Origin of the sequence: Clostridium tyrobutyricum DSM 2637 = ATCC 25755 = JCM 11008 (assembly GCF_000359585.1) — a bacterium.
GTDB classification, from domain to species: domain Bacteria; phylum Bacillota; class Clostridia; order Clostridiales; family Clostridiaceae; genus Clostridium_B; species Clostridium_B tyrobutyricum.
Genome location: NZ_APMH01000009.1, coordinates 57,672 through 115,342 on the forward strand (window position 1 = coordinate 57,672; position 57,671 = coordinate 115,342).

The 57,671-nt window shown below is 34.8% G+C and carries 51 protein-coding genes and 1 riboswitch (2 of these 52 cut by a window edge); of the genes, 42 read left to right on the top strand and 9 right to left on the bottom strand.

Annotated features, from left to right (window positions below; translation table 11 throughout):
* Positions 1-78: riboswitch (SAM riboswitch) on the top strand (it extends 27 nt beyond the left edge of the window).
* A 219-nt stretch (positions 79-297) separates the two neighbouring features.
* The 8 genes from J418_RS0105745 to J418_RS0105780 all read left to right on the top strand — a co-directional run bounded on the left by J418_RS0105745 (position 298) and on the right by J418_RS0105780 (position 7,789).
* Entirely contained in the window at positions 298-1,113 is an 816-nt protein-coding gene (locus J418_RS0105745) for an ABC transporter permease (protein ID WP_017752057.1), read from the top strand.
* Positions 1,114-1,132: 19 nt separating this feature from the next.
* On the top strand, positions 1,133-1,912 hold the full coding sequence (locus J418_RS0105750; RefSeq protein ID WP_017895041.1) for an ABC transporter ATP-binding protein: 780 nt from the start codon (positions 1,133-1,135) through the stop codon (positions 1,910-1,912).
* Positions 1,913-1,948: 36 nt separating this feature from the next.
* Complete coding sequence (locus tag J418_RS0105755; RefSeq protein ID WP_017895042.1) at positions 1,949-2,968, top strand: ABC transporter substrate-binding protein; 1,020 nt, start codon at positions 1,949-1,951, stop codon at positions 2,966-2,968.
* 27 nt (positions 2,969-2,995) lie between these two features.
* Positions 2,996-4,459 carry an aryl-sulfate sulfotransferase gene (locus tag J418_RS0105760; protein ID WP_017895043.1) on the top strand — a complete coding sequence of 488 codons (1,464 nt, stop codon included), beginning with the start codon at positions 2,996-2,998 and terminating at the stop codon, positions 4,457-4,459.
* Positions 4,460-4,703: 244 nt separating this feature from the next.
* Positions 4,704-5,120, top strand: coding sequence for a YjdF family protein (locus J418_RS0105765; RefSeq protein ID WP_017895044.1), 417 nt, complete (start codon positions 4,704-4,706; stop codon positions 5,118-5,120).
* Between the two features lie 147 nt (positions 5,121-5,267).
* Positions 5,268-5,651, top strand: coding sequence for a GntR family transcriptional regulator (locus J418_RS0105770; RefSeq protein ID WP_017752052.1), 384 nt, complete (start codon positions 5,268-5,270; stop codon positions 5,649-5,651).
* A gap of 17 nt (positions 5,652-5,668) precedes the next feature.
* The gene (locus tag J418_RS0105775) at positions 5,669-6,799 is read left to right on the top strand and encodes a DUF1648 domain-containing protein (protein ID WP_017895045.1); all 1,131 of its coding nucleotides are present in this window, start codon (positions 5,669-5,671) and stop codon (positions 6,797-6,799) included.
* Between the two features lie 57 nt (positions 6,800-6,856).
* Positions 6,857-7,789, top strand: coding sequence for a DMT family transporter (locus J418_RS0105780; protein ID WP_017895046.1), 933 nt, complete (start codon positions 6,857-6,859; stop codon positions 7,787-7,789).
* A 1-nt stretch (position 7,790) separates the two neighbouring features.
* Here J418_RS0105780 and J418_RS0105785 read toward each other — a convergent pair whose 3' ends face one another.
* Together J418_RS0105785 and J418_RS0105790 are read right to left on the bottom strand one after the other, a co-directional pair.
* Positions 7,791-8,603 (bottom strand): PPK2 family polyphosphate kinase, encoded by an 813-nt coding sequence (locus J418_RS0105785; protein ID WP_017895047.1) that lies wholly within the window; start codon positions 8,601-8,603, stop codon positions 7,791-7,793.
* Between the two features lie 121 nt (positions 8,604-8,724).
* Positions 8,725-9,129 (bottom strand): hypothetical protein, encoded by a 405-nt coding sequence (locus J418_RS0105790; RefSeq protein ID WP_017895048.1) that lies wholly within the window; start codon positions 9,127-9,129, stop codon positions 8,725-8,727.
* Between the two features lie 425 nt (positions 9,130-9,554).
* On the opposite strand from J418_RS0105790, the gene J418_RS0105795 reads away from it, so the two are divergent.
* On the top strand, positions 9,555-10,421 hold the full coding sequence (locus tag J418_RS0105795) for a PLL family lectin (protein ID WP_410171511.1): 867 nt from the start codon (positions 9,555-9,557) through the stop codon (positions 10,419-10,421).
* 92 nt (positions 10,422-10,513) lie between these two features.
* Positions 10,514-10,657, top strand: a complete 144-nt coding sequence (locus J418_RS16575; protein ID WP_017752046.1) for a hypothetical protein — start codon at positions 10,514-10,516, stop codon at positions 10,655-10,657.
* Between the two features lie 97 nt (positions 10,658-10,754).
* Here the strand turns inward: J418_RS16575 and asnB are convergent, their stop codons facing one another.
* Positions 10,755-12,596: an asparagine synthase (glutamine-hydrolyzing) gene (gene asnB / locus J418_RS0105805; RefSeq protein WP_017895049.1), complete on the bottom strand. Its 1,842-nt coding sequence runs from the start codon at positions 12,594-12,596 to the stop codon at positions 10,755-10,757.
* 245 nt (positions 12,597-12,841) lie between these two features.
* Between asnB and J418_RS0105810 the strand changes: the two genes are divergently transcribed.
* The gene (locus J418_RS0105810; RefSeq protein WP_017895050.1) at positions 12,842-14,206 is read left to right on the top strand and encodes an MATE family efflux transporter; all 1,365 of its coding nucleotides are present in this window, start codon (positions 12,842-12,844) and stop codon (positions 14,204-14,206) included.
* Between the two features lie 71 nt (positions 14,207-14,277).
* Positions 14,278-15,183, top strand: coding sequence for a phosphatase domain-containing putative toxin (locus J418_RS0105815; protein ID WP_017895051.1), 906 nt, complete (start codon positions 14,278-14,280; stop codon positions 15,181-15,183).
* A gap of 12 nt (positions 15,184-15,195) precedes the next feature.
* Here J418_RS0105815 and J418_RS0105820 read toward each other — a convergent pair whose 3' ends face one another.
* Together J418_RS0105820 and J418_RS0105825 are read right to left on the bottom strand one after the other, a co-directional pair.
* The gene (locus J418_RS0105820; RefSeq protein ID WP_017895052.1) at positions 15,196-16,557 is read right to left on the bottom strand and encodes an N-acyl-D-amino-acid deacylase family protein; all 1,362 of its coding nucleotides are present in this window, start codon (positions 16,555-16,557) and stop codon (positions 15,196-15,198) included.
* A 65-nt stretch (positions 16,558-16,622) separates the two neighbouring features.
* The gene (locus J418_RS0105825; RefSeq protein ID WP_017895053.1) at positions 16,623-18,302 is read right to left on the bottom strand and encodes a GxGYxYP domain-containing protein; all 1,680 of its coding nucleotides are present in this window, start codon (positions 18,300-18,302) and stop codon (positions 16,623-16,625) included.
* A 435-nt stretch (positions 18,303-18,737) separates the two neighbouring features.
* Here J418_RS0105825 and J418_RS0105830 point away from each other — a divergent pair, with 435 nt between their 5' ends.
* The 3 genes from J418_RS0105830 to J418_RS0105840 all read left to right on the top strand — a co-directional run bounded on the left by J418_RS0105830 (position 18,738) and on the right by J418_RS0105840 (position 21,448).
* Positions 18,738-20,204 (top strand): sensor histidine kinase, encoded by a 1,467-nt coding sequence (locus tag J418_RS0105830; protein WP_017895054.1) that lies wholly within the window; start codon positions 18,738-18,740, stop codon positions 20,202-20,204.
* A 99-nt stretch (positions 20,205-20,303) separates the two neighbouring features.
* Positions 20,304-21,170 carry a tRNA 2-thiocytidine(32) synthetase TtcA gene (locus J418_RS0105835; RefSeq protein WP_017895055.1) on the top strand — a complete coding sequence of 289 codons (867 nt, stop codon included), beginning with the start codon at positions 20,304-20,306 and terminating at the stop codon, positions 21,168-21,170.
* Positions 21,171-21,184: 14 nt separating this feature from the next.
* Positions 21,185-21,448 carry a hypothetical protein gene (locus J418_RS0105840; RefSeq protein ID WP_017752038.1) on the top strand — a complete coding sequence of 88 codons (264 nt, stop codon included), beginning with the start codon at positions 21,185-21,187 and terminating at the stop codon, positions 21,446-21,448.
* 74 nt (positions 21,449-21,522) lie between these two features.
* On the opposite strand, the gene J418_RS0105845 is transcribed toward J418_RS0105840, so the two are convergent.
* Both J418_RS0105845 and J418_RS0105850 read right to left on the bottom strand, forming a co-directional pair.
* A complete protein-coding gene (locus J418_RS0105845; protein ID WP_017895056.1) occupies positions 21,523-22,962 on the bottom strand; it encodes an MFS transporter in 1,440 nt (479 codons plus the stop codon).
* Positions 22,949-23,380, bottom strand: a complete 432-nt coding sequence (locus tag J418_RS0105850; RefSeq protein ID WP_017895057.1) for a MerR family transcriptional regulator — start codon at positions 23,378-23,380, stop codon at positions 22,949-22,951. Before J418_RS0105850 ends, J418_RS0105845 begins: the two co-directional genes overlap by 14 nt.
* Positions 23,381-23,761: 381 nt before the next feature.
* On the opposite strand from J418_RS0105850, the gene J418_RS0105855 reads away from it, so the two are divergent.
* On the top strand, positions 23,762-25,180 hold the full coding sequence (locus J418_RS0105855; protein WP_017895058.1) for a sugar porter family MFS transporter: 1,419 nt from the start codon (positions 23,762-23,764) through the stop codon (positions 25,178-25,180).
* Positions 25,181-25,258: 78 nt separating this feature from the next.
* Here the strand turns inward: J418_RS0105855 and J418_RS0105860 are convergent, their stop codons facing one another.
* On the bottom strand, positions 25,259-25,660 hold the full coding sequence (locus J418_RS0105860; protein WP_376701654.1) for a hypothetical protein: 402 nt from the start codon (positions 25,658-25,660) through the stop codon (positions 25,259-25,261).
* 207 nt (positions 25,661-25,867) lie between these two features.
* The gene (locus J418_RS0105865; RefSeq protein ID WP_017752033.1) at positions 25,868-26,308 is read right to left on the bottom strand and encodes a cell wall hydrolase; all 441 of its coding nucleotides are present in this window, start codon (positions 26,306-26,308) and stop codon (positions 25,868-25,870) included.
* A gap of 154 nt (positions 26,309-26,462) precedes the next feature.
* Between J418_RS0105865 and J418_RS0105870 the strand changes: the two genes are divergently transcribed.
* The 26 genes from J418_RS0105870 to J418_RS15480 form a co-directional block, all read left to right on the top strand.
* Positions 26,463-27,512, top strand: a complete 1,050-nt coding sequence (locus J418_RS0105870) for a cell wall-binding repeat-containing protein (protein WP_017895059.1) — start codon at positions 26,463-26,465, stop codon at positions 27,510-27,512.
* 383 nt (positions 27,513-27,895) lie between these two features.
* Positions 27,896-31,420: a cell wall-binding repeat-containing protein gene (locus tag J418_RS15470; RefSeq protein WP_035123794.1), complete on the top strand. Its 3,525-nt coding sequence runs from the start codon at positions 27,896-27,898 to the stop codon at positions 31,418-31,420.
* 160 nt (positions 31,421-31,580) lie between these two features.
* A complete protein-coding gene (locus J418_RS0105880; protein ID WP_023625453.1) occupies positions 31,581-34,889 on the top strand; it encodes a cell wall-binding repeat-containing protein in 3,309 nt (1,102 codons plus the stop codon).
* Between the two features lie 139 nt (positions 34,890-35,028).
* Positions 35,029-36,168: a TolC family protein gene (locus J418_RS0105885; RefSeq protein ID WP_017895060.1), complete on the top strand. Its 1,140-nt coding sequence runs from the start codon at positions 35,029-35,031 to the stop codon at positions 36,166-36,168.
* A gap of 20 nt (positions 36,169-36,188) precedes the next feature.
* Positions 36,189-37,352 (top strand): TolC family protein, encoded by a 1,164-nt coding sequence (locus J418_RS0105890; protein ID WP_017895061.1) that lies wholly within the window; start codon positions 36,189-36,191, stop codon positions 37,350-37,352.
* Between the two features lie 106 nt (positions 37,353-37,458).
* Positions 37,459-37,857, top strand: coding sequence for a hypothetical protein (locus tag J418_RS0105895; RefSeq protein ID WP_017895062.1), 399 nt, complete (start codon positions 37,459-37,461; stop codon positions 37,855-37,857).
* Positions 37,858-38,086: 229 nt separating this feature from the next.
* Positions 38,087-38,935: an SLAP domain-containing protein gene (locus tag J418_RS0105900; protein WP_017895063.1), complete on the top strand. Its 849-nt coding sequence runs from the start codon at positions 38,087-38,089 to the stop codon at positions 38,933-38,935.
* A gap of 16 nt (positions 38,936-38,951) precedes the next feature.
* Entirely contained in the window at positions 38,952-39,119 is a 168-nt protein-coding gene (locus tag J418_RS16775) for a hypothetical protein (protein WP_017895064.1), read from the top strand.
* A 324-nt stretch (positions 39,120-39,443) separates the two neighbouring features.
* A complete protein-coding gene (locus J418_RS0105910; RefSeq protein ID WP_017895065.1) occupies positions 39,444-40,481 on the top strand; it encodes an Rpn family recombination-promoting nuclease/putative transposase in 1,038 nt (345 codons plus the stop codon).
* 164 nt (positions 40,482-40,645) lie between these two features.
* Positions 40,646-41,890: an AAA family ATPase gene (locus J418_RS0105915; RefSeq protein ID WP_017895066.1), complete on the top strand. Its 1,245-nt coding sequence runs from the start codon at positions 40,646-40,648 to the stop codon at positions 41,888-41,890.
* A complete protein-coding gene (locus tag J418_RS0105920; RefSeq protein WP_017895067.1) occupies positions 41,880-42,530 on the top strand; it encodes an RloB family protein in 651 nt (216 codons plus the stop codon). Before J418_RS0105915 ends, J418_RS0105920 begins: the two co-directional genes overlap by 11 nt.
* Before the next feature lie 14 nt (positions 42,531-42,544).
* Positions 42,545-42,793 (top strand): hypothetical protein, encoded by a 249-nt coding sequence (locus tag J418_RS0105925; protein WP_017895068.1) that lies wholly within the window; start codon positions 42,545-42,547, stop codon positions 42,791-42,793.
* A gap of 191 nt (positions 42,794-42,984) precedes the next feature.
* Positions 42,985-43,164, top strand: coding sequence for a hypothetical protein (locus J418_RS0105930; protein WP_017895069.1), 180 nt, complete (start codon positions 42,985-42,987; stop codon positions 43,162-43,164).
* Between the two features lie 469 nt (positions 43,165-43,633).
* Positions 43,634-44,287 (top strand): HAD family hydrolase, encoded by a 654-nt coding sequence (locus J418_RS0105935; RefSeq protein ID WP_017895070.1) that lies wholly within the window; start codon positions 43,634-43,636, stop codon positions 44,285-44,287.
* Positions 44,288-44,515: 228 nt separating this feature from the next.
* A complete protein-coding gene (gene mntA / locus J418_RS0105940) occupies positions 44,516-44,923 on the top strand; it encodes a type VII toxin-antitoxin system MntA family adenylyltransferase antitoxin (protein WP_017895071.1) in 408 nt (135 codons plus the stop codon).
* Positions 44,916-45,320, top strand: coding sequence for a type VII toxin-antitoxin system HepT family RNase toxin (gene hepT / locus J418_RS0105945; RefSeq protein WP_017895072.1), 405 nt, complete (start codon positions 44,916-44,918; stop codon positions 45,318-45,320). The genes mntA and hepT overlap by 8 nt, the downstream gene beginning before the upstream one ends.
* A 275-nt stretch (positions 45,321-45,595) precedes the next feature.
* The gene (locus tag J418_RS0105950) at positions 45,596-47,764 is read left to right on the top strand and encodes a YhgE/Pip domain-containing protein (protein ID WP_017895073.1); all 2,169 of its coding nucleotides are present in this window, start codon (positions 45,596-45,598) and stop codon (positions 47,762-47,764) included.
* 23 nt (positions 47,765-47,787) lie between these two features.
* Positions 47,788-49,953 carry a YhgE/Pip domain-containing protein gene (locus tag J418_RS0105955; protein ID WP_017895074.1) on the top strand — a complete coding sequence of 722 codons (2,166 nt, stop codon included), beginning with the start codon at positions 47,788-47,790 and terminating at the stop codon, positions 49,951-49,953.
* A gap of 110 nt (positions 49,954-50,063) precedes the next feature.
* Positions 50,064-50,285, top strand: a complete 222-nt coding sequence (locus J418_RS0105960) for a DUF1659 domain-containing protein (RefSeq protein WP_017895075.1) — start codon at positions 50,064-50,066, stop codon at positions 50,283-50,285.
* 112 nt (positions 50,286-50,397) lie between these two features.
* Positions 50,398-50,610, top strand: a complete 213-nt coding sequence (locus J418_RS0105965; protein WP_017895076.1) for a DUF2922 domain-containing protein — start codon at positions 50,398-50,400, stop codon at positions 50,608-50,610.
* A gap of 175 nt (positions 50,611-50,785) precedes the next feature.
* A complete protein-coding gene (locus J418_RS0105970; RefSeq protein ID WP_017895077.1) occupies positions 50,786-51,358 on the top strand; it encodes a sigma-70 RNA polymerase sigma factor region 4 domain-containing protein in 573 nt (190 codons plus the stop codon).
* A gap of 17 nt (positions 51,359-51,375) precedes the next feature.
* Positions 51,376-51,957: a sigma-70 family RNA polymerase sigma factor gene (locus tag J418_RS0105975; protein WP_017895078.1), complete on the top strand. Its 582-nt coding sequence runs from the start codon at positions 51,376-51,378 to the stop codon at positions 51,955-51,957.
* Positions 51,957-52,793: a DnaD domain-containing protein gene (locus J418_RS0105980; RefSeq protein WP_017895079.1), complete on the top strand. Its 837-nt coding sequence runs from the start codon at positions 51,957-51,959 to the stop codon at positions 52,791-52,793. The genes J418_RS0105975 and J418_RS0105980 overlap by 1 nt, the downstream gene beginning before the upstream one ends.
* 172 nt (positions 52,794-52,965) lie before the next feature.
* Positions 52,966-54,780, top strand: coding sequence for a cell wall-binding repeat-containing protein (locus J418_RS15875; RefSeq protein ID WP_017895080.1), 1,815 nt, complete (start codon positions 52,966-52,968; stop codon positions 54,778-54,780).
* 172 nt (positions 54,781-54,952) lie between these two features.
* Entirely contained in the window at positions 54,953-56,290 is a 1,338-nt protein-coding gene (locus J418_RS0105990) for a cell wall-binding repeat-containing protein (protein ID WP_017895081.1), read from the top strand.
* A gap of 124 nt (positions 56,291-56,414) precedes the next feature.
* Positions 56,415-57,671, top strand: the 5' portion of a protein-coding gene (locus J418_RS15480; protein ID WP_017895082.1) for a cell wall-binding repeat-containing protein. Its footprint extends 45 nt past the window's final position; the window shows 1,257 of its 1,302 coding nt (coding positions 1-1,257); it begins with the start codon at positions 56,415-56,417; its stop codon lies beyond the right edge, outside the window.

The window sequence follows — 57,671 nt, forward strand, 5'->3', positions numbered from 1 at the left end:
GCCCTATGATGTCCGGCAACCTGAATTATTTATATTCAATGGTGCTAATTCCAGCAGAGGTAATCTGAAAGATGAGAAACACAAAGATATATCTTCCTTTGGTTTCTCTATAGGAAGTTTTTTATTGCACAAATTTAATATTTTAGTTGGCTAACTAGAAAAACTAGAGGTCAAGTTTCAATTGAGCTAGAAAATATTTTTGATGAATTTTCTGGATATATTGAAACTTGGCTTTTTTACTGCTTATTACCAAATTGGAAAAAAGTGATAAATTTATATAAAAAGGAGAAAATGCATATGCAGATTAATGCGGATAAAAACGATGCGGAAGTAACAAAACACAAAGGGAATAGATATATTAAATTTACAAAACAACTCATTAACTATCTATTATTTCCTATTTTAATTTTAGTTATATGGGAACTAATTAGTAGGTTACAGGTAGTTCCATCCATATTACTTCCGTCTATTGAAGATGTAGTAAAATCCTTTATTTTGCAGATAAAAAGTGGGCAATTAATAAATGATCTGGCTCAAAGTTTGATTAGAGTATTTAAAGGATATTTTATTGCAGTTATATTGGGCATAAGTACTGGGATAATTATGGGGATTTCCGAGAAAACAAATAAATTTTTTACTATAGTTTTCAATGGAATAAGGCAAATACCACCATTGGCATGGATACCACTATTCATACTTTGGTTTGGAATAGGAGAAACTTCAAAGGTCATTATGATAGCAATGGGAGCTTTCTTCTCTATATTATTAAACACTATAAATGGTATTAAAAACACTCCAAAACAGTATCTTGAAGTAGCAAAATTATATAAGATAAAAAAGATAGATTTATTTAAAAAGGTATATCTTCCATCTGCTGTTCCATCTATATTTGTTGGATTGCGGCTTGGGGCTGGGGCTTCATGGATGTCTGTAGTGGCAGCTGAGATGATAGCTTCAAGTTCAGGCATAGGCTATAGAATAAACGATGCAAGAAGCTTAATGCAGTCTGATGTCGTGATAGTTGGAATTATAGTAATAGGTGCAGTTGGAGTTTTAATGGATACTGTTCTTAGAAAAATAGCACATTTGGCATCCAGATGGGAAAGATTTTAAATTATAGGAGGTGTACACTTTGAAAGAAAATAACGAAGAACTTATTATAAAGGATTTAGGCAAGAGCTATACAGTGAACTATAAAGAAATAGAAATTCTTAAAAATATCAATATAAATATTAAAAAAGGAGAATTTATAAGTATTGTTGGACACAGCGGATGTGGAAAAAGTACATTACTGAAAATTATAGCAGGACTTGTGGAGCATAAAACTGGCTCTGTAACTTTAAACGGTAGGGAAATAAATGAACCTGGCACGAAAGTTGGAATGGTATTTCAGGATCACAGACTTTTGCCCTGGCTTACCATTAAACAGAATATATCTTTTGGATTATATGATATTTCTAATACTGAAAAAGAAAGGCTTATATCAGATCACATTAAACTAGTTGGATTGAAGGGATTTGAAAATGCATATCCTCATCAATTGTCAGGGGGAATGGCACAGAGAGCTGCTATTGCAAGGGCACTGGTCCATAAACCTGAAGTTTTACTTTTAGATGAACCATTTGGTGCATTGGATGCACTTACAAGGATACAAATGCAAAAGGAAATCTTAAAAATCTGGGAAAAAGAAAAAACAACAATGATATTGGTTACTCATGATATAGATGAATCCATATACCTAGGTGACAAGATTGTAATAATGTCTTCGAGACCTGGGACAATAAAGAAAGTTTTACCCGTTGAAATAGCCAGACCCAGGGATAGAAACAGTCCAGATTTTTCTTTACTTAGAAGACAAGTATTTGATGAATTTTTTGTAGAAAATAGTGTTGTGTCGGATTATGTAATTTAGCATGGTTAAAATTTATATAAATTGGAGGACAAACAAATGAAAAAGAAGTTGTTAACAGTAGTTTTTTTGGGAATATTCGTGTTTGCACTTACGGCATGTTCAAGAGGGGGATCCAGTTCAAACAATTCAACAAATGGTAGTGAAAATAAGGTTGTTAGAATAGGGTATCCTGGAAGCCAGTATTCTTTGGGTGGGGCTGCTGCCATAGCCCAGCAAAAAAAATTTTTTGAAGGACAATTGAAAAAGATAGGTTATACAGTGGAATACAATCCATTTTCAGGACAAGGTCCTGCAGTAAATGAGGCACTTACCAGCAACAAAATAGATGTTGCAATATATGCAGATTTCCCTGGAGTTGTTTTAAAGTCAAAGGGAGTAAAGACAGATTTAATTGGAATAAGTCAAAATAAAATTTATTCTACTATAGTTGTGAAGAATGACTCCAAAATAAAGACATTAAAGGATCTTAAAGGCAAAAAAATAGGATTTGCAAAGGGAACATATGCCCAAAAGTTTTTATTGGAAATACTAAGCAAGAATGGAATTTCAGATAAAGACGTCCAGCTTGTAAATGTTACTACAGATGCAGAATCCTCACTTATTTCAGGAAATTTGGATGCACTTGTATTGACAGACGATTCAGCACTTCAGTTAACCGCTGTTAAAAAGGTTGCAAGGAATATTGTAAGTTCAAGACAGTATCCGGAGATGAGTGCTCAAAGTATTGTAGTTGTAAGAAGCGATTATGCCAAACAAAATTCTAAAGTACCTGTTGCTATAGATAAAGCGCTGATTGAAGCTGGAAATTATTTTAAATCAAATCCAGAGGACAGTTATAAATTGTTAACTAAGGCTGGTTTGAGTTTAGAGGCTGTAAAACAGCAATACAGTGGTGAAGCACCTGACTTCAATGTATTAAAAACAGAAATAAATCAGGATACGATAAAAAGGTTGGATAAGACACAAAAGTTCTTGTTAGACAACAATTTAATAACCAATAAGTTTGATACTGCTAGTTGGGCAGATAAATCATATTACCAAAAAGCTGTAAAATAATCATAAATTTGAATGGAGATGAAGAGCATGGGATATCCAAGTGTTTATCCAACAGGAGTCACAATATACAATCCTGAAAGATGTTGGAATGGTTATACTATTTTCCAAGCGAAGGATATAGGAGCATTATTGATAGGTATGAATGGTCAGGAAGTTCAGCTTTGGAAAAACCTTCACGGGTTTCCTAATAAAATATTGCCTGGAGGATATGTTATAGGAAGTACAGGGGAAAGAGATTCAAGGTATGGATTTCAGGATATGGCCGACCTTGTTCAAGTGGATTGGGATGGAAATATCGTTTGGAAATTTAATAAACATGAATATATAGAAGATCCAGGACAAAAACCAAAATGGATGGCAAGACAGCATCATGATTATCAAAGAGAGGGTAATCCAGTAGGATATTATGCACCTGGTATGGAGCCAAAAATTGAGGGAGGAAATACTCTCGTTTTGTGTCATCAAAATATAAAAAATGATAGAATATCCGACAAAATATTGTTGGATGACAAAATTATTGAAGTTAACTGGAAAGGAGATATAATATGGACTTGGAATGCCAGTGACCATTTTGATGAATTTGGTTTTGATGAAGCTGCCAAAAATGTATTATACCGCAATCCAAATTTAAGGAAAGCAAGTGGAGGTGTAGGGGATTGGCTTCACATAAATTCCATATCATTGATAGGGCCCAACAAATGGTTTGATGGTGGGGATAAAAGATTTAATCCCGATAATATTATTTTAGACAGCAGGGAAGCTAATATTTTGGCTGTCATAGACAAGAAAACGGGAAAAATTGTCTGGAAGATAGGCCCTCGTTACGATACAAGTAAAGAACTTATCAATTTAGGATGGATAATAGGACAGCATAATGTACATATGATACCTAAAGGACTTCCGGGGGAGGGAAATATACTTGTATTCGATAATGGTGGATGGGGAGGTTATGGAATTCCTAACCCAGGGTCCATAAGTGGAAATAGAAATGCTTTAAGAGATTATTCCAGAGTTATTGAATTTGATCCCGTAACTTTGAAAATAATATGGCAGTATACTCCTGAAGAAGCTGGCTTCATAATTCCACTGGATGCTGCAAGGTTCTATAGTCCTTTTATAAGTAATGCACAGCGTCTGCCCAATGGCAATACCCTTATAACAGAAGGTTCTGATGGACGTATCATAGAAGTTACAAAGGATCATGAAATAGTATGGGAATATATAAGTCCATATGATGGGAAAAGTTCTACTAAGATGAATATGGTTTACAGGTCATATAGAGTTCCGTATAATTGGATACCTCAACTTGAAAAACCTGAAGAAAAGGCTATAGGAAAACTTGACAAAAATCAATTCAGGGTACCTGGAGCTGCTGGTCCAGGGCGGCAGAAAGAAACAATTGTATCTGGAACTGAAGAATATGAAGAAAGTGATTCAAATTTTTGTGTTATAACCTATGATGAATTAAAAAAAGAAAATAAACTGGATTAGAATATAAGATGCTTATTGAGAAAACAGCCTTTCATGTCAAAATCATGGAAGGCTGTTTTTCACATTAATGAATCGGTTGTCACTTGACCAACACTATAAAAAAAGCTAGTATTTAAGCTGTAGAGATAAAAACACAGTCCCGGTTGGTAGTCCGGGCCTGCCAAAGTTAAGGCAGAAGTAACCTTCCCTCCTGGGGTCGTCCATTCTTTGATATTTGATTTTATTTTACAGGAGGAAGCTTGAAATGGAAGTAAGTATTAAATTTACAGTATTTTTTGAAGACATGTTCTGGGTAGGGATTTTTGAAAAAGTTAATGAAGGAAAGTATTTAGTTTCAAAGGTTGTATTTGGTTCTGAGCCGAAAGACTATGAGTTGTATGATTTTATATTGAACAATTTTTATAGTTTGAACTTTAGCTGTAACCTGTCAATTGAGGAGCCTGAAGAAAAAAGGATAAATCCCAAAAGGCTTCAGAGAAAGATAAAAAAACAGACACAAAGCAGAGGTATAGGTACTAAAGCTCAAGAAGCCATGAAACTGCAGTATGAAGAAAACAAATTTGAGAGAAGAAAGAATTCAAGGGAAAGAAAAGATCGGGAAAAAAATATAAAATTTCAATTGCACAGACTTAGGAAAAAAGAAAAGCACAGGGGGCATTGAGTTATTGCTAAAAACAGGATTCCCATTTTATGTACGAGGGTCGACCCCCTTAAACAAAACCAGCTGAATTCAGCTGGTTTTGTTTATTGCAAATTTGAGCTATTTGTTATATTATATATATAACAAATAACACAGGAGGTGATTCCCATGTTGATAGAAATTGATTTTGAATCTGACATTCCAATATATGAACAACTTAAGAGGCAATTAATAGAGGGAATAGCATCAGGGGACCTGAAAAGCGGGGATAATCTTCCTTCTGTAAGACATATGGCAGAAGACATAGGAATAAATCTCCATACAGTAAATAAAGCATATAACGAACTGAAATCAGAAGGATATCTGAATATAGACAGGAGGAAAGGTGCAGTAATAAACTCGGATATTCCTAAGAACAGTAAAGAATTAAATGAAAGACTTGAAGATGAATTAAAATATTTAATAGCGAGAGCTCATTTAAATGGAGCAGATGAGAGGGATTTTCTCAGATTATGCAGCGACATATTTAAAAAATACAATAAAAGTTTATAGAAAGGGGAGAGTTAACTATGAAGGAAAATTTGTTCCTGTCTTTGTATCTATTTTTCATATTTATAGTAGTTACTGTTGTAAGCGTGCTTATGCCAAAACTTTCAAGAAAAGAAATTGTATTTGGAGTCAGAGTGCCGGAAAGTAAAATAAATATGCAGGAAATCAGGGATATAAAGAAAAGGTATGTAGTGAATAATCTACTGATAGAGATTCCTGCTGCAGTTTTGTTTACTTTCCTAAATTATATATTCTTTAGTGTAGGCATGATTCTTTTTACTGTCTTTGCATTTATATTTATAAATTATTTTGTGTATTTGATATCCAATAGACAGATGAAAGCTTTGAAGAACCAGCAAAACTGGTTCAACGGCAAGAAGCAGTCAGTAGTCGTAGATACTGATTTTTCAAGAGAGAGAATAAATACACTTGTATCCCCCTGGTTTTTTATAATTCCAGTAATTATAGTTGTTATAAATATAGCTTTAGGATATTCAAATTATAGTGGACTTCCATCCAGGGTTCCCACTCATTGGGACTTTTCGGGGAATATAACAGGTTATCAGAATAAATCACTTTTTCTGATATGGGAGATGCCAATAACTCAGATTTTTATTACAGCTGTATTTTTTATATGCTACAAGTCCATAGGCTGGTCGAAACAGCAGCTAAGTCCTCCAAATCCAAAATCTTCTGCACGAAAAAACAGAGTATTTAGAAGAGTATGGTCCATATACATGACAGTTTTTTGCATATTTATGAATATTATATTTACTATGGCTAATTTTATGATATTTAGCATATTCAACATAAATCCTAAAATTTTTGGATTTATAATAATTGCTTTTATAGTTATAGTATTTTCAAGTATAATAGTTATATCATTGAAATTAGGCCAGGGAGGGGCCAATATAAAACTTCCCGGGGAAAAAATAGCAGATAGTACTTTACAAACAGACAAGGATGATGATTCCAACTGGAGATTTGGAAACACAATATACTATAATCCTGATGACCCGTCACTTTTCATAGAGAAAAGGTTCGGGATAGGATGGACCATAAATGCCGGAAGGCCTGCAGGAATGGCAATATATATAGGGCTTGTAGTTTTTGTTGTAGTAGTAATATTTATTTGCATAATAAGGGACTGACTCCTTACCATTTTATGTAACGGGGTCAGTCACCGGTGACTAGTGAGGTAATAAAACATGCTAAAAGTTCAACCTAGAGTAATTCAGCCGAGGATAAAGGGAATAATGCTTGTAGTTATAGGGGCCGGGTTGTGGGGAATATCAGGTACCGCAGCCCAGTACCTGTTTCAGAAGAAGGATTTTAGTCCGGATTGGCTTGCGGTAATCCGCATGCTGGTATCCGGAGTTATTTTATTGTTATACGCTTCTTTAAAATCCAGGCAGAATATATGGAGAGTATGGAGTACCAAGCGTAATGTTATGGGAATCATACTCTTTGGAATTATAGGAATGCTTGGAGTTCAATATTCCTATTTTGCCGCCATCAAATATGGAAATGCTGCAACGGCTACAATACTGCAATATTTATCTCCGGTAATAATTACATGCTGTATGTCTGCAAGTACAAAAAAAGCTCCAAAATCTCAGGAGCTTATAGGAGTTCTTCTGGCAATGCTTGGCACGTTTTTCATCATTACCAGGGGAGATGTTCATAACATATCAATCTCTACTCCGGCACTGTTTTGGGGAATAAGTTCTGCATTTGCAGCGGCCTTCAATACACTTCAGCCCCGCCGTCTTCTTTCAGAATACGGCTCCATGATTGTAGTGGGATGGGGGATGCTTATAGGTGGGGTATCTTTCAGTTTTATACATAAGCCATGGCAGTGCACAGGCCAGTGGTCCGCCGGGCCAATATTTGCAGTTATGTTTGTAATACTGTTTGGAACCCTCATTGCTTTCTGCTGCTATCTGGAAAGTTTAAAATATATAAAGGCAACAGAGGCAAGTATACTGTCTTCTGTGGAACCCCTGTCAGCAGCAGTTATATCCGTACTGTGGCTGCATGTAACTCTTGGTATATATCAATGTATCGGGACAGTATGCATTATAGCTGCAATTGGAGTATTATCAAGGGCAAAGGACAAAAATAAAAAATGTATGGATTAACCTAATTACTTTCTTTAACTTTATTTATAAGTTCTTTTATATTTTCATCTATGTCCGGATATTTTAAATTTAGATTATTAAGTACATCCACCGTAGTTTTTAACACAACATAGTCTCTAAACCATCTTTTATTGGAGGGAACAATATTCCATGGGGCTTCATCAGTGCTGCAATTACATAGCAGGTCTTCGTAATATTGCTGATACTTATCCCAAGATTTTCTTTCAGTAAGATCTGATGCTGAAAATTTCCAGTGCTTTTCTGGAATCTCTAGCCTATCTTCTAATTTTTTCTTCTGAAAGTCTTTTGATATGTGCAGAAAGAATTTTATTATTATAGTATTATTATTTACAAGAAATTTTTCAAACATATTTATTTCATTGAATCTATTAAAGGCTGTATTGTCATCTATAAGTCCATGCACACGTGTAACTAGTACATCTTCATAATAGGATCTGTTAAAAACAGTTATAAAGCCCTTTTGTGGAACTGATTTGTGTATTCTCCAAAGATAATCGTGTCCTAATTCTTCCTGAGTTGGTTCTTTGAAGCTTTCTACTCTGAAACCGTTGGGATTTATGTCATTAAGTAGTTTCCTGGTAGTCCCGTCCTTGCCACTGCAGTCTATTCCCTGCAGTACTATGAGCAGTGCAAATTTTTTGGAAGCATAGAAAATATCCTGAAGGTGTGCGAATTCCTTTTGTAAATTAGAGTATTCTTCTTTAATGGAATCTTTTGATAATCCGTTAGTATCATTTGGATCAAAAGTTTTCAAATCAATTTGCTGTTGTGAATCAATCATAAATTTATCCATAATTTTAATCTCCTCATGTTATCTTATTTAAAATAGTTTTACAATTCCTTTAAAAATTATGTATGTCTTGTATTGTAATACTTTGTAGTATTATAATCATCAACGAAATTCAAGTAAAAAACTATGCATTTATATGTTTTATCAATTTTGGATTACCTATTATTTTAGCAATATTATTGATAATTTTGGAAGAGAGCAACATTACAATGAGCAGCGAAAGCATTACTATCAATATTTTACTTAAGAGAGAATTTATGTGATCAAAAAAGTTGTATTTGATCAATAATTTTATAATAAAGCCGTGAAACACATATACAGCCATGGTCCTTGAACCTAATTTTGTGAAAAACAATTTTTTACCTGGAATTAAAGCCAGTACAAAGATGGACATACCTATTGCCAGAATATATGTGAACAGTCTTATCATGTATTGAGGACAAATTGTATTACTGCTCAGTTTTGAATATGAATAACTTCCGTAAAACCATCTATAGTCAATTTTGGCATTCAACAAGTATAATATCATAAAAATAATTGACAACCCCTAAATTGCGTATTTTTTTCTTATATATTTTTTAATAACATCTATATGGGATTTTTCACAAAAATAACCCATTAAAAAGTAGGGGAAAAAAGTTATAGTTCTCGACAGGCTCAAGTAGTATCCTATACTGTCATCGAATCCACACAGTATTGAAACAAAAATTGCTATTAAAATACAATATCTTACTTTAGAGAAATAGGGAATTATGAGATTCCATTTTTTGTATGGGGGCCAGTCCCTTAAAAGAAAAAGAAAAGTAACACTTTCAAGCTTGTATTCATAATATATAACTGGTAATTATTTAATCAGGAACAAGAATACAAGGAGGTTCCTTAATGTATAATGATGCATTTTTCGATTTTTCATATTATCCAGACCAGCCTGCCTGGCCGGATATGTATAGTCAGATGAGATATTATGGAGCATTTGCTCCAAGACAGATGATAATTCCACAGCTTCCAGCCTTGGGATGGAGCAGGTGGGAAGATCTCGGCGGGACTATAACTTCCGCACCGGCAGTTTCATCCTGGGCGCCAAACAGGCTGGACACATTTGCAAGGGGAACGGACAATGCCCTTTGGCACAAATGGTGGAATGGGTCAAGGTGGAGCAACTGGGAAAGCCTTGGAGGGACTATAACAACCGCACCTGCGGCAGTTTCATGGGGGCCGAACAGAATTGATGTATTTGCAAGAGGTACGGACAATGCAATGTGGCACATATGGTGGAACGGATCCAGGTGGAGCAACTGGGAGAGTCTTGGAGGGACTATAACCTCAGCACCGGCAGTTTCATCCTGGGCACCAAATAGGTTGGACACTTTTGCGAGGGGAACGGACAATGCCCTCTGGCACAAATGGTGGAACGGGTCAAGGTGGAGTGACTGGCAAAGCCTTGGTGGAAATTTGACCTCGGCACCTGCGGCAGTTTCATGGGGACCGAACAGAATCGATGTATTTGCACGTGGACAGCGTAATAGGTTGAGCCATTTATGGTGGAACGGCTCAAGGTGGAGCAGCTGGCAGGATCTTGGAGGAAGGTTGACTTCAGGACCTGCAGTATCTTCAAGAAGGTCCAACAGGCTTGAAGTATTTGCGAGAGGTTCAAACAATCAATTGATTACAATGTCATGGAATGGATCCAGATGGAGTAACTGGTTCAATATAGCTGGAAATATAACAACTGCACCAGCAGCAGTTTCCTGGGGACCAAACAGGACGGATGTATTCGCAAGAAGAGGGAACAATTCACTCTGGCATATCTATAGAAACTAGATTCAAAAATATTTTAACAGGCCTTGATTACCTTTTAGGTAATCGGGGCCTTTGTAATTTTGTATAATAATAAGTAGGGGGGATTGATAATAATGAAGACTATTTTTTTCCTGATTGGAGTACTCAACATAATTGCTTCAGTGTATGACCTGATTGAAGGCAGGTATGGTTCAGGAGCGGCCATGTTGATTATAGGAATATTCTTGATTGTTATTGTAATGAGATATAGGGAATAATATAAAAGAGAGATACTAAAAAGCATCTCCCCAATTTCCAATCTTTTCATGGAGGTCAGACCCCACATAAACGGGGGTCTGACCCCCATGATTTCATTTAAAATTCTATTTTGATATTGTACTCTTTAAGCCATGTATTTACCTGAATTAAATAGGCAAGGAGCTGTGGGCCCCTCATAAGCTGTCCAAACCATGGAGCCTTGAAAGAAGAACCTCCGGTTTTTATAAGTGTATTTACAGCCTTTTTATCTATCAGGTCGAGAATAGGTGAAGTTTTATCATCCATTATGGCCTTCATTTTCTTTTGGACTGCCCTGGTGTATTCGGGGTTGTGGGTCTTTGGATAAGGGCTCTTTTTTCTTTCCACAACATCCTGAGGGAGTATTCCTTCCACTGCCTTTCTCAATAGCCCTTTTTCTCTTCCTTTATAGAATTTGATATTGGAAGGTATATTGAAAGCATACTCAACAAGCCTGTAATCTGCAAAAGGAACTCTGGCTTCAAGGCTGTTTGCCATACTCATACGGTCTTTCCTTGTCAGAAGTGTAACCATGAACCACTTGATGTTCAGATAGAAAAGCTCTCTCATCCTTGCCTCTTCCCTTGACTCTCCATCAAGGTGTGGAACCTGTTTTAATGTATCTTCATACTGCTGATTCAAATATCCCTCAAGGTCAAGTGCTTTGAGTTCGTCGGAAAGTATTTCCTTCCTTGAATTTATGGATTTCGACCATGGGAAGGTGTTGGCGTTTATATCTTCAGGCCTTCTGTACCATGGATATCCTCCAAAAATTTCATCTGCACATTCACCAGAGAGAACTACTGTGTTTTTCTTCCTTATTTCCTTGAAGAAAAGATAGAAGGAAGAATCTATATCAGCCATTCCAGGAAGGTCTCCTGCCTTTACAGCATCGTATAGTGCATCTGCAAGTTCACTGTTGTCATTTATTATGCTGTGGTGATTGCTTCCTATATAGTCGGACATCTTTGCCGCCCATATTCTGTCTGGAGTAGGTTCAAAGGAATTTGCCTTGAAGAATTTATCATTTCCCTTGTAGTCAATGGAATAGGTGTTCAGTGTTTTACCCTGTTTTTTAAATTCCGATGCTGCTACAGCAGATATGGTACTTGAGTCCAGCCCCCCAGAGAGAAGTGTGCATACTGGAACATCTGCTACAAGCTGTCTCTTTATGGCATCCACGAGAAGGAATCTTACATGCTGAGCTGTAGTTTCAGTATCTTCAGTGTGAAGCTTGCACTCAGGTTTCCAGTATTCTTTCAATTTCAATCCATCTTTGTTGAATATGAGAAAATTTGCAGGTGGAACTTCCTTTATGCCTTTAAATACTCCGCTTCCAAGTGCTCTTGCAGGTCCAAGGGCAAATACTTCTGTCAATCCCTGCCTGTCTATTACAGGTTCAACATAAGGATGAGCAAGCAGTGTCTTGATTTCCGAACCGAATATGAGAGAATTGTTTTTTACAGTATAGAAAAGTGGCTTTACACCAAGAGGATCTCTTACCATGAAAAGTTCATCCCTGGATTCGTCCCATACTGCAAATGCATATATTCCATTTATATGTTTTACACAATCAGTGCCCCACTGTATATAACTTGTCAGGAGTACTTCAGTATCTGAATAGGATTCAAAGGAGTACCCTTCCTTTAACAGGGATTTCCTTACATCTTCAGTATTATAGAGTTCACCGTTGTATACAATAATATATTTGCTGCCGTTTATACTTTTTGACATAGGCTGTGCACCGCCAGAAGGATCTACAACTACAAGTCTTCTGTGGCCTAAAAGGGCATTTTGGGAAAGATAGTAACCCTCATCGTCAGGGCCCCTGTCCTTCAATGTATTTGTCATTTTAACCAGTACATCTTTATATTTAGAAATATCTTCTTTTAAATTAACCCATCCTGCAATTCCGCACATAGATGCTAACCTCCGTTTAAATATTAATATGAGCTTAATTATATTTTATGAACAATAAGCTTATCTGTGCATAAATTGCGTAATTACCAGCATTAATAAAGTATTGAAACTATGGAAGAACAAAGCATGGAAAACCTTCAAAAAACAACTGTAATATGAGTAAATTCAGGATTAACAGCTTTAGAAACAAGTGATATTATAGTCTGAGCGATTTGAATAAAAATAAAAAGGATGGAAGATATTATATGAAGTTAGTTAGAAAGGATGTATACAAGCTGGCAATGCCAATACTTGCAGAACAGCTGTTTGTGGCAACCCTTGGAATGGTAAACACCATGATGGCAGGCCATATAAGCAAGGAAGCAGTTTCAGCCATTGGCATGATAGATTCCTTTAATTATATATTGATAGCTTTTTTTTCAGCCCTTGCAGTAGGTGGTACTGTAGTTGTAGCACAGTATATAGGAAGAAAAGACATAAAGATGGCTAACAATGCCATGAAACAGTCCCTGTACTCTGGTGTATTTATAGGACTTGTTATAACTGTGCTGATATTTATATTCAGGGAACAACTTGTACAGGTACTTTACGGACAGGCCGAGGCCAAGGTAATAAAATATGCCAATATGTATTTTAGAATAACTATAATAAGCTATCCCTTTATAGCACTTGACCTTATAGCAAACGGAGTATTAAGGGGCAGTGGAGATTCAAAGACGCCAATGAAGATAACAATGCTCATGAACGTCTTAAATATAATTCTTGGATATACATTTATATATGGAATAAATATAAATGTATTAAGTTTTCACATACATACTTCCGGTATGGGAGTGGAAGGTGCTGCTTTTGCCATTGCCATTGCAAGGACTGCAGGGGGGTTCATAGCACTTGGAGTGCTCCTCAGGGGTACAAGGCTTTTGAAACTCAAAAATCTATTTGAATTCAAGCCTGACAGGGACATACTGCACCCCATATTTGCAGTAGGAATCCCTGCCAGCCTGGAATCACTCATATTCAACGGTGGAAAACTCATAACCCAGGTGTTTATTGTTGGAATGGGAACTGTGTCCATAGCATCAAATACCATAGGGAATTCCATAGCAACCATGCTTAATATACCGGGGACTTCCATAAGCATTGTAGCTACAGCATTGGTAGGCCAGTATATGGGAAGAAGGGACAGCAATGAGGCACAAAGATGCCTTTCATATTTATGGAGGATGTCTACCATATGCCTTGTTGTGATCTGTGCAATTTCAATCCCTACAGCGGGATTGTGGACATCCCTCTACACCAAAGATCCGGACATTATAAAATTAACTGCAAACCTGCTGAGGACAAATGCAATATGCATTCCTTTCTGGTCAATATCTTTTGTGCTTCCAGCAGGGCTTCGGGGTGCGGGGGATGCCAAATACACTCTTGTTACTACAATTATAGGAATGTGGCTTTTCAGGATATTTTCAGGATATGTACTTGGAGTAAGTCTTGGATTCGGGCTCATAGGTGTATGGGTTGGAATGTATATAGATTGGATTGTACGTGGGATTTTATATTTTATAAGATTTAAAAAAGGAAAATGGAAAAATATTATACTGATAAAGTGAATAATTAAGTTGATTATTAAACAAAATAGGAATAGCACGTTAAAAATTCTTAAATTTAGAAGGTGATCAACTTGAAGAAGAATAGAGTTAGGATAGGAATATTTCTATTATTTTTTATTTTTCTATTGGGAGCGTCAAATGTAAATGTATTGGCACTTCAGAAAAATACAGCCGACAATAAACTGGAGCTAACTGTAGATTCCCACAAGAAGGCTGAGATGCCCAAAAGATTCAGGAAAACTTCAGACAAGATAAAAACTGAAGGAAAGATGCCTAATCTAACGGGTCTTGCAGAGCTTAATGCTTCAGGAAGCCAGCAGTTTACTCCTGGAAACATAAATCTTGTAAAAGATGCAATAGGCAAGGACAAAAAGATATCCGTAGTGGACCTCAGGCAGGAATCCCATGGATTCATAAATCATCTTGCAGTAAGCTGGAAACTCCCGGACAGCAACAAGGCAAACAAGGGGCTTACCAGGGAGCAGGTTATAAAAGAGGAAAAGAAGCTTTTAAAGTCCATTAAATTAAATGAGCCCCTTAAGATAAAAAACAAGACTGTAATTCCCGTAAAGGTACAGAGTGAAAAACAGCTTGTAAAAGATACAGGAATGGACTACATAAGAGTCACAGTAACGGATACTGAAAGGCCTGAAGATGACATGGTTGATTATTTCGTAAAAAAGGTCAGAAAACTTCCGGAAGATACATGGCTTCACTTCCACTGCAAGGCTGGAATGGGAAGGACTACTACATTTATGGCAATGTATGACATGATGAAAAATTCCAAAAAGGTAAGCCTTGAAGATATTATGGAGAGGCAGGAACTGCTTGGAGGGGTAAAACTTCTAAAGCCTGTAGGAGGCAAGGAAAGCGAGTCACAGAAAAGATCTGATTTTCTAAGGCAGTTCTACCAGTATACAAAAGAGAACAATGACAATTTCAAAACAAGCTGGAGCCAGTGGCTGAATAGCAAATAGACAAGGAGGGATTCAATCCCTCCTTATTGTCTTTCCTGAAAGAACTCCTTTTATTATCTTTCCATTTGATACTGCAATGCTTCCATTTACAATCACATGGTCAATTCCTATAGGATCTGCATCTGGATGGTGGAAATTTGCCCTGTCGCTTATAGTCTCAGGATCAAATATTACAAGGTCTGCATCTGCACCTTCGGATACTCTTCCCTTGCTTTTAAAACCAAGTATTTCTGCAGGTATCAAAGTAGCTTTTTCTATGGCATCCATCAATGACAAATAATGTTTTTCAAATACCATCTTCCTGAAAAATCGGGGAAAAGTCCCTGAGTTCTGAGGATGTCCCTCGGATATATTACCGGAAGGACTTGGACCTGTATCAGAAGAAGGAATCACATATTTATTCAAAAGTGCATCGTATATTTCATGTTCAACTCCTGTAAAGCATATTATCACTACATCTTCACTGCTTTTTCTCATCTTCCTGTACAGTGACTCCGTAAGATATTCACCTTTGTGTTTTCCGGAGGCTACAAGCATATTGCTGTATTTCCACCCGAATTTCCTTATGTGCTCTGTATCGTAGACACTTGTATTCATTCCCGTTGCAAAATTTGTGTACATTCCACTGTCGGCCCATACATTTATTCCATTCCGTCTTGCATCATCTATCATTTCAAGGGCGGATTTCATTATTCCCGTACCATATTGGTAGACAAGGTGGGATATCTGCACCTGTGCACCTGTTATTCTTGAGATGTCTATTGCCTCTTTAAGGGAGTCAAGTTCCTCCGGGCCGCTGAGCCTTGTATGGATGGATACAAGCCTTCCCCGTCTGGCAGCTATTTTGCTAAGTGCTATGACTTCTTCAAAGGAAGAACCGGGTGCGTATTCCAGCCCAAAGGACAGCCCTATTGCACCTTCATCAAAACACTTTTCAAGAAGTTTTTCCATTTGGGAAATTTCATGGGAGTTTGCAGGAGTATAGGGATCAGTTCGTCCAACTGCATCCCTCAGGACAAATGAATGCCCTATAAATTGTGCCTGATTTATGAAGAATCCATTTCTGTCCTGAGATTGCAGAAAATCACCTATATCAAGCATCCCGCCGCCGCAGTTTCCCCCTATAGTTGTAGTGACTCCCTGAATCAGGGATAGCCTGCCGCAGCCGGGATCTCCGTCTATGTGGGCGTGAATATCTATAAATCCCGGGCTTAATATCTTCTTGTTTGCATCGATTTCATGCTTGCCTGATATATCCTTTTTCGTAACTATACATATTTTATTGCGGCATATTCCCATATTTCCCCAAGTTATGGTCTTTTTCTCCGGATCTGCAATATACGCATTTTTTATTGTCAAATCATAGATATTCACTTTAACCCCTCCTTAAATACAGATAATATTATTCGATTAATAATAATATAGCACATAGAACGGGTTTATGTAACTATATTTTTCTTTACAAGTTTCATAAAGTCATCGGGCGTTACTACCTTTACTTTGGAATTTTTCCCGAGTTCGTCTATTACCTTTTGTACATTTCCAAGATTCTTGCTCCATGCGTGTACATAGACTGTTGTATAGGCTGTTTCCCTGCTTGTGTCTGTATAGCCTTTCCGTACATATCCATTTATAGTGTCTACAAGAGAATTTTCATCTTCAATTCCGGACCAGAGTAGATTTCTACATGAAACTATGGGTTTTCCATTGCTCCAGATTATTTTTCCCATGTAGTTGTCCTGCCTTGAATAGTCAAGATAGAACAGACCTTTTATATTACGCTGTTTTGTGTATTTATCCCAAAGCTCTGTATTGTAAAAGGATTTATCATCTATTATTGCAGCATAATTCTGTCCAACTGACTGCATATATTCATTTAATTTCCTCACCTGCATCTTCAGGGTGGATTTATCAAATTTACTTGGATATATATATCCCATTCCAGAAGGGGACACTAAAAAATCATCTATATGGTTTCCACTGCTTGCATTTCTGTAATACTGCCTGAATACAGTAGGAGCAAGATAGTATAGAGAGGGACTCATGGTCCATCCCATGTTGAAATTGCCTCTTGAATTTGATCCATACCATTTTGGAGAGGAAAAATTGCTTCCAAGGTACCACTGCTGATTGTCACCGTCAGACATTATAAAAGTAACATAGTGGGCAGGAGAGAAGGCATCCTTTTTTAATATATTGTTGAACTTTTTACTTATGCCCTTCAGTACATCTTCACTTGATTTCTGGAGTATTGGATAGGATGGGAAAGCACTCAGTGCACTTAAATTGTACGACCAGTCTGCAGGTACTACATTTATTCCATACTTTGAAGCTGTACTTATATTTCCATATTCATCAGGTCCCCAGCCAAGACATACTCCATTTTTTTTCATGGATCCGAATACCTTTTTTCTGAGACTTGAATCATTTTTGTCATCTTCGTAGAATATAAGGGATTTTGTCATAATCGCATAGTCTCTCAGGGCACTGGATCTTGAAGAATTCAGTTCTATTACAGTAGAATGATTGAGACCGGAATTCCAGAGATTATTGTATGCCCAGTACTTGTCTGTGTTCCTGCAGTCACCGAGGAGTTTAGTTATTCCGTGTTCTTTTACCTTGTTTTCCACAGACTTATCCACAACTAATGCACATTTCAAGGATGCTATTGAACAGGCATTGTTTATTGATACATCCTTTGGATTTGAACCATCATATAGGACATACCCTTTCGCATACTTTTTGAATTTGTCAACAAGGACCCATGGGTTATCCACAATCTCATATTTAATACTATAATTGGATTTTAGATCTCTGAGCCATGTCATGTAGTCAGGGTGGCTTTTGTCCAGGGTATATATTTGTGTCTTGGATTTGGAGGCAATAATCCCCTGAAGGGAAGCTATCATTGTATTTTCTGATTTTGTCATTTTTTGTTGATCTATTACATATAGAGAAACCGGCCTGTTGCGATTTTTTATATAATAGTTATTGTTTTCACTGGCTCTTACTTTTGGGAGAAAGCTCATAAATCCTACCAATAGTATTATAATCAATATTATAATAGTAAAAATTGTTAAAGTAGTATTCCACCTGTTCCATTTTTTGCCTTTATGCATTGAAATCACCTCTTTGCTTTAGTATGTGCATATTTGGGCTAATTATTATTGTTAAAAAATAAACATCGACAAATGTCGATATAAATTGCAAATAATGTATACAAAAATTGAATACTTAATAATTTCATTATATTAATATAGAATTTTTATATTTTTTTAATTATTTATATAATCTAATATATATAACTAGTTAAAAAACTTTTGATATATAGTTAGCGGATTATTTATTTTTAATATCATGGGTGATATAATTATAAAGGGTCATTGAAATGTTTTCCAATTGATTGTATGGTTTTTCATTCTCAAATATTAATATTAATACAAATTAATATTACTTGTTATAAAATAGTCATGCAATTTATAAAAATATAACTATTATTTATATAAATTATCATATTTTAGAAGATAATAATACGTAACATGGGGGGTATATAAATGAATAATGTAATGGCAGTATCTAAGGGGAGAAAGGATATTCACAGTACTATTTTTATTGTAAAGGTTATTCTATTGTTTTTTTCAGTAGTTGGATATTTTGAAAGTTATGCAATAAGGGGAAACACATTTATACAGAAATTTGGTAGTATATTCTGCGGTCCATTGATACTTTACGGGCTGTGGAGAATTTTGCCTGCAGGGTTTTCAAAATACAACAAGAACAATAATGCAAAAATGTTTCAGATGGTAGATAATATTATTTTTATGTACATTACTGCTTTCCTGATAATCACATCCAGCCATGAATTCAATGTCTATAAAGTACTTTTTCTTGTTATAATAATAACATCTTTTATACAGTTTGGAATGAATTTTGGGATATCAATTGGCATAATAGCTTCAATTATAATATTGATAGTGGATATTTATAAAATACATTATAATCTGGAATTGTATATTGCAAACGATGTTACCCTGATTATTATATATTTTTTAATTTCATATATAATAGGGTCTTATGTTAGAAACCAAACTGAGATAAGCCTCATTAACGAGAAAAAGCTTGAACAGCTTCAAAATATAATTGAAAATGAGAGCAAACACAAAGTTGCCATGCAGGATATGCTGAATAAATATAAGAAGAATGCAGATAACTATAAAAAAGCTGAAGATAGAAATGTAGAATTTATATCAAATGTAATACATGATTTAAAGACGCCATTAAACGTTATTTTTTCTGCTCTTCAGGTTTTGAAGATGCCTGATCATTTAGGTGATAAGGAGCTTTTACATAAGAATAAAAAATACATTAAGGTTATGAAACAGAATTGCTACAGGCTTACGAAACTTATAAATAATCTGCTTGATGTTACAAAGCTCCAAACGGGATATTTGAAATTGAACAACCATAACAGAAATATAGTCAGCGTAGTTGAGGACACAGTAACTTCAGTTGTACCTTATATAGAAAGCAAGGGCATAAGTATAACTTTTGACACTGATGTGGAAGAGAAAATAATGGCAATAGATTGTGATAAAATAGAAAGGATTATATTGAACATACTTTCAAATTCTATAAAGTTTACAAAACAAAATGGAAGTATATTTGTAAATATTGAAGATAAAAGTAACTTTGTTTTTATAACTATAGAGGACAATGGAATAGGAATTCCCGAGGATAAGTTGAATATGGTATTTAGAAGGTTCAATCAGGTTGACTCCAAGTATAGAGGATGCTGTGAAGGAAGTGGAATAGGGCTATATCTTGTAAAATCCTTTGTAGAACTCCACAGGGGAAAAATATATGTGGAAAGCCAATATGGATTTGGAACCAAATTTACTATAGAACTTCCTGTTTTAAAACTTGATGAAAAAGTCTGTGAAGGTTCCGAAGATATCCACAACTGTGGATCAAATAAGGATAAGGTAAATATAGAATTTTCAGATATACCAATTGAAATGTGATATAATACTAAATATCAAAGTTCAAAGAACAGAGAATAAATAATGAAGATTTTCGGCTGAGGCCGAAAATCCACCAACTTTAAACTAGGGGGTGTTATTATGGGCGATATTGCAGGAAAAGGCTGTGATATACTTGTTCCATTTAATGAAAGAAAACCGCTGCCTGATATAGAGCACAGCATTACAAAGAGATATAGAAAGCGCATATGGTCAAAGTTTGTAAAGGCCGTAAGTGATTTTGAAATGATAGAAGAAGGCGATAGAATTGCCGTGGCCGTGTCCGGTGGAAAGGACAGCATGCTTATGGCAAAATTGTTTCAGGAACTCCAGCGCCACTGGAAGGTGAGATTTGAACTGGAGTTTATAGCAATGGATCCGGGATATCACCAGAGTATAAAGGAGCTTTTAATAGACAACTGCAAATACCTGAACATTCCGATACATATTTTTGACTCTGGAATTTTTGAAGTCGTGAATAAAATTGCAAGTGATTATCCATGCTATATGTGCGCCAAGATGAGAAGGGGAGTGCTCTATAAAAAGGCTCAGGAACTCGATTGCAACAAACTAGCACTTGGGCATCACTTTGATGATGTCATAGAGACAACACTTTTAAACATACTCTATTCCGGAAATTTCAAAACCATGATGCCGAAGCTTAAATCAAGCAACTTCAAGGGCCTTGAACTTATAAGACCCCTTTACTTCGTGCATGAGGAAAATATACAGACTTTTATACAGAACAGTGGAATATGGCCTCTCAATTGTGCCTGTATGGTGGCCGCAGAAAAAATAGGCAATAAGCGATATGAAATAAAGGACATGATAAAGGAACTGAAGAAGTCCTTTAAAGATGTAGATAAGTCCATTTTCAATGCTGCCAGAAATGTAAACATGGATGCCATACTTGGATGGAGAAAAAACGGTGAAAAACACTCCTTTTTGGAAAATTATGATGAGGACTAAAGGAGAAATGTAATTTGAAAATATGGGGAAGAATTGTAGACAAGAACAAGATAATAAAGGATAAAGTTGTGGAACTTAATGATCAGGAAGATTACCAGGACAGCCTGAAGAAATGCATTTATGAAATATGCCGTGATTTTGACATGGAAAGGCCTTACTGGCTGCCTTCAAATGTGGATGAATACAATACAAGGAGAAAAACCATTTTTACAAAGGACAATTTTATAGATGAGTTCGACTTTGACAAGTTTGTAATAGAGGAAATAAAGGAAAAGTAAACAAAAAATCAGGCAAGCAGAGGCCGATTCCAAAATAGGAAATTGGCGTCTGCTTGTTTTTTATGCCCTATGTTTTAATTTTTAGCTGATTGTGAGTTCCACTTTGGTGCAGGTCCCCTCAAATATGATATGAAAGCTGCAAACAAACTGAATATGAAGGAAATAGTAAAAGCTACCCTAAGTCCGCTTATAAACTGGTTTGAAGCAATGGAACCTGCTGAGACATGTGAATGTACAAACAATGCCTGCATAGCCGCAGGTGATATGCTTGAGGATATTACAGCCATTGATATTGCAATACTAAGCACCATTCCGGCGTTCATGAACATGGTCCTTACCCCTGCTGCAATGCCTCGTTTGTCCTCAGGTACATTTGCCATTATGGAACTGGTATTTGGAGAGAAGAACATTCCAGAACCGATTCCTGTAAGAATCATACATATTATAAGTGAAAAAGTGGAGGAATTAGTACGTATCTCCATAAGCCCGAGAAGCCCTGCGGCAGATATCAAAAGCCCTACAGAACTTAGAACTCTTGAACCGTACTTGTCACAGAGGGATCCACTTATAGGTGACACCGCCATCATTGCAACTGCAAAAGGACAGAGGAGTATACCTGCCGTAACCGGATCAAATCCCCTTGCACCTTCAAAATAGAATATTAGAAGGAAAGTTACGGCTCCTCTTGCTATACCGTTTAAAAGTGTACTCAAATATGCAAAAGAGAGAATCCTTGTTTTTAAAAGAGTCATGTCCAGCATAGGATATTTTGAATGGGTTTCAGTATATACAAACAGACCCAGGAGAACAGCTGCTATTATGAACAATATTACAACCGGTCTTGAAGACCACTGTGTGAATCCTCCTATGGTAAGAGCTACAAGTAGTGCCAGCATTCCAATTGTAAAACTGAAAGTGCCTTTGAAGTCAAATGTTTCATTTCTTGCAGACTTATGTAATTCAACGAGGGATACACCTGCCCATATAGTTCCAAATACTCCTATTGGAATATTAATATAGAATATGGTTCTCCATCCGAAATTTATGAGAAAACCGCCGAGGATAGGACCTATGACTGCAGCAACACTTACAATCATGGCATTTATTCCAAGTGCTTTTCCAAGTTCATGTTTTGGAAATGCATCTGTAATTATTGCAGTACTGTTTGCTATCATCAGTGATGCACCTACGGATTGAATTGTTCTGAATATTAGCAGTTCAACTCCAGTTTGTGACATTGCACAGAGCAGGGACGAGACGGTAAACAGGGCGAAACCTGAAACATACAGCTTTTTTCTTCCAAACATGTCGGCTATTCTCCCTATGGAGGGTACCAGAATAGTAAGGACCAGCATATATCCCATGATTGTCCACATTATTACTCCCACTCCTGCATTTAGATCTTTCATTATTACAGGAAGTGCAATCATGAGGGTACTTCCACTTAGAACAGAAAAAAGAGCCCCTATGGTAGTACAGGAAAGGGCAGTCCATTTATAGTTATTTTCTTTCATTAATGTCATCTCCGTCTATTGATTTATTTCTTTTAAAGTCTTCTAATTCTTCGAGAACTTCACAGCACCGTTTTTTCACCCTTTCTAAAGATTTTTCCTTTTCATTTATAAAGTTTATCTGGACTTTTAGCCTGTCTATATACATTTCTGCATCTGAAGTATTGTTGGCCGCAAACATGTCTATTATTGAAGTTCTTAAAAACAGAAATTCTTTTACCTGTTTAAGGGAAAATCCAAGGCTTTCCTTGAGATCTTTTATTTTTTCAAGATTTTCTATATCCCTGTCACTGTATAATCTGTAGCTGCCGGATGTTCTTTTTGGTATAACAAGTCCTACATCTTCATAATATCTGAGGCATCTCTTTGTAAAACCTGTTTTTGTAGATACATCTTCAATTTTGTAGAAATTTTCTTCCATAGTAAAGGTTACCTCTTTTTATATTTAATCTTTTATACTTTATTCATTTGATTGGAACAAGTATAAATTTTACTACTCTATAACATTTACGTCAAGGTTAATGTTTGAAAAAACAGATGAAAAATAGGGGACAGTTAACAACTTTGATAAAGTTGTTAACTGTCCCCTGAAATTTACTAAAAAATGTAAAAACAAGGACAGGGGAATTGTTCTCGTTTTCACAAGGTGATATTGGATGATATTTTGAAATAATCAAAGTTGAATAACATTAGCAGTATTTACAAAGTAACAACTTTGATATAAAATAAAGTTGTTACTTAAAATAAAATTATTATATATTATAAGATGAAAGTATATATAAATTGTATGGAGGAAGATATTATGGAAGATTACTCTCAAGAATGTTTTCAAAATATTAAGAAAGAATCAAATTTAAAGAAAATATCCATTATATCCACCATGGGTGGGCTTCTATTTGGATATGATACTGGAGTAATCAATGGCGCACTGCCTTTTATGAGCAGGGCGGACCAATTGAATCTAACTCCGGCACTTGAAGGATTAGTTACAAGTTCAATACTGTTTGGATCAGCCTTTGGAGCTGTATTGGGAGGGCGATTATCCGACAAATACGGCAGAAAAAGTATAATAAAACTCATTGCACTTATCTTCTTTATTGCAACACTCGGGTGTACTTTTTCACCTAATGCAATGATTATGATTGTTTGCAGATTTATATTAGGACTGGCTGTAGGTGGAGCATCGGTTATAGTACCTACATTTTTAGCTGAAATGGCACCTACAAACAGGAGAGGAAGTGTTGTTTCTCAAAATGAGATGATGATTGTAACAGGACAGCTTATGGCATATACATTAAATGCTGCACTGGGAAATATATTCGTGAATAATTCACACATATGGAGATATATGATAGTAATTGCATCAGTTCCTGCAGTTTTTCTATGGTTTGGAATGCTTGTAGTTCCTGAGACACCTAGATGGCTGGCTGCCAATGGAAAAGCCGCCAAAGCCCTTGAAGTTTTAAGGGAAATCAGAAATGAAGCAGAGGCAAAAATAGAAATAAAGGAAATCTCAAAGAGCATTGAAGCTGAAAAGCATTTGGACAAGGCTACTTTTAAAGATTTGCGGGTTCCATGGATAAGGCATCTTGTGCTTATCGGCATAGGAATAGCCATTACCCAGCAAATCCCTGGAATTAATATAATTATGTATTATGGGACTACAATTCTTGAACAATCTGGATTTGGGACTCAAGTGGCCCTAATTGCAAATATAGCAAACGGAGTAGTAGCTGTTGCAGCTGCATTTATATTCATAAAATTCCTTGCAAACAGGTTTGATAGAAGACAGTTGCTTCTAACGGGGCTTACAGGGACTACACTTTCAATGTTAACAATGTCTGTTGTAACTTCAAAATTACAGGGTTCAGGCCTTCTGCCATTTGCCGTACTTGGCTTGACCGTAGTATTCCTGGCTTTCTTTCAGGGGTGTGTTGGCCCGGTATGCTGGCTTCTTTTATCAGAAATATTCCCACTTAGGCTTAGGGGAATCGGAATGGGTATTTCAGTATTCTTCCTATGGATGGCAAATTTCTTTATAGGGCTTATATTCCCTGTGATGCTTAAGTCGGTTGGATTGTCCTACTCATTTATTTCATTTGCAGCACTTGGGGTTCTGGGGATAGTTTTCATATATAAATATGCACCGGAAACACGAAATGTATCACTTGAAAAAATAGAGAAGCATTTTAAAAACTACAGGATAAAAACTGTAAAATAAAAACGTGGAAAACAGGGGACAGTTAACAACTTTTGAAAAGTTGTTAACTGTCCCCTTAACTTACCTAACTTATTGGTCTTAATCAAATATGGACACAAATTTTATGGAATATATATCTGCAAGTTCACGGGTATTTGTTTCTTCATTTCTGATTATGATATAACTTATTCCTACATTTGTAAGTATTCCCGTACGGTCTTGAAGGGTTCCCGTACCAAGGAGAAAAGTTACTCTAACCCTTTTGCCTATCTGGGTTCTCAAATATCCCTGGGTGTAGTTTATATCCTGTTCTACAGGAGATCCTGGAGCCATCTCGAAAGGTGGGGGACCGGTAGGCCCGGTTGCAGCAGGTCCAGTTGCACCTGTTTGCTGTCTTGTAAGTCCTTTATCTATATTTATATCTATATTATCTTTGCTTTCTGAAATATCCTCCGGATTTTCATCTTGTTGTGTGTTGTCCGAATTTTTGCTTTCATTAATATTATTCTCTTCAGTATCTTCATTTTCAAAGTTGTCGCTTTCATAATCCGCCTGGTCTGAATCTTCCTCCATACGGGTTATTGGGCTTTCTATATTGCCTATGGAATATCCCGGAATTGTAGGGATGCCTCTTGGCATCATAGGCATTGGTGCAAAATAATCAGGGTAACTTGAAATCATAAATTGATTACCTCCATTTAATTGTTGTTAAGTTTGTGCATATAGTTCTGTAGGATTGTAAAAGCAGTGCTGCGGTATAGTTACTTGAAACCTGCCAACTCCACTGGAAGGAAAAAAACTTGGACAAGGAGCATATGGATTGAAATACCACAGTGAATAACCTATGGTAAACAGCCTGTTCCCTGCAAGGGCCCAATCCGCAATATCATAATGTATCTGTTCAGGTCGGGCATTCCATATATTTTGTTGATTTGGTACTCCCCTTATCTCAGTACGCATACAGTCGAACTGCCCCTCCTGGTAGAGTACATTTCGTATACTTCCCTGGCCTATTCTCTGGTACTCTCCATAGGGAACCCTGACCCTATTCATAATAACAGTAGCAACGGCTTTCATTCCATTTTCACCTTCACCGCCGGCTTCACATTGTATAATTCTTGCCAGCAGTTCTCTATCGGAAAAAGCCATACAATTTTCACCTCGTAAAATCTTTCTACACTAATCAGTTTATTTATAAGTTAGCAAAAAGTTACAACAAAAATTGTGTAAATTTAGATAGGAAAATAAATTTTGTTGTTATATAATAGTAATTAAGAAATTTAAAGGAGGATTATATAAAGTAATGGTTAACATCAAAAAAATACTAGCTTTTTCATCTTTGGCACTTGTAATGACCCTAAGCCTTGGGGGGATAACTGCCAAAGCAAGTGATACAAATTTCAATGTTTCGAGAGTAGACGGGGCAACCAGGATAGCTACTGCGGACAACCTTGCGGAGAAACAGTTTGCAAGCAGCAAAACGGACAATGTAGTACTTGTAAATGGCTATGGTTATGCGGATGCGGTAAGTGCCACACCACTTGCAAAGCTTCTCAAGGCACCTATACTCTTGACATCAGGAGGCAGCAGCCTTGAAAGTGAAGTATCAAAGACTATTTCCGATATTGGGGCAAAAAATGTATACATAGTAGGTGGGACAGGAGTTGTGTCAAGCTCTATTGAGACAAGCCTTGATTCAAATTATACTGTAGAGCGTATACAGGGTACTGGAGATACTACCAGAATGGGAACAAATGCAGCTGTCGCAGAGAAGGTTATCTCAATGGGCGGCCAGAAAACTGGAATGCTTGTAAATGGAAAAGACGGCTATGCGGATGCACTTTCAGTTGCAGCTGTTGCAGCACAAAAGGGATATCCTGTATTACTTGCAAGCAGCACAGGTGTAAGTGATGTAGTTAAAGATGTAGTTAGTGAAAATTCATTGACAGTAAAGGCAGTCGGAGGAGACGCAGTTCTTCCGCAGTCCGTTGTAAGTTCTGTAAATGGAAACAAGGTAACGGGAAATACGGCAAACCGTTATGCTACAAACCTTGCAGTACTTGACTATTTCAACAACAATGGCGGAATTGATTTCAGCACAATATACCTGGCAATGGGAGGGGTTACAAATACTCAATTTGCAGATGCACTTGTAGCATCCGCAGCTGCAGCAAACAACGGATCACCTCTTGTACTTACATCACAGGCAGCAGATTCTTATTCTGTAAATGCAAGAAACTATATAATAAACAAGAATGGTGGAGCAAATATTATAATAGTCGGAGGGACAGGTGTAGTTACTCCTTCGGTAGAAAGTTTATACGACCCATTTTCAATAATAGATATAGAATAAAATAAAAAATATTTAAAAAGAAGGATTACCCAGTTTATTATAGAATAATATAAACTGGGTAAAATTTTATAATAATCCTAATTTGGTAGACATATCCTCTAGAAATCATATACACACTATGATATAATAGGAAAAGAATTTAGATTAATTATACAATTCATATATATTATATGAAAACATATAATATTATATAAAATTACACTAAAATAGTAGAATGTGCAGAATATATGTGATATAATGTTATTTGCTTTTAGAATTATAGCTATTACATAAGGTACGTTTTACTCTAACAATCAGTATATATTTAAAAATATATATATATTTATCTTTAAATTTAAAGAATTTTAATTAAAATTCACTTAATCGAGGAGGTTTTTTACAACATGAATAAAAAGGGTACAAAAGCACTTGCAAGTGCTACACTTATGTCATTAGTTTTGACTACAGCATTAGCAACTGGTAACGTTAAGGCTGCAGCAAACGGACAGGCTACAAGAGTAGGTGGAACAGACAGATATGAAACAGCAGCAAAAGTTGCTACAACAAACTTTACAACTAGTGATAATGTTGTATTGGTTTCAGGAGAAGGTTATGCAGATTCAGTAAGTGCATCTGTATTGGCTAAGAAATTAGATGCCCCAATAGTACTTACAGGTTCAAAAACACTTGATGCAAATGCAAAGTCAGCAATTGAGACTTTGAAAGCAAAGAATGTATACATCATTGGTGGAACTGGATCAATATCAGCTTCAATTGAATCTGGATTAAAATCAAATTACACTGTAACCAGACTTGGTGGAAAAGACAGATATGCTACTAACCTGGCTATAGCTAACAAATTAGTTGACTTGGGAGTAAGCAAGGATAACATAATTGCAGTAGCAGGAACTGGATTTGCAGATGCATTATCTGTAGCACCAGTAGCAGCAGCTGACAATGAAATATTATTACTTACAAACAATAATGCTGATACAATGAAGAATACAGCTGAATTTGCTAAAGATTCAAATGTTACAGTAGTAGGAACTACTAATGTAGTAAGTGATGCAATATACAATCAGTTGAATGCAGATAAGAGAATCAATGGTGGAGCAGATAGATTTGCTACCAACATAAATGTATTAAAAGCATTTGACAGCGACTTAAAAGCAGACAAGCTTTATGTTGCAAATGCTACACAGGCTAATCCTGACAACTTATATGCAGATGCATTGGTTGCTTCAGCAATAGCTGGAAAATATTCAGCACCATTGGTATTAGTTGATAAAGAATCATCAACTGGAACTACTAATGCTATAAACTACATCGGAACTAAGGCTACAAAGGCTACTGATTTACAGGTAGTTGGTGGAACTGGAGTAGTTTCAGAGGATACTGTTACTGCAATAGAAAATGCAATTAATAAAGTTAATCCTGATCCAGAAGTTTCATCAATAACTGCTACTGGATTAAATCAGATAAAGGTTGTATTCAATCAGGAAGTTGATCAGGATACAGCTGAAGATGTAACTAATTATGAAGTTGATGGATCACAACTTACTGATGCAGATGCAGATGCTAATGAAGGATTGGATACCAATGCTAAAGCAACGCTTCAGGATGACAATAAGACTGTTTTAATTACACTTAGTGATAAACAAGATCAAAATAAGAGTGTTGATGTTAAAGTTAGAAAGGGAATATTAACTGATGATAAGGCAAATACAGTTCCAGAGTTTACACAAAATGTAACATTCTCTGATACTACAGCTCCTACATTAGATTCAGTTGAAGTTAGAGGAAATAAAAAATTAGTTGTTAAATTTTCAGAACCAATTAATGTAGGATCAAATCAAAGTGCTAGTGGTGTGTATAGTAAATTTAAAGTAAATGGAAATAATATAGCATCATTAGGTTTGGATACTGATAATACAGAAGCAAAAGATGCTGTTAAGTCTATTGATAAAAATACTAATAAAGTTTCCTATTGGACTAATGAAATAGATTTCTATTTTACTACAGCATTAAAGACTGGTGATAATACTCTAAAGGTTTCTGATGGAAGTGATGATGAATTAGAAGATGCAGCTGGATTCCCAGTTTCAGAAACAACTGAAGATTTTAATGTAGATACTTTGACTAGCACTCCAAAGATTACAAGCATAACTGCTGAAGATAATGGTAAAGTATATGTAAACTTTGATAGGGCGTTAGACAAAAAGACAGCTACTACTGATGATAATTTCAAAATAAATGGTTATGTATTAACTAAAGGAACTAATGTTTCAGACATTGAACTTAAAAAAGATGATACACAAATTAAAATAAGTGGTTTAAAAGGAAATGCAAAATTAAACAAAAATTCAAATACTATATATATAAGCAATAATATAAAAGATGCTTATGGAAATTATGTTGAAGATGATACTAATGAATCATTTAATTTGGACGAAGATACAACTAAACCTGCAGTAAGTTCTGTTTATGCTCTTAATGACAATACTATAAGAGTTAAATTTAGTAAGGATGTAGATGCAAGTTATGCTAGAAATGTTTCAAATTATAAGTTAAGAGATAATTCTGGCAATGATATAACTAATCAGATTGGTACTATTACTATTCCAGGTGGATCAACAAGTGATACTTCAACAGATATAGTTGATATACCTCTAACTGGTAGCAATAAATTGAGTGATTCAAATTATAGTATAACAATTAAGAATATACAGGATTTAGCTTCAACTCCAAATGTAATGAATGATTATGTAGGCACATTTAGTGGTTCAGATGATGTAAATTCAGGAGTGAAAATTTACAATGTAAGTTCTACAAAGGTTACATTAGTATTTACTAAGGAAATGGATGCAGGTACTCTTGACGATATATCAAACTATAAGTATGTAAATGCTGCTGGGGATCCAGCTAAATCATTCCCAAGTAAAACACATATTTCAGTAAGCAACGACAATAAGAGTGTTACTATTGACTTATCTGATACTTCACTTTCAACAACTGCTAGCAATGATTCTAATAAAGTAGCTGCTGTATATGCAACAGGAGTTAAAGATTCTAATGGTAATTCACTTGATGTAGGAAATAATGGTGGAAGTGTTCCAACAACATCGGTTGATTTTGTAAAAGCAAAAGATAATTCATTAACTATTTACTATGATGGAAAAGATTTAAAGGCTGATGTAAATTTTGAGAACCCAGTTGATGCTGATACGTTATCAGCTACTAGTAAAGATAATTTCAAGTTAGGAAATAGTGATGGAAGCATTGCAATTGCTGCTGATGCAGTTAGTGTTAATAAAAATGGTGGTTTAACTCTTACATTCAATAGAAATCCTAAGGATGATAGTGATTTAACAACCAATATCAATAAAATTAAAGCATTAGGAAACAAAGTTGTCCTTAACAGTGTGGATAGTAGTGTTAAAGATGTAACTGGTGCTGCACTTACTAATACTACTATAACTGATAAGACAATAACACCATATTTCTATAATGCAGCTCCTAAGACAGTTGTAACTAAAGATTCAAATGATGTTGCAACTAATTACTGGACTGCAAGTAAAACTATAACTGATGGTAAGGTTACTGATGCAAGTGTTACTGTTCAATTTGATACTCCAATTGCTAATGTTAGAGCTACCGATTTTAAATTTAATATAGGTGGAACTACTATAGAGGCAGATAATGCTGTAATAAATAACAATAACAATACAGTTACATTTACATTTGACCAGGATAATGATAATATACAATCATTCAAGGATGCAAGTACAATAGTAGTTACTCCTAAAGATACTCTTGGTGATACATTAAAAGATATTTCAACAGTTAAAGATGGAAATGGTGACTATGCTTATTATGTACCATCTTCTGATGATTTAAGTGGTGTTACAGTAACTATTTCAGCTAACTAAAATTTAGATATACTTAATTTATAGAAAAAAAGTTACCTCATTTTTAGAAAGTTATTTCTAAAGTGAGGTAACTTTTTTATGTGAAATTTTATCTAAACGATTATTATCTATGGTACAATATTCTTATATTCCCATAAAATCATTGGAGGTAGAAAATTTTATGAAAAACACGGCAATTAAAACTATAGGAAGTACGGCAGTACTCACACTTGCCATATCCACTGCAGCTCCTGCAGCTTTTGCAAGTGCAGCAGGTGAAGTTACAACTATTAGCGGTACAGACAGCTATGAAACTGCAGCTTCAGCAGCAACTTCTAACTGGACAAACCCTGACAATGTAGTTCTCGTATCAGGAGAAGGATATGCAGATGCTATAAGTTCAGTTGTACTTTCAAAAAAGCTGAATGCTCCAATACTCCTTACAGGAAGTTCATCTCTAAATAGTAGTGCAAAAGATGCACTGGATAAATTGAAACCCAAGAACATATATATTGTAGGTGGTACTGGAGTAATATCCCAGAGCATAAGGAATCAATTGAAATCCGAAAACTACAATCTAATTGAACTCTCAGGAAAAAACAGATATGAAACAAATGCAGCTGTAGCCAATCAACTTGTAAAACTTGGCATGGACCCTTCAAATGTTATGATGACAGCAGGAAGCAATTTTTCAGATGCACTTTCTGCAGCTCCTACAGCAGCAGTAAAAGATGAAATACTTCTTTTAGGTGACAATAATACAAAATCCATGTCTTCCGTAGTTGACTTTATCAAAAGCAGCAGCTCAAAAGTTACAGTAGTTGGTACAAGCAATGTTATAAATGATGTTGCCTACAAGGCTGTAGGTGGAGTAAACAGGATAGATGGTGGTTCGGATAGATTTGCAACCAATCTCAATATACTAAAAGCCTTTGACAGCAGTTTGAAATCCGATAAAATATATGTTGCAAATGCATCAGGCACCAGATATGCAGATTCCCTTATATCTGCATCCCTTGCAGGGATAAACTCATCACCACTTGTACTTGTAAATGGTGAGGGAGATACTCAGACTACAAATGCACTCAACTACATAAAGTCAAAAGCATCTTCATCCACACAGCTCAATGTAATATCGGAAAAGGGTGTAATTTCGGACAAAACTGTTTCTGACATCAAAAATGCAGCAAATGGAATTGTAGGCGAAAGTGCTACGATAAACTCTGTAACCGCAGTTGGACTCAATCAGATAAAAGTAGTATTCAACACTGTTGTAGACAAGAGTTCTGCAGAGAGAGTTGCAAACTATGCCATAGATGGAAATTCCCTTGGCTCGGAAACACAGACACAGTCATCAGCATATCTTCAAGATGATGATAGAACTGTTTTAATAACATTCAGGAATCCATTTTCCCAGGGTAAAAAAGTTGACTTTACCGTAAAGAGCAATGTATTTACTGATGGTACAGCTGCCAGCATTACAAAATACGAAAAGGAAGTTACATTTCAGGAAACAGGCTCACCATCCATTGAATCCGTAACTCCAATAGGTGGAAACAAACTTAAAGTCAAATTTACAGAGCCTGTAAGAATGTCTAAAAGTGATCTGTCTTCCATGAAGATAAACAAGAGAAGTGTCAGAAACTACGGATTGGACACCTCAAACTCCGAACTTAAAGATCAGTGTGGAGACTGGGCAGACGGGGTGGATCTATACTTTGATTCCATTCTTCCCATAGGTGACAATACATTTACCATGCCTGACGGAACTTCAGGAAGCAAGTTTGACAATGGTGCCAACATTCCAATCCAGAGCCAGTCAAAATCATTTACCGTTGAATCCGTATCTGGAAAACCTCAGGTTGAAAGTGTGACAACCAACAATGCAGGTACCATTTATATAAAATACAACAGGGCAATGGATCAGGAAACAGCACTTGAGCCTGGAAACTACAAGATAAATGGTGATACTGTAAATGTGGATTCATCCTATGTAACTTTTGATTCAGGTTCAGGGGACAGCGTGGTCAAGATAAAGAATGTAGGAAGCATGCTGAATCAGGGTACAAACACCATACTGGTAAAAAACAATATAGAAGATACTTTCCAGAACTCAATTTCCCAGACAAGCATGAGCCTTTACTATGGAAGCAGCAGCCAGAAACCTTCAGTTACATCTGCAAGTGTTCTTGATGACAATACCATAAGGGTGAAATTCAACAAGGATGTAGTCAGAAGTTATGCTACAAACAAGGGAAATTACACTATTACCGATTCAGAGGGAAACAACATAAGTTACAAATTGGACAGTATAAATACCATAACTGTAGATGGAAACAACAACAGAACCTTTGATCTCAAATTTGATGACAACACATTGAACGGCTCAAAATATAATCTTACAGTAAAGAACATCATAGACACAGAGGCAAAGGCAAATGTAATGGATGACTATACAACTTCAGTATCAGGTATGGACACCAGTGGGCTTTCTGTTACAGAAATAGTAAAAAGAGCAGATAATGACCATGCCGTTACAATGTTCTTCAGCAAGACCATGGATGACGATTCAATATCAAATAAATCAAATTATGTATTCAGGGATGGAACGGGTCAAGTCAAAAGTCTTCCAGGAGGTGCAACAGTAACATCTTCCTATGATGACAAGAGTGTAACCATTGAATTTTCCTCCAATTACACTATAGGTAGTGGAAGCTCATCTACAAGTGTAATTCAACTTGGAGTTAAAGATGTAGTGGATCAGGATGGAAATTCCCTTGACCTTGGCTCCTATATTGGAGATATAAGCACAGACTACAGTAGTGATGGACCTGGACTCATATCCGGAACTTCCCAGATGACATTCAGTGGAGATGACATAAAAGTCAAAGTTTCACTTACAGGCTCACTTGATATACTTGATATGAATGATTTCAGAGTAGATGGATACACACCTGATAGTATTTCCTCAAGTGGAAATGATGTTGTACTTACATACAAATCCGGAGTTAAAAATGGTGAAAAGATAAATGCCATAAAGAACTGTGGTGAAAGCACCAATGTAAGTATAGTAAACAGCAATTCAGTAGATTCTGCAGGAAGAAGTATAAGGACAGGATCTACCATAATCTATATACCGCCTACAACAAAATCAGATCAGTTTACAGCAGTTTCATCTTCAAATAATGATACTGTAAATGTTGTATTCAATCAGAGTTTGGACAAGGATATACAGAATCAGTACAGTGACGATTTTGAATTCAAGGATACCACTACAGGAAAAACTCTTAGTCCAACTTCTGTAAGTGTTGATGGAAAAAATGTAGTTTATAAATTCAGTTCATCATCTTTTGACAAGGGCGACACTATAAAGATTTCTGCAAACAGCTCAAGTATAAACATAAGAAGTGAAAAACATGGAAATTATGGGTATACTACCTATTCACCTTCAAGTGATGATTTAGATGGTTACACTGTTACTGCAAAATAATTATAATTTATGGTACTATGTGATATTAAAATTGCATAGTACCTATAATTTTACCTTCAGTTATATTTATGGTAAAATTAATTCATTACTCATAATTTAATGATAATATGGAAAAATGTGAACAAGTAAGGAGGAACGTATGAATAAAGTAAAAATATTGGCTTTAACTGCATTAATTACCATTTCTTCAACTACTGCAGTCTTTGCTCAGGGAAATACCAGTACACTTGATATAGATTCTTCTATAGACTCTGCAATCGCAAATTCCTATAAGATCAAAAACATAGATATTTCTATAAAACAGGCTCAGAATACATATAATTCAGATGCCAAAAACGCCAGCAGCTATGCAGATCAACTTGATGAGGGAGGCCCTAATCTAGATGCCTACACCAGACTTTCACTTATGGAGGGAATAGCAAATCCACAAAAAGAAGACAAGTTCTCCGAATATAAATATACGAAGATGAAGTCTGTAGCAGAAAATGAAATAAAGCTCTCTGCCTACACTCAATATACTGTACTTATGAACGACAAGGATTCTCTGGATCTGGAAGATGAAAAATTGAAAAATGCAGAAAACAAATATAAATCTGCACAATTGAAACTTGGTTTGGGAAGCATATCCCAATCAGATGAAAAACAGGCAGAGGCTGAATACTACACTCAAAAGGCAAGTACGGACAAAGCCCAGAGGCAATATGAAGTGGACACCATGAACATGAACAAGACTGTAGGAGCAGATATATATACAAAATATGATGTATTATTCAGGGACAAGCTTACTGAAACTCCATATATAAGAAACTGTAGTGAGTATCTAAGTGATGCCCTTAAGAACAGGGCTGAGATACTGGTGGGACAGGAGAATATAAATTTACAGAAATTTGAATATGATATAGCAAATGGAGTATTTCCTGACAAGCAGTCTATCCCAAACAGACTTGCAAAGGCAAAAATAGAAAATGCTTCAGACAATCTTGAAATTCAAAAGCTCAATATAAATTCTGAAGTAAACAGTTTGTACAGCGATCTTCAGGTGAAATCCAGGATGCTTTCCTCAAAAAAAGATGCCCTTGCAATGGACAAGACAAATTATGATAATGCTGCAGTTAAATATAATTCAGGTGTATTGAGCAAAAGTGACCTTGATGATGCAGCTTTAAATGTGAAAACCGCCCAAAACACTGTAAAATCCGCTCAAAGGGATATATGGATGGCACAGTTGAAATTGAATCAGGCATGCGGTATTGGAAATGATACTTCCAAAATCAACTAAAAATCAATGGAGGCTAAAATATGAAAAAAAGATTGAGTATAATAGTTGCGGTGGCAATGACTCTAAGCATAAATGCCACATGTTTTGCAGCAGCAGGTACGACTACAACTTCCACTTCATCAAATAGTTCTACAGTAAATTCCATAGTGGGAGATCAAACTTTGAGTTTGGATGATGCCCTGAATTATCTGGAAAAAAATAGTATTGAAATTAAAAACAAGGATCAGAAAATACTACTCTATCAAAAACAGTTTGACAGGGACAACATGAATGCAGCTCTTATAAACAATAGCGGTACTACTCAGGTAAATTATCCAAGAGGACAGTATGCAGCTATAAAACTTCAGACAGATGTTATACCCAAACTTGACGAGCAGAACATAAAAGATGCCAAGCATGACAGAACTGATGCACTTCAAAAACTTAAATTTACACTGCAGCAGCAGTATTTAAGTGCCCTGGCTTGTAAGGATCAAATAAACATCATAAATGATCAAATAGAAAATGTAGACAAACAAATAGAGCAGACTAAGATAAAAATAGAAAATGGAGTGCTTACACAGGATACACTTCAGTCATTGAATGTACAGAAAAGTCAGTTTCAGGCTTCATTAAATACACCAAAAGCCCAGTTGCAGCAAAATCTGTTGACTATAAAACAGAAGATAAATATGGATTTGGATAGTAATTTGACTTTACTTCCCACACAAAAGCAATACAGCAAGTTTGATTACGGCAATATAGAAAGTAAAATTGATACTGCAGTGAAAAACAACTACAATATGGAAAAGATAAACAATAATTTGGAAATATTAAAAATTAAAGAGGCCATATACAAGCAGTATTCCTATAATGATGATTCAGGTGAAGTAAGTACGGGATTAAGTATTCAGGACCTTGAAAACTCTCTTGCAGATACCGAGTTGAACACTAAAATAGGCCTGTGGAACAGTTATTACAATATTAAAAACCTTGAGGACAACATATCACTGGAAAATGTAAAAGTTGAAAGTGCCATGGCAAACTACAATACAATACTTTCAAAAGTAAAAGAAGGAACTGCTGTCCAGCTTCAGGCGGATTCAGCACAACTTTCACTGAAATATGAGCAGGTTAATTTAAAAAATGCACAGAATAATTATATGGAAGCAGTAGATGAGTTTCAATACAATCTGAACAATTAGTTTAAAAGTTTATTAACAGTTCAAAATTCACTATTAATAAGTTCAGAATGTGTTACAATAGATATTGTAGCGTAATAAACAAGTATTGTGTGGAGAGTGATATTTAGTGAAAAGTAATTTGAAAAAGCTGGGTTTGATAGCTGTAATTTGTGCCTTGTTTGTATCATTTACAGCTTGTTCTTCTGGAAACAAATCATCACAGAGCAGTGATAATTCTAAAAGTACATCCCAGAGTTCCAAAAAAAGTACAGAGTCAAATATATCTGTAAATAAGGACAAGACCGACCAACTTAAAAAGGAAAAGATAATATCCAATGGAAAGGTATATATTCAAAATAATAGAGTAATAGCAACAATGGTTATAAAAGATGGTACCAGCGATGCAGATGCCAAAGCACTTGCAGACAAATATGCAAAACAATTAAAGAAGGAACATAAAAATATGCCGGTTAGTGTAATGGCAGTAAAAAATAATAAAAATGTAGCTAATGTAACCATAAAATAATATTTAGGGAACTGCAGTATAGTTGCAGTTCCTGTTTTAAATATACATTTAATGGATGTATCCTTATCATGGTAATTAGCTGTACTATATAGAATAAAATAATTTATTATAGTATAATGTACATATTATAATTGTATGAAATGATTTAATATGAAATTATTTGGAATATAATGTGCTATATTGTAAAATAATTTTGTGTAAGGTAAATGTGTAAATGGAGGAACAATATATGGTTAAGAAGACAGAACCGAATGTGGAAAATAATGAAAATGATTATGTATCAACAAAATTATCTCTTTTGGATAAGGATAATGTTGTAATATCAGATGTACATAAAGAGATACTGGAAGATGAGATAAAAGAATTGCCCCCAATAAAAGAGGGAGAGCTCAACGTATCCGGTGCTTATATATTTGACCAGGGAGATAAGTATGAAATAAAGGTATATGTTAGAAATGGTCTTTCTGAAAACTTAAATTTAGAGGACATACCTTTTGTGATAAAAGGTTCAAAGGGTGAAATACTTGCAAGCCAACTTTTTGACTTGAGAGCATTAGGACAACTTCCTCCCCATTCAGTAAGACCGATAAAGATCTATTTCAACAAGGAAAATGTTAAAGTAGACAAAATACCTGAAAAGTGGGAACTTGCTTTAAATGGAACATTTAAAATAAGTAGGAAAGTGAAAACTAGGTATGAAGGACTGCCTGAAAAAATATCAGACAAGGATAAAAAGGTTCTTCAGGATTTCCTAGACGGATTGCCTGATATAGAAGAAGGTGAATTTAGTATATCAACCTTCAGTATAGGTATAAATACAGATGGGACTATACTTGCTACCTGCGTTATGAGAAATGCTGCACTGAAACCAATCACACTGGAAAAAGTGCCTGTTACACTTTTGAATGAAGATAGAAAGATAGTTAATTCAAATGAATTTAAATTGAAGGATTTCACTGTAAGTCCCTACAGGGCAAGATTGTGCAATTTTTCATTCCAGACGGGAGTCAAGCCTGAAAAAGCTCAGGAACTAAAAGATTGGTCCATAGTGTACAAATTATATAGATATAAGAAGTAAGTAGGGGTCAGACCCCATGGTATTATTTGGCAAAAAGAAAAGTATGGGTCAGATTCCATTAGTTAATTCAAATCAGTTTGAGACCAGATTGTGTAATTTTTCATTTCAGACAGGAATAAAGCCTGAAAAAGCTCAGGAGTTAAAGGGCTGGTCTATAGCATATAAATTGTATAAGCAGGATTAGTAAGGCAGCTGTTACTTGGAAGTGATTTTCAAGCAACAGCTGCCTTATTTTAAGGGAGGTTTTTTATAACATGAATAAAAAAGTGCCATAATTCAAGATTTGAGTTATCGTTTGGTAATGAGGTAAAGTGAGGGGTCAAAAGTGAGGGGTCAGACCCTCAGGAAGATTCAGGAAATTTAGAGACCAGACCCCCTAAATTTTTGGTGTAGATTATTGCAGAATATTTTGATAAAATAAAGGTAGAAAATATAAAATTTGTGTATAAGAACACATGTTCTGGTAAATACTAATAATACAGTAAAATATTATTAGGAGGAAGATGGTATGCCAGAGGAAAGAGTTCACCACGAACATGATGTAGGTTACAAGTATATATTTTCTCACAAGGAGACATTTCTGGAACTGCTTCGAAGCTTTGTAAAAAAGGATTGGGTGAATCTTATAAAAAGTGAAGATCTAATGCTTATGGATAAATCCTATATACTTGAAGATTTCAGTGAAGAAGAATCAGATATTGTTTACAAGGTAAATATATGCGGGCAGGATGTAATATTCTATCTTCTACTGGAATTTCAATCCAGAGTGGATTACAGAATGCCAATGAGGCTGCTGTTTTATATAGTGGAATTGTGGAGGGAAAGGCTGAAGAACACTTCTAAAAAAGATATACGAAACAAGAATTTTAAACTTCCAGCAGTTGTCCCCATGGTATTATACAACGGCAAAAATAAATGGACTGCCAGCAGGAATTTCAAAGATATATTGGGCAGTAATGAGTTATTTGGTGAAAATATAATAGACTTCAGGTATATATTGTTTGATGTTTACAGATATGATGAAAGTCAACTTGAAAAAATGGCAAACATGGTATCTACAGTATTTTTACTGGATAAGGAAATAAGCAAGGAAGACCTTATGAAAAGGTTGAGACTTACAGCCTATGTACTCAAGAAAATAACGCCGGAACAATTTGACATATTAAAGATGTGGCTAAAAAGCATAATGAAGCCGAGATTAGACACAGAATCTAAAATAAAGGTAGAAGAAATATTAGAAAAATCCAGTCAAGGGGAGGTGGATATTATGGTATCCAATTTAGGTAAAAGTATAGACAATATGATAAGGGAAGGCAAAGAAGAAGGCATGGAAAAAGGCATGGAAAAGGGCATGGAAAAAGGTAGAGAAGAAGTCAGAAAATCAATTTCAGGATCAGCTATAAAGTTATTGACCAAAAAGTTTGGAACCCTGCCGGAAGACATGACTGAAAGAATAGAAAAACTACCCATTGAAACTTTAAAAACTATTATAGACAATATATTTGATCTTAAATCTCTTGATGAAGTAAGTGAATATTTAAAATAACAAAAAGCAGGATAGTCAAGCTATCCTGCTTAACTTTTAATATAAATTGTTTTAAATGTAATAAATAAATCATATTGGGTAATAATATATTAATGAGAAAATATCTCATTAATATTCAATTTTTGAAGACAATATAGTATTATAGTAATAAGGAAGTGAGAAAAATGCTTATACAATTTAATTTTAAAAATTTTAAAGGATTTAGAAATGAAACTACTCTTGATATGACAGCGGCATCTATTAAAGAGCACCCATACAACCTTATAGATAGTAAAAATGGTGAAAAATATACTAAGGTAGCAGCTATTTATGGAGCCAATGCTAGTGGAAAGAGTTCTGTAATTCAAGCCCTTCTTTTTATGAAAACATGGGTGTTAAGATCATTTAAGGATGCTTCAGATAATTCTGATATTCCTGTTAAGAGGTTTGCATTTGATACAGAAAGCAAGAGTGTACCTGCAGAATTTGAAGTATTCTTCCAACATAATTATCAAGAATATCAATATGGTTTTTCACTGGATAATAATAAAGTTTATGAGGAATGGCTTTATATTAAGAATTTTAACAGCAAGGATAAATATATTAATCTTTTTGAAAGAAATAATTCTAATATTAAAATAAATCCTAAATTTTTAAAGGGAGCCAAAAATTTTATACCAATGTTAGAAGACAAGACACTTTTTATTTCTATAATATCTAATGCAAAGCTTCCATACGCTAAAGATGTTTTCCAATGGTTTTCAGTTGTGGGGATTTTTGATTATGGAAATATAGATTTTGAAAAAATGATTTCTAAAACACCTCCAATACTTATTGAAAATGAAAATTATAAAAAGGATTTATTGACTTTTCTAAAGGATATAGATATAAACATAGAGGGAATTGTTGTAGAAAAAGAAAAAGATCAGAATAATGGCAAATATAGATATAAGATATATACCAATCATAGAATAGAAAATAGTAATGATTATTATAAATTACCCATTTCTGAGGAGTCAAGTGGTACTCAGAAGATGTTTTCACTTTTTTTCTATTTGAAGACCTCCATAGAATTAGGATTTCCAATATTCATAGATGAACTTGATTCAAAACTTCATCCATTGCTTTTAAGATATATTATAACTATGTTTCATAGTGAAAATATAAATAAAGAAGGAGCACAACTTATATATACCACACATGATAATTATACTTTGACCAAAGATATATTTAGGAGAGATGAGATATGGTTTGTTGCAAAAGATAAAAATGCTGTTTCAGATCTATACTCATTAGTTGAATATAAATTGGATGATGAAAAGAAAGTTAGAAAGGATGCATCGTATAGTAAAGATTATCTTTTAGGAAAATATGGAGCTATTCCAATATTAAAAGAATTCAATATGTGGGGTAGTAAAGATGAAAAATAGGGGTGGACGTAAGAGGCAAAGAAAAGTAAATACTAGAATAGCTGAACCAGGAAATTATCTCATAATAACAGAGGGAACTGAAACGGAAGTCAATTATTTTAAAAGTATAAAATCAAGAATTGAAGAATTATTTAGAAGTAAAATTATAGTAGAAAAAATATCTTTAAAAATAGAGGGGACCGGACGTTCCACAATGGTTCTTGTGAATGAGGCTATAAAAAAACGAAGCTTAGGGACATATAGTGATGTTTGGGTTGTATTTGATAAAGATGATAATAATGATTTTGATGATGCTATAACATATGCTAGAAGGAATGGTATAAATGCGGCCTGGTCTAATCAATGTTTTGAATTGTGGTTGTTACTGCATTTTCAAGATTTTAAGTCAGATGTTGATAGAAGTATATATTATGATAAACTAAATAATCATTTTAAAACTAGAAGTATTAACAATGGTAAATATGATAAAAATATATCGGATATATTTAACATAACATTTCCTTTTATAGATAAGGCTATAAAAAGAAGTAATAATTTATTCAGTGAGTATAGGGAAGGTAATATTTTTGAACCATCTAAAATGAATCCATGCACTACAGTTCAATGTTTAGTTGAAGAACTGATTAGATATATAAAATAAATAGGTAAGACCTTATGAAAAGATTGAGACTTACCGCCTATGTGCTGAAGAAAATAACGCCGGAACAATTTGACACACTAAAGATGTGGCTAAAAAGCATAATGAAGCCGAGACTAGACACAGAATCTAAGATAAAGGTAGAAGAAATATTAGAAAAATCCAGTCAGGGGGAGGTGGATATCATGGTATCTAATTTAAGTAAAAGTATAGACAATATATTTGATCTTAAATCTCTTGATGAAGTAAATGAATATTTAAAATAACAAAAATAATAGGGAAAAGACTATAGAGCTTGTAAATACATGGCTTATAGGTACTCAAATTTCTATATAATAAGTATTTTATATGATATAATGTATACGAGAGTATAAATATTTTTTAGATAGTCACCTCCCGGAATTTGTCTCTTGCAAAGAGGTCATTGCGGTTAATTGACATCAGAGGAGGTTACAGAATGAGTAATACTGCGATTATAGTAATATCTATATGTATTACATCATTATGCTTAATAGCTATGGTGATTGTAGGAACATATTTAAAGGATAGGTTAGTAATCAAGGGTAAATCTTCAATTGGTAAGTTAACTAAAAATGAAATTTCTATAACTGCCGAAGATAAAAACTCAAAAAATTAAAATGCACCCCTCTGAAAGTGCATTTTAATTAATCTCTAAAAATTTTCACTAAAAACCGCAATGGCTTCTTTTATATATATTATAACATATTTTTTTAAAATTAAACTTGAAATTATAATTAAATAACCTTTTTCCTAATTATAAATTTTATCAAAGCAGGAAAATAGTCAATAAAAGATTTCTAGTTAGCCATCATCCATAGTCTTACATTTTTTAACTTCTTCTTTGTAATTAATATCTGGTATCTTAACTTCTTTCATTTTAAATATTTCCTTTTATTTCATAGTTATTCATATAATTATTTATAATGATTAGTAATTTGAGTTATATTATATAATGATTAGATAAATCAATACAATATTTATAATAATTTCTTTAATTTACAATATATTCTACGAATTCTTTAAAATAATATCAATTGTTTTAAATGTGATATAATGTATCCAAAATGTTCAAGGAGACGGATGCTATGAAAAATTACGATACTATTATATTTGATCTTGATGGAACACTATTAAATACTCTTGATGATTTGGCAGACAGTGTGAACTTCGCACTTTGTATGCATGGATTTCCAGAAAGAACTATATTTGAAATAAGAAGTTTTGTTGGAAATGGAATCGCACGCTTGATTGAACTTTCCATACCCCGGGGAATGGAAAATCCAAAATATAATGAATGCCTTAAAGATTTCAAGATGCATTACTCAAACAATATGAACAACAAGACCAGTCCATATGAAGGCATTATGGAACTTTTGAAAAAGTTGTCCCAGGATAACTATAAAACTGCTATTGTATCCAATAAATTTGATGGTGCAGTCAAGAAACTCAACAAAATATATTTTGAAGAATATATAGATGTTGCAATTGGAGAATCTGAAAATATTTCAAGAAAACCTGCACCGGATACTGTATTCAAAGCAATTGAAGAACTGGGTTCAAACAGGGCATCAGCCATATATGTTGGAGATTCCGAAGTAGATGTGAAAACAGCAAAAAATGCAGGAATACCATGTATAGGTGCGGCATGGGGATTCAGGGGAAGGGATGTTTTGGAGAGTAAAGGTGCAGATTATGTAATAGACAGACCTGAGGAGCTTTTAGGCATAATTTCAAGATAAGATGCAGTCAAAGGGAAAAAGCTAGGTCAAGCTAGGGTCAGACCCCATGGAGTTATTTGGAAATTTACTACATTTCTGAAGTCAAGTCCAAGCCAAGGATCTGACCCCTTGAAAAACATTGATATGGATTATTGCAGAATATTTTGATAAAATAAATATAGAATATGTAAAATTAGTATAATTTTTGGCTTGTAATCAGAAAGATCAATTGAAGTGGAGGTCATTTCATTGAATATAGATGAAAACAGTATACATAAAATAATTAAATTTCTTAAGGAAAATATAGAACCACATTTGATTTATATTTTTGGATCAAGTGTAAATGGAATTTTTAGAGAAGACAGTGATATAGATATAGCTTTTAAAAGTGAACATGAATTAACACCATATCAGGTATTTATGTTTTCACAAAGTCTTGCAGATATTTTGGGGAGAGATGTGGATTTGATTGATTTGAATAAGGCATCTACTGTATTTAAAGTTCAGATAATAGCCAACGGAAAATGTGTATATTGCAGTGATGATGTTAAAAAAGCATATTTTGAAATGTATGCATATAAAGATTATGCTAAATTGAACGAGGAACGGGAAATCATATTGAATAATATAAAAAAAAGGGGACAAATATATGAATGATGTTGTTCTAAACAAAATATCTGTTATTGAAAGATGTATAAAGAGAATTAAGGAAGAATATGACAATAATCCTGAAAATCTAAAAAATTATACAAAACAAGATTCGATAATTTTAAATATTCAAAGGGCATGTGAAGTTTCCATAGATTTAGCCATGCATATAATTTCTGAAAGAAAATTTGGAATTCCACAAAATAGCAGGGATGCATTCGAAATACTATTTAATAATAAAATAATAGATGAAAATGTCATGAGAGAATTGAAATCAATGGTTGGGTTTAGAAATATAGCTGTTCATGATTATCAAACAGTAAACTTAGATATAGTAAAAGCTGTTATTGAAAATCATATAGATGATTTAAAAAAGTTTTCCAGTTCGATTCTTAAGAATCAATAGAAAGGCAATAGTTACCAGATTATTGCAAATTTAAAATAAGTTTTAAAAAGCAGGATAGTCAGCTATCCTGTTTTTTTTATCCAGACAACAACTACCTGTAAAAAACACACATTATTTATGGTATCGTTTTACACTACATGCTTGTGGTATTTACTAGAATAAGAGTCCCCGCAAAAGCCATAATAACTATATTGACACCTTTAGACAAATAGTGTTTAATAGAACTGACCGACTAGTACAATAAATGTTATGGTGCTTTATGGGAGTGTTGCAAAATGATAAAGAACATTGTAGGTATATTTAAAAGAGATATAAGAACTATTATAAAAAATAAAGCTGCACGCATGATTGTAATAGGAATATGTATAATGCCATGTCTCTACACACTGGTAAATGTAAAGGCAATATGGAATCCCTATTCAAGTGCCAAGTTAAGCGATATTTCAATAGCAGTAGTAAATAAGGATCAGGGGACCGTGTCACAGAACAAGAATGTGAATATGGGAAATGACATTGTAGGCAATCTTAGGAAAAATCACAATCTTGGATGGAAAATTGTTGACTCACAAGAAGCAGATCAGGGAATGATGGATGGAAAATACTATGCCATGATTGAAATTCCGGAGGACTTCTCGTCAGACCTTACAAGTATAACTACAGATAATCCAAGAAAAGCGCAGATACTCTACAAGGCAGATACAAAAGTTAGTCCAATGGGAACCAAGATTACTGAAAGTGCTGTTAAAAACCTTGTGGATTCCATAAAGACAAATTTTATATATACAGTAAACAAAACTATCTTTTCCTCTTTGAATGTTATAGGGGATAATGCAGCCAAAAACAAGTCACAGATAATAGACCTGAAAGATTCAATAATAACCCTGAGTGATAATATGGATCTTGTTACAACCGTACTCGGAAGTGTAAGTGACGGTTCTAATAACCTTGCTCTTCTGCTTACTCAATTGAAGCCCGTTATTTCCGCCTCAAGCAATGTTGATATTGCAAGCCAGGCTGATTCCAGCAATGACGCATTAGTAAAGTCAGTGCAGTCTTCCCTGGAAAATTCCTTTGATAATATTCAGGTGAACCTGAAAAATGCCAAAGCAGATACTTATAGGCTTCAAGCGCTTGTAACCAATTTGAATTCATTAACTGGAGATGCAAATTCTTCTAATATAAATTCTACAGCAGACAAGATAAATTATCAGATATATATGCTGAATAGTGAGATAAACCCTGCAATAGATTTTCTGCAGACGGTAAATAAATTTGCACACAACAGTTCAATATCGGCTCTTTTAAATTCTCTAAATGATGTAAAGGACCTATTGAATACTGAAAAAAACAACGTAAATAATCTCCAAAAAGAGTTGAACAATACAAATGAAGTGAGCAGCAGCATAAAAGATTCCATATCGGAAAACACTCAAAATGTAAGTTCAAAACTAATAGATTCAACAAACCAGTATATCAATGAAGTAAGAGGACAGTTGAATCCCATAGCAAATGATTTGATTAATTTGTCCAATACATCTTCTGATATTTTGAAGACTGCAAAGGATATGAATAAGCAGGGAAGCAAGTCCATAGATACTCTGATAGATGGAACCAGGCTTGCAGCCAGTTCATCTGGAAAATTGGAAAATCAACTGCTTAAATTCAAGGACAGCATTTCGAAGACAAGTGATAAGCTTAAACTTATAAACAATGACGATATAGTGAAAATAATAACTGTATTTCAGAACAATCCGGATCTTATGGGAAATTTTATATCAAAGCCTTTTAATATAAAAGAGGAGAATATATATACGGTTCCAAACTTTGGTTCTGCATTTGCACCTACTTATATGACACTTTCCATATGGGTTGGATGCACTATGCTTGGCTCCATGCTTAAAACAACTGTGGCAAAGTTCAAGGGATCTGAAAATTTAACCCTGAGGGAAAAGTATTTTGGAAAAATGCTGCTCTTTGTTTCATTGTCCATAATACAGTCACTTGTAATTGTATTTACTACAAAGTTCATACTGCATACTTATACTGAAAATTTCTTCCTGATGATAATGTTTGGCATAGTATCATCACTTGCATTTTCAACAATAGTATACAGCCTGGTTTCCCTATTTGGTAATCCTGGAAAGGCAATGGCAGTTATATTGGTAGTAGTTCAGCTTGCAGGAAGTGGGGCTACCTATCCCATACAGCTTGACCCACTTATTTTCAGGATACTTCAGCCCCTGCTTCCATTTACATACAGTATCAGTGGATTCAGGGAGTCAATTGGAGGGCCTCTTATAAGTACTGTAGTTATGGATTTTTCGGTATTACTTCTTATGTTTGTAATTGCCGTACTGGCTGGATTATTTTTAAAGAAGCCGTTATATGGAATGACAAGCAAACTTCATGACAAGTTTATAGAATCAGGTATTGGAGAAGAATAGATATTAAATTATAGGAGGAGCATATGAAGATTATATTTAGATTATTAAAAAGAGATTTTCAAAGCATAACAAAAAGTCTTCCTGTACTTATAACAATTATAGTATTTTGTTTTCTGCCATCCTGCTATGCACTTGTAAATATAAAGGCCTCATGGGACCCATATTCGGAGTCAAATACGAGCAGGCTTCCAATTGCAGTTGTAAACAAGGATGAGGGAGGCAGCATTGAAGGAAAGAATATAAATGTAGGAAATAGTATTATAGATGAACTTAAAAGAAACAAGAGCATTAACTGGGTTATCATAGACGAATGGCAGGGGAATTATGGGCTCAACACAGGAAAATACTATGCATTGATAGAAATTCCAGAAAACTTTTCAAGCAAGCTCCTGACACTTGCTACATCAAACCCTGAAAAGCCAAATATAATATACAGGTCCAATGAAAAATTAAATGCAGCAGCTACAAAGATTACAAGTCAGGCTAAAGATACCCTTGCCGATCAGATCAAATCAAGCTTTGTAAAGATAAGCAACAAGGAAGTCCTTGAGCAGATGAATTCAGTGGGCAGAAAATTAAGTGCCAATAAACCTGAAATACTGCAGCTTAAGGATTCATTGACAGATTCCATCACCACAATAAATGATACAAAAAAATATTTGGCGGAAGTAAATGATAATTCAAAGGGAATGCAGGATTATTTAAATAGTGTTAAAAATGATATTCCAAAACTATCCAAACAGATAGACAATCTTCAGGACATTGTAAATCATGGAAAATCACTTGCCCAGTCAACAAAACAGACTATAAGTTCGGCACAGAACAATCTATCAAGCGGAATAAACGAGATTCAGTCTCAAAATACACAGGCTCAATCCCTTTTATCAAGTCTTGAGAATATGAACAGCCAGTTTGTAAACAATGCTGCTGCAAATACTAATATAGATCAACTGAACAGCATAAATAATTCTACAATACAGAAAATAGACAACAACCTTAAAATACTCAATACCATAAATGATATTTTGCCAAATAATGGAGCGGTGGATCTTATAAATGCACTGACAAATATGAAGAGTTCCATACAGACTGAAAACAGCAATCTTGCAGAGCTGAGACAGCTGGTCAACAACAATGGTTCCAAAGACAGCATAAACTCAATCATAAATCAGCTGTCTCAAATTGGAAATACTGTATCCTCAAATTCAGTAGCTGCATCAAATGCATATTATTCAAGTACCACCCAGGCATTAAACAACATGAACAATAATATTGATACGAGTTTGAACAGCTATGATGATATACTTAATTCGACAAAATCAATTATTCCGCAGCTTAACTCACTGGCAAATGCAGGTACCTCAATTAGTGAAATATCAATTTCGCAGGTGAACAATATAAGTAAAAATCTTGGAAATATTCAGGGTAAATTAAACAAATTAAGTGACAAGATGAAAATGATCAATGAGAAAAATCTCAATCACATAATAGAAATAATGGAAAAAAATCCTGAACAAATTTCAAGCTTGCTGTCATCGCCTGTAGAATTGAAAAACGTTCAGCTCTATAATCTTGGGTTGTTTGGATATGGGGTGACCCCTTTCTATACCACACTGTCCATATGGGTTGGAATACTCCTTCTTTCACTTATACTTACACTGAAATGCAGAAAATTTGAAGACGGCACAAAGATCAGCATGATACAGGCTTACTTTGGAAAACTGTTCCTCTTTATGGGTATTTCTTTTATACAGACGGCTATATCACTCCTTGGGGAGTTTTTACTTCTTGGAATAAGGCCTTCAAGTATACCCGGTATGATACTTACTGCATTTGCTACAAGCATAACATTTTGTATAATAATATTTACATTTGTATTTGTATTTGGGAATACGGGAAAAGGTATGGCTGCAGTGCTTATGATATTCCAAATTTTCGGGACAGGTGGTATATACCCTCTGGAAATAATCTCGAGAAGGCTTGCTGCCATGGCACCATTTTTACCCTTTACCTATTCCGTAAATGGATTCAGGGAGGCTATAGCAGGGCCTAACTGGCATCATCTATTTAAAATGATAGGCATGCTTGGTTGTTTTACAGGATTATTCCTCATTATTGCACCGCTTAAAAAAGTATTCAGCAAACAGATACACAAGATGGAAATTGAGTTTGAAAAGTCAGGACTATAAGATAATTGTAAGATAACAGTTGCCTGGAGGAAAATCCCGGGCAGTTGTTATTTATTTTTTGCCTATTTTTACTCTCTATGCATATATACTATTCGAAAGGGGATGATAGCATGGCTGCAATCACAAAAATAAACAGTGCCATCGTAATAAAATATCAGGATGGTGTAAATGAAAAAGGGGAGGACATAATAAGAAGCAAGAAATTCTCAAATCTCAAACTCACTGCCTCAGAAGATGGAATCTACAATACGGCAAGAGAAATGGAAAAGCTTCTTGGAAAGCCGCTTACAGAAATTATAAAAACCGACAACAGCGATATAACAAACGCTTAATAACTGTTAACTGTTATTTACTAATTGCTATTTGTTCTTTGATAATTGTTAGCTGTTGCTAACTGTTCTTTGTTCTTTGTTATTTGTTATTTGAAAAAAGAGGGGGATATTTATGAGTAAAACATTGGTAATGAATTTTTTAAATGGAAATGGTGAAAAGGCATCTATAAGGCTTTCTGATGTAAAGGATGGAGTAACAGATGTTGAAGTAAAAGCTGCAATGGATGTTATAATCGCACAGAACATATTTGAGTCAAAGGGTGCAGATCTTGTACAGAAGGATTCAGCACGTATTGTTGACACTGCAACTACAGAACTTTTCTAGAGAAAACTATGAAAGAAAAAGGGGCAAAATACTTCGGTATTTTGCCCCTTTTTTCTTTTTATATTCACTATTTGTATAATTATTTTATGAATTATGAAAATAATTACAAAATTTCCGTTATTTATTGGAAGAAAATGGTGTCTTATATATAAAGAGAATAAAAGGGGGATAATTTATGCAGTATACGGAAGAAGGTTTGAAAAATCTAATAGAGGGAATTAAAAAGAGAGATAATGATTTTATATACACACTTCAAATGGACTTTATAGGCGCAATGAAGGATCAATATTATAAATATATAGGAAAGGAATTTGGAAATTCTGATGAAGACGATGTAATAAATATATCTCTTCACAAAATTGTATCTTCCATACATATGTTCAGGGGAAACACCTGGAAGGAATTTAAAGGATATGTTTTCAAAATCATAATAAACACAGTAATAAATTACAGGAGAACTCTTATGAGAAAAGCAAATGCTGAAATTCTGGAATATTCATACCATAATATAACTGAATCTTTAGAAAATAAGGTTATAAGCAAAATAATCTATTCTTACATCATTGAAAACTCCAACCTTTCAAAACGTGAAAATGAATATAAAATGGCAATTCTGAAACATGGAAGCATAGAGGAATATTTAAGAGAAAATGATGGAAATCCAAGGGCGTTAAATCAGGCAGGATACAGGATGAGACAGAAGCTTAGAAAAACCATGGAGGAGCATGGAATAAAATTTGATTTTTAAAAAAGGGTGTTGATATTATGTTTACCAAAGGGGATATAGAAAGCATGGTTGGAAGTGCTAAAAATGGGGACAAGAATGCTGTTGAAAATCTATGTAATGGTTTTAAGGGATTTATAATAAATTCTGCAAGGAAGATATATATAAGGGGATATGAAATGGAAGACCTGATTCAGGAGGGGTACAAGGCAATAATAATGGCGGTAGACAGCTATGATGCTGCCAGGAATACATTTACCGGCTATGCTGTAAATGCAATAAGAAACAATTTCTACTGTATAATGAGAAATAATTTAAGCAAGCCCTACAGTGCTAGTTTGAACAGTATAAACAACCAGGGCGATGAACTTATGAATACAATTTTTTCAGATGAAAACATAGAGGAATATTTTGAATCACTTGAAACAAAATCATCACTCAAAAAGGCAATAGCCAGGTTGTCTGACAGGGAAAAGGATATTATATACTGGTGTTATGCAGCGGAAAAATCTATGAAAAAGTACAGTGAATTCAGGAAAACACCTTACAGGACAGTTTCCTATAGAAAGAAAAAAGCAGTAGAGAAATTGAGAAAATTTATGGAAGAACAGGGGGAAATATAATGGCAAAATACAGACAGCTCCAGACTTATTTTTGGGATGATAGTTTCATTTTGGATTTAGACACGCAGGAAAAATGCTTTTATCTATACCTTATGACAAACTACAAGAGTACACAGTGTGGAATATATGAACTTCCAAAGAGAATAATAGAACTACACACAGGCTGCAGTAGGGAAAATGTAGACAAACTTCTTTCAAGATTCCAGAAGTGGGGCAAGATAAAATACTGTGAAGATACAAAGGAGATAATAATTCTGAACTGGCTGAAGTACAATCAGCCAAACAATACAAATGCCATAAAATGTGTAAACAAGGAACTAAAATCTGTAAAGAACAGGGAATTCCTCCTGGACTTCTACAACCAGTGCCAAAAATATGATCTTGATATGGAATCCATTTTCAAAGACATGGAAATAACAGCTGTAAAAACGTCGCCCAAATCTGAAGCCCCTTCAAAGCCCCCTGCAAGTAATAAAGTAATAAGTAATAAACAAGAATTAATAAATAATAAACAAAAAACAATAAGTAATAAACAGCTAGAAAAGGCAATTAAATGCTTTGAAAACAAAATTCATTTTCCCAAACAGGAGGAAATCAACAGACTTAACAGTTGGTGCAGCACAATGGGGTGTGATATAGTTATTATGGCAATTGAAAAAGCTGTACAGTACAATGCAAAAAATATGAACTATATAGAAAAAATAATGAATAATTGGATAAAGGACGGAATAAGGACTGCAGAAAATGGCTTTAAGAAAAACATGAGTGGATGGAATCTTACAAACGAGAGAAAGTATGATTTTAAAGAATTGGAACGGAAACTTCTAGGATGGTAGTTGCAAAAAAATTAAAAAAATATTAACTTTTTAGCAGGAAATTTAAAATTTATGTAGAATTTATAAATAATTGGCTTTATACTAAGTTAAGTTATAGCTTATTATCACGATAATTAAATATAGATTTGTGATTGTAAAAATTTTTATATGAGGAATATGGAGGGAAGATTTTATGAAGAAAAAGAACATGAAAGTATTATCAGTCTGCAGCCTGGCATCTTTAGTTATTTCAGGTTCGGTTATTTCAACTACTGGGGTAAAAGCAGCAGATACCAATACTACAACAAGACTTGGGGGAAGCGACAGATATGAAACAGCTGTAAAAATCTCACAAAATGGTTGGAAAAGCGGTTCCGACTATGTAGTTCTTGCAAACGGACAGGGATTTGCAGATGCACTATGTGCAAATCCAATTGCAAAATCCAAAAATGCTCCTATACTTTTAACTGAAAGTACTTCTTTAAATTCAAGCACATTAGCTGAATTAAAGAGACTTAATGCTAAGCACGTAATAATCGTAGGAGGAACAGGTGTAGTTCCAACAGCTATTGAAAACACTATAAAAACTCAGCTTAACGCCGATGTTACAAGATATGGTGGAGCAGACAGATATGAAACATCTGTAAAAATAGCAGCTGCACTTGGCAATACAAGCAAGATAGTTCTTGCAAGTGGAAGAGACTTCGCAGATGCACTTTCAGCAGGACCAGCAGCATCAATAGAAGGAATTCCAGTAGTATTGACACAACCTGATCAACTACCTTCAACTACATCCGATTACATAAAAGGCAACACCAACTTAACTAAAACTTATGTAATAGGTGGAACAGGTTCCGTAAGTGCTTCACTTTACAACACACTTAAAAATCCAGAAAGATTTGGTGGAATAGACAGATTTGAAACAAATGCAAAAGTAATAGATGGATTCAAATCCGACTTTAATTTCAACAACGCCTATGTAGCCCTTGGAAAAGGACCTATAGGAAATGAATTTGCAGACTCACTTACAGGCGGAGCTCTAGCATCCAAAAACAAAAATGCATTGGTAATAACATCGAGCCCTATAAGCTCTTATACTACAGGAATACTTAAGGACAAGCTTACTACAAGCAGTACACTTACAATACTCGGTGGAACAGGAAACATAACAGATTCAATGGTATCCACTCTTAAAGATGCTATAACTAATTCTGCACCTACACCTGGTGGTGGCGGTGGTGGAAACAGCACACCTGCTAATTATGCTCCAACACCTTCTGCAAGTGATAACTATCTAGCAGGTCTAGATGGTAAAGCACTAGATGAGATTAACGGTAAAGTGACTGACTTGAATAATAAGATAACTAGTAATTCTAATTTGGGAAAATATTTTACAGATGCAAATTTTAATAATAATGGAGAATTGGAATTGACTACTAAACCAACTACAGCAACTACAAGTACTGCAAAAGAGCTATTTGATGATGTAGATTCAAGTGATCAGCCTAATATAGAAAGCAAATTGAATAGTGTAATTGATGCTGCAGATGAAAGACTTAATCTTATAATTGGATCTGGTACTGATAAGAATGTTAAACCAGTTAAAGAAATTTTAGCAGATCAGAAGAAAAATAATGATACTTTTAAGGCTTCCAAGTATGCTGCTTATGTAGATGATAACGGAAATATTGATACTGCTCAATTATCAGAGGATATAGTAAATAAAAAAATTCAGTACAATGATTATACTGAATTTACGTCAAAATTGAGTGATGCAATAGTTAAATCTATTGGTGATAAAGCAAATGAAAATGCACCAGCTCTTTCAACTTCACTTGGAAATGTATATAAAGTTCAACAAGATCATATAATCGTGTATAATACTGATTGGACAATGAAAGAAAATATTGAGAATATTTTAGAAGATGTTAGCTCTTCAACTAAGTTAACTGGAGAATATTACTTATATAATAGTTTAGGTAAATATGCTAAAGTTATAATTCAATAAAACCAAAAACCTAACTAGAACTCAGGCCAACCCCCTGGGTTCTATTAATTCAAGATATGTATTTCCACAACAGACATTTAACATGTCCTGTAAACTCAATGGACGGACACACACAGTACTACTACCGCACACCGTTTACAACTAATTCACATTTAGCAAAGGAGAGTAAACAATGAACAAAAAGAAAATTATTTCATCCCTGTTCTTGACCACTGCACTAGTAGCATCAACTATCGTAGCCTTACCTGCAACTACATTTGCAGCAAGTTCAAGACTTGGAGGAGCAGATAGATACGAAACATCAGCCCAAATATCACAAAATGGCTGGAAAAATGGTTCCGATTACGTAGTACTTGCCAGCGGCGAAGGCTATGCAGATGCACTCTGTGCAGCACCAATTGCAAAGAAGTACAATGCACCAATACTACTTACTTCAAGCAAGACATTAAACAGTACAATAAAATCCGAGATAACAAGACTCAAAGCCAAGAATGTAATAGAAATAGGAGGAACAGCTTCTATTTCATCAAATATAGAAAATCAGCTTGAGAATCAAATGTCATTGAAAGTAACCCGTCTGGGAGGAACAGACAGGTATGAAACCTCTGTAAATGTAGCAAGAGAGCTGGGAGATGTATCAGACATGGTTCTAACTTCAGGACTTGGATATGCAGATGCACTTTCCATAGCACCAATAGCTGCAAGTAAAGGATACCCAATACTTTTAACACCTAAAAATTCTGTAACAAACTCCGTAAAATCATATATAGATTCACATAAATCAAACTCAACAAAGGTTTATGTAGTAGGAGGAAGCGGAGTTATACCTGAGAGTACATTGTCTTCAGTGCCAAATCCTATGAGAATATTTGGACAGAACAGATATGAGACAAATGTATCCGTAATGGAATATTTCAAAGCAGACCTTAAATTGCAAAACGTATATATAGCAAGAGGAGACGGTCCAAATGGAAATGAATTTGCCGATGCACTTTCTGCTTCAGCACTTGCATCCCAAACCTCATCACCAGTTGTACTTACAAACAATGCTTTAAATAGCAGCACACAGGAATTTATAAAATCAAACTTTACCAAAGACACTAATATTGTCTCAATCGGAGGTCAGGCATCTGTTTCAGACTCTCTTGTAACTACTATCCAAAATGTTATAAATGGAACAGATGAGACTCAAAATCCACCTACAAGTGGCGGCGGTGGAGGTTCATCTTCCAGCAGTAATTCACAATTGATTTCAGCTGTAAATTCAATTAAGGATATAAAGGGATTGAACAGCTCACAGCAGGCTGTAGTTGACAGTATGGTAAATATTGTGGAGAAACATTCTTCAGATGCAAATTATGATTATAAAAATGATTCAGAAGTTGCATCAGTAAAAAACAAGTATGAATCACTTTCAGAAAATGATAAAACTGGTTTGAAAAACGCTATACAATCTGTTTTAAGTATTTCAGAGATACTCGAACTTGGAAATCAATTTGGTTTGATCTAGAATTCAAAATTGCAAAGTTTATAGAACTTTAACAACTGCCATAAAACACAGGCAGTTGTTTTTTTTATACCCTTTTTCTATACAGCCATATGTATTATAATTATAACAATGGGAGGGAACAAATATGAACAAGAGAAAAATAATTGCAAGTTTTATTCTGAGTGCCGTTTGTGCATCCACAGTGAACTTTGCATCCACAAAAACTGTCTCTGCAGCAACTGTAAGGCTTGGAGGACAGGATAGATATGAAACCTCAACAAAAATATCGCAAGATGGATGGACAACTTCTGAATATGTAGTTCTTGCATCAGGCCAGGGATATGCAGATGCACTCTGTGCAGCACCAGTTGCAAGTAAACACAACGCACCTATACTTTTAACACCAAGCAACAACCTGGATCAGAATGTAAAAAGTGAGATTACAAGACTTAAAGCAACACATGTAATAGAAATCGGAGGAACAGGCTCAATATCAATGAATGTGGAAAATGAGCTGAAATCCATGGGACTTTCCGTACAGCGTCTTGGAGGAGCAGACAGGTATGAAACTTCTGTAAAAGTAGCCAAAGAACTTGGAACACCCAATAAAATAGTTGTAACTTCAGGAGAAGGCTATGCAGATGCACTTTCCATAGCACCAATTGCTGCCAAACAGGGAATGGAGATACTACTAACAAGTGATACCGGCATTCCTGACACTGTAAAAGATTATATTCAGGACAACAAATCAAGCATTGTGAACACATACGTTGTAGGTGGTACCGCAGTAATACCTGAAAGCACACTTGGCAGCCTATCCAATCCTATAAGAATATCTGGGAATGACAGATATGAAACCAACGTAAACGTACTTGATTATTTTAAATCCTCAATTGATATGAACAATGTGTATATTGCAAAAGGAGGCGGTCCTGCAGGAAATGAATTTGCAGATGCCCTTTCAGCTTCAGCACTTGCAGCCAAAAACAATTCACCAGTTGTCCTTACACAAGATGATGTAAAAGACAGTACACAGAAATTTATGGAAGACAATGTTGATGCTTCAGCCAATATTGTAGCAGTAGGAGGACAGGCATCTGTTTCAGATTATCTGCTTGAACATATGGAACTTACTGTAATAGTAAAATCTGCAAACAGCAGGCTTCAGGCCATAGCGGATTCTACAAGTGATTCAAACGAGAAAGATGCAGTTAAACAGATAATAGACAATTTTAATAATGCCGTTTCAAATAAACTGAACAATGCAGATGAAGCACTTTCAAATTTTCAGTCAAATATGGAAAAAACACAGGAAATTTTACAAAAACTTTCTGATATAGAAAGAACTCACTTGCAAAACAAAATAAATGCAGATAAGACTCTACTGCAGTATTTAAGCCAG

Excerpts from the sequence above, each read along its gene's own strand:
- J418_RS0105855 (WP_017895058.1), top strand. The coding sequence starts at position 23,762 with ATGGAAGATTACTCTCAAGAATGTTTTCAAAATATTAAGAAAGAATCA.
- J418_RS0105970 (WP_017895077.1), top strand. The coding sequence starts at position 50,786 with ATGCAGTATACGGAAGAAGGTTTGAAAAATCTAATAGAGGGAATTAAA.
- J418_RS15875 (WP_017895080.1), top strand. The coding sequence starts at position 52,966 with ATGAAGAAAAAGAACATGAAAGTATTATCAGTCTGCAGCCTGGCATCT.
- J418_RS0105765 (WP_017895044.1), top strand. The coding sequence starts at position 4,704 with ATGGAAGTAAGTATTAAATTTACAGTATTTTTTGAAGACATGTTCTGG.
- J418_RS0105845 (WP_017895056.1), bottom strand. The coding sequence starts at position 22,962 with ATGAAAGAAAATAACTATAAATGGACTGCCCTTTCCTGTACTACCATA.
- J418_RS0105785 (WP_017895047.1), bottom strand. The coding sequence starts at position 8,603 with ATGGATAAATTTATGATTGATTCACAACAGCAAATTGATTTGAAAACT.
- J418_RS0105870 (WP_017895059.1), top strand. The coding sequence starts at position 26,463 with ATGGTTAACATCAAAAAAATACTAGCTTTTTCATCTTTGGCACTTGTA.
- J418_RS16775 (WP_017895064.1), top strand. The coding sequence starts at position 38,952 with ATGGTATTATTTGGCAAAAAGAAAAGTATGGGTCAGATTCCATTAGTT.
- J418_RS0105885 (WP_017895060.1), top strand. The coding sequence starts at position 35,029 with ATGAATAAAGTAAAAATATTGGCTTTAACTGCATTAATTACCATTTCT.
- J418_RS0105915 (WP_017895066.1), top strand. The coding sequence starts at position 40,646 with ATGCTTATACAATTTAATTTTAAAAATTTTAAAGGATTTAGAAATGAA.
- J418_RS0105810 (WP_017895050.1), top strand. The coding sequence starts at position 12,842 with ATGAAGTTAGTTAGAAAGGATGTATACAAGCTGGCAATGCCAATACTT.
- J418_RS0105825 (WP_017895053.1), bottom strand. The coding sequence starts at position 18,302 with ATGCATAAAGGCAAAAAATGGAACAGGTGGAATACTACTTTAACAATT.
- J418_RS0105910 (WP_017895065.1), top strand. The coding sequence starts at position 39,444 with ATGCCAGAGGAAAGAGTTCACCACGAACATGATGTAGGTTACAAGTAT.
- J418_RS0105760 (WP_017895043.1), top strand. The coding sequence starts at position 2,996 with ATGGGATATCCAAGTGTTTATCCAACAGGAGTCACAATATACAATCCT.
- J418_RS0105770 (WP_017752052.1), top strand. The coding sequence starts at position 5,268 with ATGTTGATAGAAATTGATTTTGAATCTGACATTCCAATATATGAACAA.
- J418_RS0105835 (WP_017895055.1), top strand. The coding sequence starts at position 20,304 with ATGGGCGATATTGCAGGAAAAGGCTGTGATATACTTGTTCCATTTAAT.
- J418_RS0105965 (WP_017895076.1), top strand. The coding sequence starts at position 50,398 with ATGAGTAAAACATTGGTAATGAATTTTTTAAATGGAAATGGTGAAAAG.
- J418_RS0105975 (WP_017895078.1), top strand. The coding sequence starts at position 51,376 with ATGTTTACCAAAGGGGATATAGAAAGCATGGTTGGAAGTGCTAAAAAT.
- J418_RS0105935 (WP_017895070.1), top strand. The coding sequence starts at position 43,634 with ATGAAAAATTACGATACTATTATATTTGATCTTGATGGAACACTATTA.
- J418_RS0105950 (WP_017895073.1), top strand. The coding sequence starts at position 45,596 with ATGATAAAGAACATTGTAGGTATATTTAAAAGAGATATAAGAACTATT.
- J418_RS16575 (WP_017752046.1), top strand. The coding sequence starts at position 10,514 with ATGAAGACTATTTTTTTCCTGATTGGAGTACTCAACATAATTGCTTCA.
- asnB (WP_017895049.1), bottom strand. The coding sequence starts at position 12,596 with ATGTGCGGAATTGCAGGATGGGTTAATTTAAAAGAAGATATTTCTAAA.
- J418_RS0105955 (WP_017895074.1), top strand. The coding sequence starts at position 47,788 with ATGAAGATTATATTTAGATTATTAAAAAGAGATTTTCAAAGCATAACA.
- J418_RS0105790 (WP_017895048.1), bottom strand. The coding sequence starts at position 9,129 with ATGATATTATACTTGTTGAATGCCAAAATTGACTATAGATGGTTTTAC.
- J418_RS0105865 (WP_017752033.1), bottom strand. The coding sequence starts at position 26,308 with ATGGCTTTTTCCGATAGAGAACTGCTGGCAAGAATTATACAATGTGAA.
- J418_RS0105830 (WP_017895054.1), top strand. The coding sequence starts at position 18,738 with ATGAATAATGTAATGGCAGTATCTAAGGGGAGAAAGGATATTCACAGT.
- J418_RS0105850 (WP_017895057.1), bottom strand. The coding sequence starts at position 23,380 with ATGGAAGAAAATTTCTACAAAATTGAAGATGTATCTACAAAAACAGGT.
- J418_RS0105980 (WP_017895079.1), top strand. The coding sequence starts at position 51,957 with ATGGCAAAATACAGACAGCTCCAGACTTATTTTTGGGATGATAGTTTC.
- J418_RS0105755 (WP_017895042.1), top strand. The coding sequence starts at position 1,949 with ATGAAAAAGAAGTTGTTAACAGTAGTTTTTTTGGGAATATTCGTGTTT.
- J418_RS0105780 (WP_017895046.1), top strand. The coding sequence starts at position 6,857 with ATGCTAAAAGTTCAACCTAGAGTAATTCAGCCGAGGATAAAGGGAATA.
- J418_RS0105930 (WP_017895069.1), top strand. The coding sequence starts at position 42,985 with ATGAGTAATACTGCGATTATAGTAATATCTATATGTATTACATCATTA.
- J418_RS0105795 (WP_410171511.1), top strand. The coding sequence starts at position 9,555 with ATGAGATATTATGGAGCATTTGCTCCAAGACAGATGATAATTCCACAG.
- J418_RS0105775 (WP_017895045.1), top strand. The coding sequence starts at position 5,669 with ATGAAGGAAAATTTGTTCCTGTCTTTGTATCTATTTTTCATATTTATA.
- J418_RS0105920 (WP_017895067.1), top strand. The coding sequence starts at position 41,880 with ATGAAAAATAGGGGTGGACGTAAGAGGCAAAGAAAAGTAAATACTAGA.
- J418_RS15470 (WP_035123794.1), top strand. The coding sequence starts at position 27,896 with ATGAATAAAAAGGGTACAAAAGCACTTGCAAGTGCTACACTTATGTCA.
- J418_RS0105990 (WP_017895081.1), top strand. The coding sequence starts at position 54,953 with ATGAACAAAAAGAAAATTATTTCATCCCTGTTCTTGACCACTGCACTA.
- J418_RS0105880 (WP_023625453.1), top strand. The coding sequence starts at position 31,581 with ATGAAAAACACGGCAATTAAAACTATAGGAAGTACGGCAGTACTCACA.
- J418_RS0105960 (WP_017895075.1), top strand. The coding sequence starts at position 50,064 with ATGGCTGCAATCACAAAAATAAACAGTGCCATCGTAATAAAATATCAG.
- J418_RS0105900 (WP_017895063.1), top strand. The coding sequence starts at position 38,087 with ATGGTTAAGAAGACAGAACCGAATGTGGAAAATAATGAAAATGATTAT.
- hepT (WP_017895072.1), top strand. The coding sequence starts at position 44,916 with ATGAATGATGTTGTTCTAAACAAAATATCTGTTATTGAAAGATGTATA.
- J418_RS0105890 (WP_017895061.1), top strand. The coding sequence starts at position 36,189 with ATGAAAAAAAGATTGAGTATAATAGTTGCGGTGGCAATGACTCTAAGC.
- J418_RS0105745 (WP_017752057.1), top strand. The coding sequence starts at position 298 with ATGCAGATTAATGCGGATAAAAACGATGCGGAAGTAACAAAACACAAA.
- J418_RS0105925 (WP_017895068.1), top strand. The coding sequence starts at position 42,545 with ATGAAAAGATTGAGACTTACCGCCTATGTGCTGAAGAAAATAACGCCG.